At 68.2% G+C, this 43,041-nt stretch carries 42 protein-coding genes and 2 pseudogenes (1 of these 44 cut by a window edge); 28 read left to right on the forward strand and 16 right to left on the reverse strand.

Annotated features, from left to right (window positions below):
• Positions 1 to 418: the 5' portion of a TetR/AcrR family transcriptional regulator gene (locus tag AC1DWT_RS03815; RefSeq protein WP_072937867.1), read on the reverse strand. It extends 182 nt beyond the left edge of the window; the window shows 418 of its 600 coding nt (coding positions 1–418); the start codon lies at positions 416 to 418; its stop codon lies beyond the left edge, outside the window.
• Between the two features lie 103 nt (positions 419 to 521).
• Between AC1DWT_RS03815 and AC1DWT_RS03820 the strand changes: the two genes are divergently transcribed.
• Positions 522 to 1,967, forward strand: coding sequence for an MFS transporter (locus tag AC1DWT_RS03820; RefSeq protein ID WP_072937868.1), 1,446 nt, complete (start codon positions 522 to 524; stop codon positions 1,965 to 1,967).
• A gap of 17 nt (positions 1,968 to 1,984) precedes the next feature.
• Here the strand turns inward: AC1DWT_RS03820 and AC1DWT_RS03825 are convergent, their stop codons facing one another.
• Positions 1,985 to 2,653 carry a response regulator transcription factor gene (locus AC1DWT_RS03825; protein WP_206015303.1) on the reverse strand — a complete coding sequence of 223 codons (669 nt, stop codon included), beginning with the start codon at positions 2,651 to 2,653 and terminating at the stop codon, positions 1,985 to 1,987.
• Positions 2,650 to 3,939, reverse strand: a complete 1,290-nt coding sequence (locus AC1DWT_RS03830) for a sensor histidine kinase (RefSeq protein ID WP_241031554.1) — start codon at positions 3,937 to 3,939, stop codon at positions 2,650 to 2,652. The genes AC1DWT_RS03825 and AC1DWT_RS03830 overlap by 4 nt, the downstream gene beginning before the upstream one ends.
• Between AC1DWT_RS03830 and AC1DWT_RS03835 the strand changes: the two genes are divergently transcribed.
• Entirely contained in the window at positions 3,938 to 4,876 is a 939-nt protein-coding gene (locus AC1DWT_RS03835) for an ABC transporter ATP-binding protein (RefSeq protein WP_095861054.1), read from the forward strand. The two genes, AC1DWT_RS03830 and AC1DWT_RS03835, sit on opposite strands and share 2 nt — an antisense overlap.
• Positions 4,873 to 5,721: an ABC transporter permease subunit gene (locus AC1DWT_RS03840; protein ID WP_206015304.1), complete on the forward strand. Its 849-nt coding sequence runs from the start codon at positions 4,873 to 4,875 to the stop codon at positions 5,719 to 5,721. Before AC1DWT_RS03835 ends, AC1DWT_RS03840 begins: the two co-directional genes overlap by 4 nt.
• Positions 5,722 to 5,731: 10 nt before the next feature.
• On the opposite strand, the gene AC1DWT_RS03845 is transcribed toward AC1DWT_RS03840, so the two are convergent.
• From AC1DWT_RS03845 to AC1DWT_RS03860, 4 genes are all read right to left on the reverse strand, one after another.
• A complete protein-coding gene (locus tag AC1DWT_RS03845) occupies positions 5,732 to 6,559 on the reverse strand; it encodes an SDR family NAD(P)-dependent oxidoreductase (protein WP_095860740.1) in 828 nt (275 codons plus the stop codon).
• Positions 6,556 to 7,041: a nuclear transport factor 2 family protein gene (locus tag AC1DWT_RS03850; protein ID WP_095860739.1), complete on the reverse strand. Its 486-nt coding sequence runs from the start codon at positions 7,039 to 7,041 to the stop codon at positions 6,556 to 6,558. Before AC1DWT_RS03850 ends, AC1DWT_RS03845 begins: the two co-directional genes overlap by 4 nt.
• A gap of 98 nt (positions 7,042 to 7,139) precedes the next feature.
• Positions 7,140 to 7,583, reverse strand: a complete 444-nt coding sequence (locus AC1DWT_RS03855) for a ferritin-like domain-containing protein (RefSeq protein ID WP_095860738.1) — start codon at positions 7,581 to 7,583, stop codon at positions 7,140 to 7,142.
• On the reverse strand, positions 7,580 to 8,107 hold the full coding sequence (locus AC1DWT_RS03860) for a hypothetical protein (protein WP_072937990.1): 528 nt from the start codon (positions 8,105 to 8,107) through the stop codon (positions 7,580 to 7,582). The genes AC1DWT_RS03855 and AC1DWT_RS03860 overlap by 4 nt, the downstream gene beginning before the upstream one ends.
• Positions 8,108 to 8,304: 197 nt before the next feature.
• Here AC1DWT_RS03860 and rimP point away from each other — a divergent pair, with 197 nt between their 5' ends.
• The 11 genes from rimP (at position 8,305) to truB (ending at position 19,329) form a co-directional block, all read left to right on the forward strand.
• Positions 8,305 to 8,874 (forward strand): ribosome maturation factor RimP, encoded by a 570-nt coding sequence (gene rimP, locus AC1DWT_RS03865; protein ID WP_206015305.1) that lies wholly within the window; start codon positions 8,305 to 8,307, stop codon positions 8,872 to 8,874.
• Positions 8,871 to 9,902 carry a transcription termination factor NusA gene (nusA, locus tag AC1DWT_RS03870; RefSeq protein ID WP_206015306.1) on the forward strand — a complete coding sequence of 344 codons (1,032 nt, stop codon included), beginning with the start codon at positions 8,871 to 8,873 and terminating at the stop codon, positions 9,900 to 9,902. The genes rimP and nusA overlap by 4 nt, the downstream gene beginning before the upstream one ends.
• A 44-nt stretch (positions 9,903 to 9,946) precedes the next feature.
• A complete protein-coding gene (locus AC1DWT_RS03875; protein ID WP_072937877.1) occupies positions 9,947 to 10,300 on the forward strand; it encodes a YlxR family protein in 354 nt (117 codons plus the stop codon).
• 105 nt (positions 10,301 to 10,405) lie between these two features.
• The gene (gene infB / locus AC1DWT_RS03880; RefSeq protein WP_477919795.1) at positions 10,406 to 13,330 is read left to right on the forward strand and encodes a translation initiation factor IF-2; all 2,925 of its coding nucleotides are present in this window, start codon (positions 10,406 to 10,408) and stop codon (positions 13,328 to 13,330) included.
• Positions 13,331 to 13,431: 101 nt separating this feature from the next.
• On the forward strand, positions 13,432 to 13,722 hold the full coding sequence (locus tag AC1DWT_RS03885; RefSeq protein ID WP_015890369.1) for a DUF503 domain-containing protein: 291 nt from the start codon (positions 13,432 to 13,434) through the stop codon (positions 13,720 to 13,722).
• A gap of 113 nt (positions 13,723 to 13,835) precedes the next feature.
• Positions 13,836 to 14,324 (forward strand): 30S ribosome-binding factor RbfA, encoded by a 489-nt coding sequence (rbfA, locus tag AC1DWT_RS03890; protein WP_015890370.1) that lies wholly within the window; start codon positions 13,836 to 13,838, stop codon positions 14,322 to 14,324.
• Between the two features lie 11 nt (positions 14,325 to 14,335).
• The gene (locus tag AC1DWT_RS03895) at positions 14,336 to 15,337 is read left to right on the forward strand and encodes a DHH family phosphoesterase (protein ID WP_072937880.1); all 1,002 of its coding nucleotides are present in this window, start codon (positions 14,336 to 14,338) and stop codon (positions 15,335 to 15,337) included.
• A gap of 12 nt (positions 15,338 to 15,349) precedes the next feature.
• On the forward strand, positions 15,350 to 16,738 hold the full coding sequence (locus AC1DWT_RS03900; RefSeq protein ID WP_072937881.1) for an MATE family efflux transporter: 1,389 nt from the start codon (positions 15,350 to 15,352) through the stop codon (positions 16,736 to 16,738).
• A 1-nt stretch (position 16,739) separates the two neighbouring features.
• Complete coding sequence (locus tag AC1DWT_RS03905; RefSeq protein WP_477919797.1) at positions 16,740 to 17,669, forward strand: metallophosphoesterase family protein; 930 nt, start codon at positions 16,740 to 16,742, stop codon at positions 17,667 to 17,669.
• On the forward strand, positions 17,666 to 18,349 hold the full coding sequence (npt, locus tag AC1DWT_RS03910; protein WP_206015307.1) for a 4'-phosphopantetheinyl transferase Npt: 684 nt from the start codon (positions 17,666 to 17,668) through the stop codon (positions 18,347 to 18,349). The genes AC1DWT_RS03905 and npt overlap by 4 nt, the downstream gene beginning before the upstream one ends.
• 62 nt (positions 18,350 to 18,411) lie before the next feature.
• Positions 18,412 to 19,329: a tRNA pseudouridine(55) synthase TruB gene (gene truB, locus AC1DWT_RS03915; RefSeq protein ID WP_095860733.1), complete on the forward strand. Its 918-nt coding sequence runs from the start codon at positions 18,412 to 18,414 to the stop codon at positions 19,327 to 19,329.
• Positions 19,330 to 19,333: 4 nt separating this feature from the next.
• Here truB and AC1DWT_RS03920 read toward each other — a convergent pair whose 3' ends face one another.
• Complete coding sequence (locus AC1DWT_RS03920) at positions 19,334 to 20,047, reverse strand: metal-dependent transcriptional regulator (RefSeq protein ID WP_143051390.1); 714 nt, start codon at positions 20,045 to 20,047, stop codon at positions 19,334 to 19,336.
• A 176-nt stretch (positions 20,048 to 20,223) separates the two neighbouring features.
• Between AC1DWT_RS03920 and AC1DWT_RS03925 the strand changes: the two genes are divergently transcribed.
• From AC1DWT_RS03925 to AC1DWT_RS03935, 3 genes are all read left to right on the forward strand, one after another.
• The gene (locus AC1DWT_RS03925) at positions 20,224 to 21,198 is read left to right on the forward strand and encodes a bifunctional riboflavin kinase/FAD synthetase (protein WP_025432373.1); all 975 of its coding nucleotides are present in this window, start codon (positions 20,224 to 20,226) and stop codon (positions 21,196 to 21,198) included.
• Between the two features lie 110 nt (positions 21,199 to 21,308).
• Positions 21,309 to 21,578, forward strand: a complete 270-nt coding sequence (gene rpsO, locus AC1DWT_RS03930; protein ID WP_206015308.1) for a 30S ribosomal protein S15 — start codon at positions 21,309 to 21,311, stop codon at positions 21,576 to 21,578.
• Positions 21,579 to 21,891: 313 nt separating this feature from the next.
• Positions 21,892 to 24,165 carry a polyribonucleotide nucleotidyltransferase gene (locus AC1DWT_RS03935; protein ID WP_477919800.1) on the forward strand — a complete coding sequence of 758 codons (2,274 nt, stop codon included), beginning with the start codon at positions 21,892 to 21,894 and terminating at the stop codon, positions 24,163 to 24,165.
• An 82-nt stretch (positions 24,166 to 24,247) separates the two neighbouring features.
• Here AC1DWT_RS03935 and AC1DWT_RS03940 read toward each other — a convergent pair whose 3' ends face one another.
• Complete coding sequence (locus AC1DWT_RS03940) at positions 24,248 to 24,685, reverse strand: protein-tyrosine phosphatase family protein (protein ID WP_072937992.1); 438 nt, start codon at positions 24,683 to 24,685, stop codon at positions 24,248 to 24,250.
• A 177-nt stretch (positions 24,686 to 24,862) separates the two neighbouring features.
• Here AC1DWT_RS03940 and AC1DWT_RS03945 point away from each other — a divergent pair, with 177 nt between their 5' ends.
• Entirely contained in the window at positions 24,863 to 25,795 is a 933-nt protein-coding gene (locus AC1DWT_RS03945; RefSeq protein WP_206015309.1) for a LysR family transcriptional regulator, read from the forward strand.
• 43 nt (positions 25,796 to 25,838) lie between these two features.
• Here the strand turns inward: AC1DWT_RS03945 and AC1DWT_RS03950 are convergent, their stop codons facing one another.
• The 5 genes from AC1DWT_RS03950 to AC1DWT_RS03970 all read right to left on the reverse strand — a co-directional run bounded on the left by AC1DWT_RS03950 (position 25,839) and on the right by AC1DWT_RS03970 (position 31,050).
• Positions 25,839 to 26,672 carry a carbohydrate ABC transporter permease gene (locus AC1DWT_RS03950; protein WP_072937887.1) on the reverse strand — a complete coding sequence of 278 codons (834 nt, stop codon included), beginning with the start codon at positions 26,670 to 26,672 and terminating at the stop codon, positions 25,839 to 25,841.
• Complete coding sequence (locus AC1DWT_RS03955; RefSeq protein WP_206015310.1) at positions 26,662 to 27,621, reverse strand: carbohydrate ABC transporter permease; 960 nt, start codon at positions 27,619 to 27,621, stop codon at positions 26,662 to 26,664. The genes AC1DWT_RS03950 and AC1DWT_RS03955 overlap by 11 nt, the downstream gene beginning before the upstream one ends.
• 10 nt (positions 27,622 to 27,631) lie before the next feature.
• Positions 27,632 to 28,495: a metallophosphoesterase gene (locus AC1DWT_RS03960; protein ID WP_477919803.1), complete on the reverse strand. Its 864-nt coding sequence runs from the start codon at positions 28,493 to 28,495 to the stop codon at positions 27,632 to 27,634.
• Positions 28,492 to 29,868, reverse strand: coding sequence for an ABC transporter substrate-binding protein (locus AC1DWT_RS03965; protein WP_206015312.1), 1,377 nt, complete (start codon positions 29,866 to 29,868; stop codon positions 28,492 to 28,494). Before AC1DWT_RS03965 ends, AC1DWT_RS03960 begins: the two co-directional genes overlap by 4 nt.
• A 75-nt stretch (positions 29,869 to 29,943) precedes the next feature.
• Positions 29,944 to 31,050: an ABC transporter ATP-binding protein gene (locus AC1DWT_RS03970; protein ID WP_206015313.1), complete on the reverse strand. Its 1,107-nt coding sequence runs from the start codon at positions 31,048 to 31,050 to the stop codon at positions 29,944 to 29,946.
• A gap of 560 nt (positions 31,051 to 31,610) precedes the next feature.
• Between AC1DWT_RS03970 and AC1DWT_RS03975 the strand changes: the two genes are divergently transcribed.
• From AC1DWT_RS03975 to AC1DWT_RS04010, 8 genes and pseudogenes are all read left to right on the forward strand, one after another.
• Complete coding sequence (locus AC1DWT_RS03975) at positions 31,611 to 32,789, forward strand: inorganic phosphate transporter (RefSeq protein ID WP_206015314.1); 1,179 nt, start codon at positions 31,611 to 31,613, stop codon at positions 32,787 to 32,789.
• A gap of 24 nt (positions 32,790 to 32,813) precedes the next feature.
• Complete coding sequence (locus tag AC1DWT_RS03980) at positions 32,814 to 33,077, forward strand: hypothetical protein (protein WP_477919806.1); 264 nt, start codon at positions 32,814 to 32,816, stop codon at positions 33,075 to 33,077.
• A gap of 20 nt (positions 33,078 to 33,097) precedes the next feature.
• Positions 33,098 to 33,394, forward strand: a pseudogene (locus tag AC1DWT_RS03985) (DUF3349 domain-containing protein); the annotation flags it as partial.
• A 48-nt stretch (positions 33,395 to 33,442) separates the two neighbouring features.
• Complete coding sequence (locus AC1DWT_RS03990; protein ID WP_241031706.1) at positions 33,443 to 33,751, forward strand: DUF3349 domain-containing protein; 309 nt, start codon at positions 33,443 to 33,445, stop codon at positions 33,749 to 33,751.
• A 27-nt stretch (positions 33,752 to 33,778) separates the two neighbouring features.
• The gene (locus AC1DWT_RS03995; protein ID WP_477919808.1) at positions 33,779 to 35,122 is read left to right on the forward strand and encodes a hypothetical protein; all 1,344 of its coding nucleotides are present in this window, start codon (positions 33,779 to 33,781) and stop codon (positions 35,120 to 35,122) included.
• A gap of 20 nt (positions 35,123 to 35,142) precedes the next feature.
• On the forward strand, positions 35,143 to 36,174 hold the full coding sequence (locus AC1DWT_RS04000) for a glutamate ABC transporter substrate-binding protein (RefSeq protein WP_477919810.1): 1,032 nt from the start codon (positions 35,143 to 35,145) through the stop codon (positions 36,172 to 36,174).
• A 93-nt stretch (positions 36,175 to 36,267) separates the two neighbouring features.
• Complete coding sequence (locus AC1DWT_RS04005) at positions 36,268 to 36,732, forward strand: MarR family winged helix-turn-helix transcriptional regulator (RefSeq protein ID WP_206015317.1); 465 nt, start codon at positions 36,268 to 36,270, stop codon at positions 36,730 to 36,732.
• Between the two features lie 43 nt (positions 36,733 to 36,775).
• Positions 36,776 to 39,921, forward strand: a pseudogene (locus AC1DWT_RS04010) (Pls/PosA family non-ribosomal peptide synthetase).
• Positions 39,922 to 39,960: 39 nt separating this feature from the next.
• On the opposite strand, the gene AC1DWT_RS04015 reads toward AC1DWT_RS04010, so the two are convergent.
• Positions 39,961 to 41,334, reverse strand: coding sequence for a wax ester/triacylglycerol synthase family O-acyltransferase (locus AC1DWT_RS04015; protein WP_206016254.1), 1,374 nt, complete (start codon positions 41,332 to 41,334; stop codon positions 39,961 to 39,963).
• Positions 41,335 to 41,530: 196 nt separating this feature from the next.
• A complete protein-coding gene (locus AC1DWT_RS04020) occupies positions 41,531 to 41,770 on the reverse strand; it encodes a three-helix bundle dimerization domain-containing protein (RefSeq protein ID WP_206015318.1) in 240 nt (79 codons plus the stop codon).
• A gap of 216 nt (positions 41,771 to 41,986) precedes the next feature.
• Between AC1DWT_RS04020 and AC1DWT_RS04025 the strand changes: the two genes are divergently transcribed.
• Positions 41,987 to 42,223, forward strand: coding sequence for a hypothetical protein (locus tag AC1DWT_RS04025; protein ID WP_206015319.1), 237 nt, complete (start codon positions 41,987 to 41,989; stop codon positions 42,221 to 42,223).
• A gap of 194 nt (positions 42,224 to 42,417) precedes the next feature.
• A complete protein-coding gene (locus AC1DWT_RS04030; protein ID WP_241031556.1) occupies positions 42,418 to 42,858 on the forward strand; it encodes a hypothetical protein in 441 nt (146 codons plus the stop codon).
• Positions 42,859 to 43,041: the final 183 nt, after the last annotated feature.

Consider the following 43,041-nt stretch of genomic DNA (forward strand, 5'->3'; position numbering starts at 1 on the left):
GTGTGTAGAGCCGGGACATCCAGTCGCGCGCCAGTGCGCCGATCTCCGGGTTCGCGCCGGACGTGAAGCCGTGCATCATCACGAGCAGGAGGTCGCGGTCCTCGAGCAATTCGGTGTACGCGACGCCCATCGGGAGCCACGATTCGTCGTTCTCGGGGTCGGCGGCGACACCGTCGAACCAGGGTTCGAAGGTCTCGAGAATCCGGGACATCGCGCGGTCGAAGACATCGGCGAACAGCCGCGATTTCGAACCGAACATGCGCACCACGTACGGCTGCGACACCCCGGCCTCGCGTGCGACGGCGTCGGTGCTGGTGCCGTGATAGCCGTCCCTGGCGAACGCGCGGGAGGCGGCGGCCAGTACGAGTTCACGCCGTTCCGTCGCGCTCATGCGGGTCTGTTTCACGGGCGAGGCCATGTTGACATGTTATCAGTTGATTACTAGTCTCCGAAATAAGTAATCATCTGATGCTTACAACTTCTGGTTTCCTCTACCCACGACTCGGATGTGAGGTCCCGTCATGACGACACTCTCCGAACGCCTCGACCACGAATCGGCGGCGCCGCCCCCGGGGCATCTCCGCGGCCGGACGGTGCCGGTGTGGCTGGCGATCGCCGCCGCCTCGATCCCGATGTTCATGGCCACCCTCGACAACCTCGTGATGACCAGCGCCCTGCCGGTGATCCAACGCGACCTGAATGCGTCGGTGGGGCAGTTGCAGTGGTTCCTGAACGCCTACACGCTGGCCTTCGCGACCTTGATGCTGACGCTGTCGGCGCTGGGCGACCGGCTCGGGCGCCGGCGTGTATTCCTCTGGGGCATAGTGCTCTTCGCGCTGGCATCGATCGCCTCGGCGCTGTCGACCACCTCCGAGATGCTGATCGCGGCGCGGGCCGTCCAGGGTGTCGGCGCGGCCGCGATCATGCCGCTCTCGCTCACCCTGCTCGCCGGGGCCGTGCCGCTCGCCAAGCGAGCCCTCGCCATCGGGATCTGGGGCGGCGTCTCGGGGCTCGGAATCGCTCTCGGCCCGGTGATCGGCGGCGCCGTCGTCGACGGGGTGTCGTGGCAGGCCGTGTTCTGGATCAACGTTCCCGTCGCCGCGGTCGCGATCCCGTTGGCGCTCTACGCGCTCGGCGAGTCGAAGGGGAAGCGGCAATCGCTGGATCCGCTCGGCGTCGTACTGGCCGGGGCCGCGGTGTTCCTCGGAGTCTGGGGCATCGTGCACGGCAACGACGACGGCTGGACCAGTGCCACTGTTCTCGGTGCCCTCGTCGCAGCGGTGGTGCTGCTCGCGGCGTTCGTGGTGCGCGAGTTGCGCACACCGTTTCCCGTGATGCCGCTGCGGTTGTTCCGGTCCCGTCAGTTCTCCCTGGCCAACGTGATCGGGCTGACGTTCACGCTGGGAATGATGGGTGCCGTCTTCCTCCTGTCGCAGTACCTCCAGATCGTCATGGGGTATTCCCCGTTCGAGGCCGGCCTGAGGACGCTGCCGTGGACGGCGGCACCCATGGTGGTGGCGCCGATCGCGGGGTTGCTCGCGCCTCGGCTGGGCGTCCGGACGCTCCTCGTCACCGGACTGGTGCTACAGGGACTGTCACTGCTCTGGATGGCGTCGCTCATCGTTCCCGGCGCCACCTACGGCAGCATGGTTCCGGCGTTCGTGATGGCCGGCGCGGGAATGGGTCTGACGTTCGCCCCCAACGCGACCGCCGTCCTCGCCGACATGCCCGAGGCCGACCACGGCACGGCCAGTTCGACCAACGCGACGCTCCGGGAGATCGGAGTCGCGCTGGGGATCGCGCTGCTGACCGCGGTGTTCCTCGGTGCGGGCGGCAGCCTCACACCGACCGGGTACATCGACGCCCTCGCGCCGGCGCTGTACGTGGGAGCCGGGTCCGTGGCGGTCGCGGTCGTCGCCGCCGCCCTCATGCCGGGACGGTCGAAGGCGGTCCTGGCGTCGATGTGATGGGGCCGGACCGGGCGTCAGTCCTGCCAGCCCGGCCGGACCAGGCCCCACTCGTACGCCATGACCACCAGTTGTGTGCGGTCCCTGGCGCCGAGTTTCAGCAGAATCCGGCTGACGTGCGTGCGGGCGGTGGCCGGGCTCAGGAACAGTCGCGAGCCGATCTCGGCGTTGGTGAGGCCCTCGGCGATCAGGAGCATCACCTCGCGTTCACGATCGGTGAGGTCGTCGAGGCGGCCGGAGTGCGGCGGCCGTTTGGCGTGGGTCGCGAACTCCGCGACCAGTTTCCGCGTCACAGACGGCGACAGCAGGGCATCCCCGTCGGCCACCACGCGGACCGCCCGCACCAGTTCGGCGGGTTCGGTGTGCTTGACCAGGAAACCCGTCGCCCCCGCGCGCATCGCCTCGAAGACGTACTCGTCCAGTTCGAACGTGGTGAGCACCACCACCCGCACGCCGGACAGCGCGGGATCGGCGGCGATACGCCGGGTCGCCTCCAGTCCGTCGAGCACCGGCATCCGGATGTCCATGAGGACGACGTCGGGAACCAGCGTCCGGGTCAGGCTCACCGCTTGCTCGCCGTTCTCGGCTTGACCGGCCACGGTGATGTCCGGCTGGGCGTCGAGCAGGGCGGCGAAACCCGCCCGCACGAGGGCCTGGTCGTCGGCGACGAGTACGCGAATCGTCATGCCCGGTCAACCATGTCGTGCCCGAGGGGGAGCGTCGCCTGCACCCGGAAGCCGCCACCCGGCCCGCTCCCGGCGGTCAGTTCACCGCCGAGGGCGCGGGCGCGTTCCCGCATGCCGGGGATGCCGTTGCCGCCGCCACCGGCCGACGCGCCGTCCGGGCCCCGTCCGTCGTCGTCGATCCGGACGCGGACGGACGTGGGCGAGTACGTCACCGTGACATCGGCCGACGAGCCGCCGGAGTGGCGGGCCACATTGGTCAGCGACTCCTGCACGATGCGCGCGGCAGCGACGTCGACCACGGCGGGCAACGGCCGCGGTGCGCCCTCGACGATCGTCGTCACCGCAAGACCCGCGGCGCGGGCACGCTCGACCACACCGTCCAGGTCCCCGATCCCGGCGGTGGGCGCGGTGGGCGGGCTGTCTTCGCCGCGCAGCGATGCCAGCAGCGCGTGGACGTCGCCGATCGCGTCACGGCTCGCGACCTTGATCGCGGACAGTGCCTCCTGTGACTGTTCGGGTCTGCTGTCCCACAGCTCGAGTGCGACCGACGCCTGCACGTTGATGAGCGAAAGACTGTGTGCCAGAACATCGTGCAGCTCGCGGGCGATCGCGAGCCGCTCCTCGCTGGCCCGGCGGCGCTGCTCGTCCAGGGTGCTGCGTTGCGCCGCCTCGGCGCGTTGCCTGTGGGCGTCGAGCGTCCCGCGGCGCTGACGGATGATCTCGGCGGCGGCAAGGAGCACCAGCAGCCAGGCCGCGATGCCGGTGAGGGCGAGGAGCGACGGAGCCTCGGCGGCCGAGACGGCGGGCACGGCGAAGACGATCATCACGTAACCGACCGCGAGGATCGGATACGTGCGCCAGCGCGACCCGGCCGTCGCCGCGCCGAGGAACGCGACCACGAGCGACAGGAACACCGGGCCGTACCCGTAACCCCGGACGACGTACAGGACCGTGACGGCGAGGACGACGAGCAGGACCGTGACCGGCGACCGTCGCCGGAAGAGCAGTGCGAGCGGACCGCACACCAGCAACACGAAGCCCGCCGCGTCCAGCGGCGTCGCCCACGACTGGTTGTGGTTGGCGCCGACACTGCCGACGACCTGCACGATTGCGACGCCCAGGGCGATCAGGACGTCCCGCGGGGCGATCGACGTGTCCCTCCGGTCGGTGTGCACCACCCGAACGTAGACCCGATCCGGCGACGCTGTCATCGTCCGCGGCACGTACGCGAGAAGACGCGCGCAGGCGGATGTGCGCGCCGTCCGCGGGGCCGAGGCTGGAGCCATGACTTCCGACATCGTGGTCACCGACAGGTTGACCAAACGCTACGGCGAACACGCGGCGGTCGACGCCGTCAGCCTGACCGTGCGGGCGGGCGAGGTGTACGGGTTCCTCGGACCGAACGGCGCAGGCAAGACCACCACACTGCGCATGCTCACGGGCCTCGTCCGGCCGACCTCCGGGACCGCGACGCTCTTCGGGTGCGCACCCGGTGACAGCGCGGTGGCGGCGCGCACCGGTGTGCTGATCGAAGGCCCCGGCTTCTTCCCATACCTGTCCGGGCGCGACAACCTGCGGGTGCTGAGCAGATACCGCCGGCTGCCGGACGATGCGGTGGAATCCGCGCTGCACCGGGTGGGCCTGCGCGATCGCGGACACGACCGGTTCCGCACCTACTCGCTCGGGATGAAGCAGCGACTCGGTGTCGCGGCCGCACTCCTCGGCGAACCCGATCTGCTGATCCTCGACGAACCCACCAACGGTCTCGACCCGGCGGGGATGGCCGAGATGCGGGAACTGATAGTCGAACTCGCCGATTCCGGGCATTCCGTGATGCTGTCCAGCCACATGCTCAGCGAGGTGCAGGAGATCTGCGATCGCGTCGGCGTGATCTCACGCGGCGAGCTGATCGCGCAGTCCACCGTCGCCGAACTGCGCGGCGGCACCAGCCTGCTGGTACGCGCCGATCCGCGGGAACGGGCCGCGGCGGTGCTCGCGGAACTGCTGGGGCGCGACGTCGTCGACACAGTGGGTGACGCGCTCGCCGTCGCCGTGTCGCCCGAACTGGCCCCGAAGGTGGCCCGTGTTCTCGTCGACGCGGGAATCGACCTGTACGAGTTGTCCCGGCGGGAGCGATCGCTCGAGGACGTCTTCTTCGCGATGACGTCCGACAGCAATCCCGGCGACCGCACGGCGAGCAACGAACCGAGGAGAATGTCATGAATGCAGTGATCGCCGGCACGCGAGCAGAGCTTCTCCGACTGCGGCAGTGGCCGTCGATGTGGGTGCTGCTCGCCGCGTGGATCGTGCTGAACCTGGTCTTCGTCTATCTGTTCAACTACATCACGTTCAAGACCGGCGGCACCACCGACATGGCGTCGTCGGCGCCCCCGGACGTGCTGCTCGCGCAGATGCTGCCCTCGGCGGTGCCCCAGGTGTTCACCCAGGGCATGGCCATGTTCGGGGGTGCGCTGATGCTCATCCTCGGCGCGCTCACCATCGGCAGCGGCTATGGGTGGGGGACGTGGAAGACCGTGTTCACCCAGGGCCCTTCGCGATCGGCCGCGCTCGCCGGAACCCTCCTCGCGCTGCTGACCGTGGTGATCGGACTCGTCCTCACCGTGGCGGCCGTCGACGTCGGGGTGGCCACCGTCATCGCCGCGGTCGAATCGGAACCGGCGAATCTGCCTGCCGCCTCGGCGATGCTGAAGGCGCTCGCCTCCGGGATGCTCATCCTCGCCATGTGGACCGCGGCGGGTGTCCTCGTCGGCGCCCTCGCGCGGGGGCCCGCGTTGTCCGTCGGTCTCGGCCTCGTGTGGGTGCTGGTGGTCGAAAACCTGCTCCGCGGAGTCGCCGCCGTCCTCGACACCGTGTCGGTGGTGACGGACTTCCTCCCCGGCACCGCCGCGGGCTCGCTGGCAGGCTCACTGCGCGACTTCGGCGGCGACACCACCCCGGGAGTCCTGAACATCCTCGACGGCAGCACGTCGGTGCTCGTCCTGGCCGCCTACGTCGCCGCGTTCGCGGCAGGCACGATCTGGCTCGTCCGCCGCCGTGACGTGAACTGACGGCCACGGCTCAGAACAGGGGACCGCCGCCGAACGGTTCCCGGTGCGACGGCGGGGTGCGGCCCTGCGTGTCGGTGATGCCGTATTCGACGGCCAGCTCCGCCGTCACGAAGGTGTGGCCGCTGCGGTCCGGCAGGGTGGGGTCCGCGGTGAGGGCGCAGATCACCTCGCCGACGAACTCGGGAGACTCGGCGTCCGCCACGGGAAAGCCGGCAATGGTCTCCATCCCGCTGGCGACGATCATCTCCGTGCGCACGATGCCCGGCCACAGCGAGACCGCACGGACGTCGTGCGGAGCCAGCTCCGCCGCCATGTCGCTGGCCATCTTGTCCAACCCGGCCTTGGACATGCCGTAGAGCACCGAGTGGAGATGTCCCCGGGTCCCGAACGACGAGATGTTCGCGATCAACCCGGACCGCCGGGGCACCATCAACCGCGCTGCCTCCACGGACGCGACGTAATGGGCGCGCAGTCCGACGCCGATCAGCGAGTCCCAGTCGCCGAGGGGCCGTTCCCAGAACGGTGTGCTGAACCCGCCGAATCCCGCGGGGGCGGCCCACACGTTGTTGACCAGCAGGTCGAGTCGGCCTGACTGCTCGTCCGAGATCCGGGCGAACAGGGCGTGCACCTCCTCGTCGACGCGGTGATCGCACGCCACCGCGATGCCGGTGCCCCCGGCGTCGGTGACCGCCCGCGCGGACGCCGACAGCGGGCTGTCCGCGGTCACCGGGCCGCGTCCGGTGACGTAGACAGTCCACCCGGCGGCCCCCAGCGCGGTCGCGACGCCCTTGCCGACGCCGCGGCTTCCCCCGGTGACCAGTGCTACCCCGGCGCTCACTGGACGACCACCGTGTCCTCGGTGAGCGGGCGGGTGATCGACCATCGAGTGGTGAAGTGGCATCGCGACATTCGCCATTCGCCGTCCTCGAAGCGGTAGGCGTCGTCGTACTCGCCGGCGGACACGGTTTCCGTCCGCTTCAGCAGATCGACCTGGCGGAACTGCAGCGTCCACGTACCGGTCGCCTCGGTGTCGCCGCGCAGCACGATATCCGGATGGAAGCCGTGGTGCATGTCCAGGATCACGTGCTTGCCGTCCACCTCGTGGAGCGCGATCCTGCGGAAGACGTCCGTGAGCCGGTCGGCGTCGTCGAACCGGCCGAGGGGGCCGAAGTCGACGGACGCCCCGGACGCGACGAAGCAGGCACGGAACGCGTCCGGATCCTTGCCGTCGCACGCTCGCCAGTAGCGGTACTTGAGGGCCTTGATCGCGGTCACCCGCTCCAGGTCCGCCACACGCTGCTCCACCGAGCGTTCGTCCACGCCGCCGTCCTCCCGTTGCCGTTCAGTGTGTCGGGAGAGACGCTAAGCCGGGAGCGCGCCGGGTGGGGGCACAATCCCGGTGGGCGGGAACCTCCGTGTCAGGGTTGGCCGGGAAACGGGTCGACCACCGGATCGGTTCCGAGTGCCACCCGCCAGGTGGCCTCCCGGACGGCGGCGTCGGTCAGCGCGGTCACGCCGAGCGTCCGGGTGTCCGCCGTCTCGCCGTGTTCGACGACCGCCCGCCACGCGACCGCGGTGTCCGCCTCGACCTGGGCCGCGAGTTGCGCGGCGGTGATCGGGTCGGTGACCGGGAACGGCAGCGTGTAGCCCGCTTCGGCGGCCGGGGCCGTCAGACCCGCCGCGGTCAGCGTGTCCAGGAGTTCGTCCCGGCGGGCCCGGTGGGCCGCGGCGGCGGTGGCCACCTGCGCCGCCCGCGTGGGATTCGAGAAGGCGGCGACCACCCCGTAGGCGAACACCGCGGAATGTTCGGCGGCCAGCGCGTCGCCGAGGCTCCTGCTCTCGGCTTCGGTGGGTGTCGTCACGGCAGCACCACCGCCAGGTACGTTCCGCACGCGGCGCTGATCGACGCACACAGTCCCGCGCGGTACGCGGTCAGCGCGCGTGCCGAGTCGGCTGCACTGCGCTGCGACTCGGCCAGGTCGGCCCGCAATTGCTCGAGACCGGGCGGAGGCGCGGGTGCGGTCGGTGTCGCCGACGGGGGAGCGGATGTGGTCGGCGCGGTGCCGTCCGGGTAAGTTCCCGCGGCCCTGGCGATTTCGGCGTCCAACGCGTCGGCGTGCGCGGTGCGCTGGGCGCGGACGAGTTCGAGTGCCGCGCCGCGGTCGGGCAGTAGTGCGATGGTCGCCGCCGCGCCCGCGGCGTCGCGACGCGCCAGACGCGACTGCGCGACCAGTGAATCGACCTCGGTGTCGGCGTCCTCGCCGTCTGCGCATCCCGCCAGCACGGGGACGCTCGCGACGCCGAACGCGGAGGCTGCTGCGAACCGGAGAGCGGTGCGCCGGGACACGGCCGGACCGGATGTCGGGGGCCGGGAGACGGTGGGCATGAGCACCGGTCCATGGTGCCAGGTCGGGCCGCGATCCCGGGAATCGAGCACCGGGGCTGGTCACGGGCGCCTCGAATCGGCGTTACTCTTAGATGCTCGAACCCGTCCCGACGGGTTCGAGGTGCTGCCCTGTGCGGCACGGTGACCTGCAGACCACGACACACGACGAGCGACAACTGAAACGAGGAGCTTCCCCGATGCCGGTTCCATCCAAGGAGAGGGTGACGGAGCTCATCTCCGATCTGGTCCAACGCCAGGGCTACGACTTGGAGGACGTTGCGGTCACCCTCGCGGGCAGGCACAGCGCAGTCCGGATCATGGTGGACAGCGACGCCGGGCTCGAACTCGACGCGGTCGCGAACCTCAGCCACGAGATCTCCGAGGTGTTCGACTCGGTGTCCGATTTCGGGGAGTCCCCGTACACGCTCGAGGTCACGTCTCCCGGCATCGACCGGCCGCTCACGCACGAGCGGCACTGGCAGCGGGCCCGCGGCCGCAAGGCCCGGATCGACCTCGCGCACGAGACCGTCGTGGGCCGGATCGGGGCCCTCGACGGCGACTCGGTCGCGGTGGTGATCGGCTCGCGCACCGGTCCGGACGTTCGGCGCATCGCGCTCCCGGACATTCAGAAAGCTGTTGTGCAGGTGGAATTCTCGAAACCCGACCCGAGGGAGCTGGAACTCGCCGGCGGAATACCCGAGGGTCGCGTGGCACCTGCGGACGCAGACGCGTCGGAAGATGAAGTAGTAGAGGGGCTGGACAAGTGAATATCGACATTGCGGCGCTACGCGCCATCGAAGCCGACAAGGGCATCTCGATCGAGACCGTCATCTCGACCATCCAGACGGCGCTGCTCACCGCCTACCGGCACACCGAGGGGCATCGGCAGCACGCCCGGATCGACGTCGACACCAAGAGCGGCATCGTGCGGGTGATGGCGCACGACGTCGACTCCGACGGCAACATGGTCGGCGAGGAATGGGACGACACCCCGGAAGGTTTCGGCCGGATCGCGGCGACCACCGCGCGCCAGGTCATTCTCCAGCGGCTGCGCGACGCCGAGCACGAGCGGAGCTTCGGCGAGTACTCCACCCATGAGGGTGAGATCGTCGGCGGCGTGATCCAGCGCGACACGAGGGCGAACTCGCGCGGCATGGTCGTGGTGCGGATCGGGAGCGAGGCCAGCGGCGCCGAGGGCCTGATCCCGCCCGCCGAGCAGGTGCCCGGGGAGAATTACGAACACGGCGAGCGGCTCAAGTGTTACGTCGTCGGTGTCGCCCGCGGGCAGCGCGGGCCGCAGATCACGTTGTCGCGCACCCACCCGAACCTCGTGCGCAAACTGTTCGCGCTCGAGGTTCCGGAAATCGCGGACGGCTCGGTCGAGATCATCGCCGTCGCCCGGGAGGCAGGCCACCGGTCGAAGATCGCCGTCCAGTCGCGGGTGCAGGGGCTGAATGCGAAGGGCGCATGCATCGGGCCGATGGGTCAGCGGGTGCGCAACGTGATGAGTGAGCTCGCCGGCGAGAAGATCGACATCATCGACTTCGACGACGACCCGGCCCGGTTCGTCGGCAACGCGCTGTCACCGTCGAAAGTGGTCTCCGTCACTGTCGTGGATCCGGAGGCCCGGGCCGCGCGTGTCGTCGTCCCCGACTTCCAGCTGTCCCTCGCCATCGGCAAGGAAGGGCAAAATGCCCGTCTTGCTGCGCGCTTGACCGGGTGGCGAATCGATATCCGCAGTGACGCCGCACCCGCTCCCGAGTCGGCAGGCGGACCCGCCGCGACCAGTCGTTGAGCCGGGAATGCGGAGATCGGGGCAAGTCGGCGGTAGAGTGGTCAATGGTTCAGCATGAGCATCCCGATTCCGCGCGCGTTCCTACCGGTTCACCGGTCCGAACATGCATAGGATGTAGGGAGCGCGCGCTGGCTGTCGATCTGCTCAGGGTTGTGGTTAGTGAGAGCGGGCCGCAAGGTCATGTTCTCGCCCCGGACCCGAGGCGCAGGCTTCCCGGTCGAGGTGCGTGGCTGCACCCCGTCGAGGTTTGCCTGAGTCTCGCGGAACGACGCCGAGCATTCGGCAGAGCGCTGCGAGTGTCCGGAAGTGTCGACACGTCAGAAGTCGACCACTGGGTACGCGCAGGGCACCCACCCAGAGCAGTACCTCTCGAACAGAACAGGCACAAGCACTCATGAGCACACCGTGAAGCACCAGCGATGATCGTCCATCGGAGATAACCCGAGGTCGTGCGGGCCCCTCTCAGGGGAGCCTCCTGCTCGACCTCATCAGTGAGGAGAGCAGTGGCAGGCAAGGCCCGCGTGCACGAGTTGGCTAAAGAACTCGGTGTCACAAGTAAAGAACTACTCGCAACGCTCAAGGAGCAGGGCGAGTTCGTGAAGTCGGCGTCCTCCACAGTGGAGGCGCCCGTCGCCAGGCGTCTGCGGGAGTCCTTCCCGTCGGCGAAGTCGGCCGATTCCGCAGCCCGTCCGGCTGCCAAGCCCGGCGCGCCCGCGCCGAGCGCCCCCGTGACCTCGGCCAAGCCGGGCGGACCCCGTCCCGGCCCCAAGCCGGCAGCCCCGGCTCCGGCCGCACCCGCTGCAGCAGCACCCGCGCCCACTCCCGAGGCTCAGGCCCCGGCACCGGCCGCACCCGCAGCGAGCGCAGTCACCCCGGCTGCACCGGCGAGCAATGCTCCCAAGCCCGGTCGCCCCACCCCGGCTGCCCCGGCTCCGGCCGCACCCGCAGCCCCGGCCGCCCCGGCGGCGGCCAGTGCTCCCGCGGCTCCGTCCACGGGCGCCAAGCCCGGCGGACCCCGTCCCGGCCCGAAGCCCCCGCGCGTCGGTAACAACCCGTACTCCTCGGCTCCGGCCGAGCGTCCGGCACCCCGTCCCGCTCCCGGCGCGCCGCGTCCGGGTGCACCCCGTCCGGCTCCCGGCCAGGGTGGACCTCGTCCGGCACCGGGTCAGGGCGGTCCTCGTCCGGCTCCCGGTCAGGGTGGACCCCGTCCGGCTCCCGGCCAGGGCGGTCCCCGTCCGGCACCGGGTCAGGGTGGACCTCGTCCCAGCCCCGGCTCGATGCCTCCTCGCCCCAACCCGGGCGCGATGCCCGCTCGTTCGGCACGTCCCGCTCCCGGCGGTCGTCCCGGCCGTCCCGGCGGAGCCCCCGGCGGTCGTCCCGGTGGCGGCGGCGGTGGATACCGCGGCGGCGGAGCCCCCGGTGCCGGCGCAGGCGCGCCCGGTGGCGGAGCACCCGCAGGTGGTTTCCGCGGTCGTCCCGGTGGCGGTGGACGCCCCGGTCAGCGCGGTGCGGCAGCAGGTGCCTTCGGTCGTCCCGGTGGCGCCCCGCGTCGTGGTCGCAAGTCGAAGCGGCAGAAGCGCCAGGAATACGATTCCATGCAGGCGCCCGCCGTCGGCGGCGTGCGGTTGCCCCGTGGCAACGGCGAGACCATTCGCCTCGCCCGCGGTGCTTCCCTGTCGGACTTCGCGGAGAAGATCGACGCGAACCCCGCAGCGTTGGTGCAGGCACTGTTCAACCTCGGCGAGATGGTGACGGCGACCCAGTCGGTCAACGACGAGACGCTGGAACTGCTCGGCGGCGAGATGAACTACGTCGTCCAGGTTGTCAGCCCGGAGGACGAGGACCGCGAGCTGCTCGACAGCTTCGACCTCACCTACGGCGAGGACGAGGGCGGCGAAGAGGACCTCGAGTCCCGGCCGCCGGTGGTCACCGTCATGGGCCACGTCGACCACGGTAAGACCCGACTGCTCGACACGATCCGCAAGGCCAACGTCCGTGAGGGCGAGGCCGGCGGCATCACGCAGCACATCGGTGCCTACCAGGTGCTGACCGAGCTCGACGGCAACGAGCGTCTCGTGACGTTCATCGACACCCCCGGTCACGAGGCCTTCACGGCCATGCGTGCCCGTGGTGCCAAGGCCACCGACCTCGCGATCCTGGTCGTCGCCGCCGACGACGGCGTCATGCCGCAGACGGTGGAAGCGATCAACCACGCCCAGGCGGCCGACGTGCCGATCGTGGTCGCGGTGAACAAGATCGACAAGGAAGGCGCGAACCCGGACAAGATCCGGCAGCAGCTCACCGAGTACGGACTGGTCACCGAGGAATACGGCGGAGACACCATGTTCGTCGACATCTCGGCGAAGCAGGGCACCAACATCGACGCGCTGCTCGAAGCAGTGCTGTTGACGGCGGACGCCGCCCTGGACCTGCGGGCCAACCCGGACATGGACGCTCAGGGTGTCGCCATCGAGGCGCACCTCGACCGTGGACGCGGCCCCGTCGCGACCGTGCTCATCCAGCGCGGAACGCTGCGGGTCGGCGACTCGATCGTGGCCGGCGACGCATACGGACGTGTGCGCCGCATGGTCGACGAGCACGGCGACGACGTGCTCGAGGCCCTGCCCTCGCGTCCCGTCCAGGTGGTCGGCTTCACGTCGGTCCCCGGTGCAGGCGACAACCTGCTCGTGGTCGACGAGGACCGCATCGCCCGTCAGATCGCCGACCGGCGCAATGCGYGGAAGCGCAACGCTCTGGCCGCGAAGAGTCGCAAGCGCATCAGCCTCGAGGACCTGGATTCGGCTCTCAAGGAGACGTCGCAGCTCAACCTCATCCTCAAGGGCGACAACTCGGGAACCGTGGAGGCCTTGGAAGAGGCGCTGCACGGCATCGAGATCGACGACGAGGTGCAGTTGCGGGTCATCGACCGCGGTGTCGGTGGCGTCACCGAGACCAACGTCAACCTGGCCGCTGCGTCGAACGCGATCATCATCGGGTTCAACGTGCGCGCCGAGGGCAAGGCGACCGAGTTGGCGAACCGCGAGGGCGTCGACATCCGGTACTACTCGGTGATCTACCAGGCCATCGACGAGGTCGAGAAGGCTCTCAAGGGCATGCTCAAGCCGATCTACGAAGAGGTCGAGCTGGGCAAGGCGGAGATCCGCGCGATGTTCCGTTCGTCCAAGGTCGGCAACATTGCCGGTTGCCTCGTCACCTCGGGTACCATCCGTCGCAATGCGAAGGCCCGGCTGCTGCGTGACAACACGGTTGTCGCCGAGACCGTCACCATCTCCTCGCTGAAGCGGGAGAAGGAGGACGCTGTCGAGGTACGCGAGGGTTACGAGTGCGGTTTGACGCTCACCTACTCCGACATCAAGGTCGGTGACGTCATCGAGGCCTACGAGCTTCGGGAAAAGCCGCGCGACTAGTCGCCATCCGTTTGGGGTGACGCAGCAGCGTCATCCGGCGTGCGCTTCTCCGGCCGAGTCGATCGGCCGGGGGAGCGCACGTCTCCCCGAAGGAGGAAAGTTTGTACGTCGGTGCGCTCGAGCTCGACATCTTGCTCGGTGACGTGCGATCTCTGAAAGAGAAACGTGCAATGGTCAAACCGGTTCTGGCGGAGCTGCGACGTTACGGCGTCTCGGCGGCGGAGACCGGGGAACAGGATCGGTACCGCCGGTCGATGCTCGGCGTCACGATGGCGAGTTCGGCGGTCGATCACGTACACGAGGTGCTCGACACGTGCGAACGGCACGTCGCCGGGATGCCGGAACTGCAACTCCTTGCGGTCCGGCGGAGGATTTTCGGCCCCGAGGACTGATTCGGAGCGCCTTGCCCGCCCCGCCGCATGCGCGGCCCGGCGTGCAGAATGAACTACAGCTACACCGCAACTTCACAACTTATCCAGCGGCCAGGGAGAGGAGTCTGATTGTCATGGTGGATCCCGCCCGGGCACGCAAACTCGCCAAGCGCATCGGCACGATCGTCGCGACGGCGATCGACCACGAAATCAAGGACCCTCGCCTGGCGTTCGTCACGATCACCGATACCAAGGTGACGGCCGACCTTCACGACGCCACTGTCTACTACACCGTGATGGGCGCCGACCTCGAGTCCGAACCGGACCTCGTGTCCGCGGCTGCGGGACTGGAGAAGGCGAAGGGTGTTCTGCGCTCGAAGGTGGGCGCAGGCACCGGAGTCCGGTTCACGCCCACGCTGACGTTCGTCGCGGACACGGTCCCCGACACGGCGCGGCACATGGAGGAACTCCTCGCCCGCGCTCGCGCCGCCGACGACGAGGTCGCGCGGGTCGCGGCCGGTGCGTCCCCGGCCGGCGACCCCGACCCGTACAAGGAACCCCGAGTCGAGGACGCGGACGACGCCGAAGTCGACGAGCCGTCCCGGTCCCGCCAGGCGGACTGACACGAACCGACATGACCCACACTCAGGAGACGTCCCTGTCTGATCTCGATCGTCACGAGGTGTTTCTGCCGCAAGCGGTCGCCGTTCTCGAGAACGCGACGTCGGTGACGATTCTGTGTCACGTCCAACCCGATGCCGACACGATCGGCAGTGGACTCGCCCTGGCATTGGTGCTCGAGCGCAAAGGGATTCCGGTGCAGGTCGCGTTCGGCGCGCCCGATGAACTGCCGGAGTCGATGCGGGAACTGCCGGGCACCCACCTGCTGGTGCCCGCGGACCAGGTGCGCCGCAACGTCGATCTGCTCGTGACCGTCGACTGCGGGAGCGCCGGACGTCTCGGGAAGCTCGCCGGCCGGCTCGCGAACGCGGGGGAGACCCTCGTCATCGATCACCACCGGTCCAACACCCGGTTCGGTCGCATGAACCTGATCGACGAGTCGGCGGAGTCGACGACCGCTGTCGTGGCGCAGATGTTCGACGTGTGGGGTGTGGACATCGACGCAGACCTCGCGCACTGCCTGTACGCGGGTCTCGTGACCGACACCGGTTCGTTCCGCTGGGTGCAGCCCGGCACCCACACCCTCGCGGAGCGGCTCCTCGCCACCGGCATCGACGGGGCCCGCATCGCCCGTCGCCTGCTCGACACCCACCCGTTCGGCTGGCTGCCGATGCTGTCGTCGGTGCTCGGATCGGCGACGCTCGTCCCGGAGGCGGCGGGCGGGCGGGGACTCGTCTACGCCGTCATCCGGCAGGCCTACGTCGGGGATCTGCGCTCGGAAGAGATCGAGAGCGTCATCGACATCGTCCGGACGACGTCCGAGGCGGAGGTCGCGGCCGTCCTCAAGGAGGCGGTGGACGGCACGTGGTCGGTGTCGCTGCGGTCGAAATCCGACGTGGACGTCTCGGTCGTCGCCGGGTACCTCGGCGGCGGCGGTCACCGGTTCGCCGCCGGCTACACGGCCGTGAACTCTGCGGACGAGATCGTGAACTCGCTCGTCGAATCGCTCGGCTGAGGTCCGAAATCGTTGGCTGAGGTTTCGGAAGTCACGGGCGACGCGACCGCCCGGACGGTGTTCGGGCTGGCGTTGCCGGCGCTCGGTGTGCTCGCGGCCGAACCGATCTATCTGCTCTTCGACATCGCTGTCGTCGGCCGTCTGGGTGCGCTGGCGCTCGCGGGTCTTGCCGTCGGTGGCCTCATTCTCGCCCAGGTCAGCACCCAGCTGACGTTCCTGTCCTATGGCACGACGGCGCGCGCGTCCCGCATGCACGGGGCCGGCGACGAGCGCGGCGCGGTCCGGGAGGGTGTCCAGGCCACCTGGCTGGCACTGGGCATCGGCGCGCTGGTGATCGCGCTGGTCCAGCTGTTCGGACGCCCGGTCACGTCGGCGATAGCGGGTGGCTCCGACATCGCGGCGGCCGCCGGGAGCTGGTTGCGGATCGCGGTGTTCGGCGCCCCGCTGATCCTCATCGCGATGGCGGGCAACGGCTGGATGCGGGGTGTGCAGAACACGGTGCGGCCCCTGCGTTTCGTGATCGCCGGTCTGGTCGTGTCGGCTGTGGCCTGCCCGGTGCTGGTGTACGGATTGTGGGGCGCGCCGCGGCTGGAACTCGAGGGTTCGGCGGTCGCGAACGTGACCGGGCAGGCCGTGTCCGCGAGTCTGTTCGTCGGGGCGCTGGTGGTGGAGCGGGTGCCGTTGCGCCCGCGGTGGCACGTCATGCGCGCCCAGATGGTTCTCGGCCGCGACCTGATCCTGCGTAGTCTGGCGTTCCAGGCGTGCTTCCTCTCGGCCGCCGCCGTCGCGTCCCGGTTCGGCGCCGCCGCGGTCGCCGCCCACCAGGTGGTACTGCAGCTGTGGAACCTCGTGGCCCTCACCCTCGACTCCCTGGCGATCGCCGCGCAGGCGCTCGTCGGTGCCGCACTCGGTGCCGGGCACGCTGCAGGCGCCACGCGACTGTCGTGGCGCATCACCCGGTGGTCCACGATCTTCGCGGCCGGACTCGCCCTGATCTTCGCCCTCGGTCACGGCGTGATCCCCGAACTGTTCACCTCCGACCGGGCCGTGCTCGACGAGATGGCGGTGGCGTGGTGGTTCTTCGTCGCGATCATGCCGGTGGCCGGCGTCGTGTTCGCGCTCGACGGAGTGCTGCTCGGGGCCGGGGACGTCGCCTTCCTCCGGAACGCCACGCTGGCCTGCGCGCTGGCCGGGTTCCTGCCACTGATCTGGCTGTCGATGCTGAACGACTGGGGCCTGGCGGGAATCTGGACGGGACTCACGGTGTTCTTAATTCTTCGGATGCTTGCGGTCGTGTGGCGGGTCGGATCGGGCCGCTGGGCAGTGGTCGGGGCCGACCTGCAGGCACGGCACGGATCGGACAGCGATCCGGCGGCGGAGCACGATCGGAAAGGTGGTTGACGTGGCACCCAAACTGATGGCGGTGAGCGACACCCATGTGGGGCACCGGGGAAACCGCCCGATCACCGAGGACATCTACCCGGACTCGCCCGAGGACTGGCTGATCGTCGCCGGGGACGTGTCGGAGAAGACCGACGACATCCGGTGGGCGCTGAAACTTCTGCGGAGTCGTTTCGCGCAGGTCATCTGGGTTCCCGGCAACCACGAACTGTGGACGACGGCGAAGGACCCGGTGCAGATCCACGGCGCCGCCCGCTACGACTACCTCGTCACCATGTGCCGCGAGATCGGGGTCATCACCCCCGAGGACCCGTTCCCGGTGTGGGAGGGGGAGGACGGCCCGGTCACGCTGGTCCCGATGTTCCTGCTGTACGACTACACGTTCMTGCCCGACGGCGCCACCACCAAGGAGGAAGGCCTCGCGATCGCGCGGGAGAAGAACGTGGTGGCCACGGACGAGTTCCTGCTGTCGAGCGAACCGTACGGAACCCGGGACGCCTGGTGCCGCAACCGCGTCGAGACGACGAAGGCCCGGCTGGACGCCCTCCCCGCCGGCACCCGCACCGTTCTGATCAACCACTTCCCGCTGGTGCGTCAGCCCACGCAGGTGCTGTGGTACCCGGAGTTCTCGCTGTGGTGCGGCACCGAACTGACCGCGGACTGGCACACCCGGTACAACGCCGTCTGCGCCGTGTACGGGCATCTGCACATTCCGCGCACCACCTACTACGACGGGGTGCGGTTCGAGGAGGTATCGCTGGGCTACCCGCGGGAGTGGCAGCGGCGGGGACTCCCGGACAACCTGCTGCGGCAGATCCTCCCGGTGCCGGAGTATCCGCCGGGCACGCTGAACAAGTGGGGCGGCCACTTCAAGGTCACTCCCGAACAGGAAGCCGAAGTGGAGAAGATGCGGGCGAGGGGGGCCCTGTGATCGAGAGAATTCTGCCGGCCGGCGTGGTGTCCTCCGAACTGTTCGAGGACCCGGCGGGGCTGCGTCCGTACCCGCAGGAGGAGGCGCTGATCGGGCGGGCGGTGGAGAAGCGGCGACGCGAATTCACCACCGCACGCTACTGCGCCCGCCTCGCGATGACGAAGCTGGGTGTGGACCAGGCCCCTGTTCTGCGGGGCGACAAGGGTTCCCCGGTGTGGCCGCGCGGCGTGGTCGGAAGCCTCACCCACTGCGACGGTTACCGCGGCGCGGCGCTCGGCTACGCGATGCAGGTGCGGTCCGTCGGCATCGACGCCGAACCGCACGACGCGCTGCCCGACGGGGTGCTGGACGCGGTGAGCCTGCCCGCCGAACGCGACTGGCTGTCGGGTGCGGCGGACTCCGGGCAGTGGCGATCGGCGACCGGCGGTCCGGTGCACCGGGACAGGCTGCTGTTCTGCGCCAAGGAAGCCACGTACAAGGCGTGGTTCCCGCTCACCGCCCGGTGGCTCGGGTTCGAGGACGCGCACATCACGTTCGAGGCGTCCGGCGACGGCACCGGCACGTTCCATTCGGATCTCCTCATCTCCGGGGAGACCGTCGACGGACCACCGCTGGCGTCGTTCGACGGACGGTGGATGGTGTCCGACGGACTCATCATCACTGCCATTGCGGTGCACTGATTTCGGGACTGTGCGGTGCACTGATTTCGACGCCGTGACGGCGGCTGGCAGAATCGGGCCTCGTGTCTGCACGTGAAAAGCCCTCTTCCGGTCTCGTCGGCGCCGGACTGCTCATCGTCGACAAGGACGCGGGCGTCACCAGCCACGACGTGGTGGCCCGGTGTCGCAAGCTACTCGGCACCCGGAAGGTCGGCCACGCGGGCACTCTGGACCCGATGGCCACCGGGGTGCTGGTGCTCGGTGTGGAGCGGGCGACGAAGCTGCTGGGGCTCCTCGCGCTGACGACCAAGGCGTACACGGCCACGATTCGGTTGGGGCAGGCCACCACCACCGACGACGCCGAGGGTGACGTCGTCGCGTCGGCCGATGCGTCCGGCGTGAGGGACGAGGAGATCGCGGCGCAGGTGCGCACCCTCACCGGGGACATCCAGCAGGTCCCGTCGAGCGTCAGCGCCATCAAGGTGGACGGCCGGCGGGCGCACGCGCTGATCCGCGCGGGTGAGGAGTTCGAACTCGCGCCCCGGTCGGTCACGGTGTCCCGGTTCGAGGTGATCGCGAGGCGCACCGAGGGCACGTTCGTCGACCTCGACGTCGAGGTGGAATGTTCGTCCGGAACCTATGTGCGGGCGCTCGCCCGTGATCTGGGGATCGCGTTGATCGGTGTCGGCGGGCATCTCACGTCGCTGCGACGGACCCGGGTGGGACCGTTCACCCTCGAGCACGCGCGCACGCTGGAACAGTTGGCCGAGGAGCCGGGCGTCAGTCTCGACATCGACGCCGCCGCGCAGACCGCGTTCCCGCACCGGCAGATCGACGCGGACGAGGCCGAAGCGATCAGTCAGGGTCGCTGGCTCGAGCCGATCGGAATCAAGGGCGTCTACGCCGCGATCGATCCGAGTGGGCACACGATCGCGCTGCTCCAGGAGCGGGGAAAGCGGGCGAGTTCGGTGATGGTGGTCCGTCCCGCGACCCTGAGGTAGCGGCTCACACCAGCCAGATGGCCTGGGCTGCGGGGTTTCCGAGCTCGACGGTGTCCTCCTGGACGCCGATCCGGACCGACACGGTGCCGGCGTAGTCGCGTCGCTCCAGCACCGTCACCGTCACGTCCAGTGCCACACCCACCGAGTCGAAGTACCGCAGCATGGCCGGGTCGGAGTCCGAGATGCGGGCGATGCGGCCGCTCTCGCCGTTGACGAAGTCGCTGAGCTGACGTGCCGGGGGAGTGGGCACCGACCCGTCGACCGCGGGGATCGGATCGCCGTGCGGATCGCGTTCGGGATGGCCGAGCTTGGCGTCCATCCGGGAGATCATCAGGTCCGAGACGGCGTGCTCGAGCACCTCCGCCTCGTCGTGTACCTCGTCCCAGCCATAGCCGAGTTCGTGCACCAGGTACGTCTCGATGAGGCGGTGCCTGCGGACCATTCCGACGGCCGCCACGCGCCCCGCCTCGGTCAGGGCGATCGACCCGTAGCGGGCGTGGTCGACGAGGCCCTGATCGGACAGTTTCCGGATGGCCTCCGACACGGTGGACGCGGACACCCCGATCTTCTCGGAGAGCAGTTTCGTGGAGACCCGCTCCTGCGACCACTCCTGAACGGTCCAGATGACCTTCAGGTAGTCCTGCGCCACTGCCGAGAGCGCCCCGGTCTCGGAGGTCGAGTCCTCGGTCACGCTCTGGTCATTCTTGTTCACGGCCACGCCAACGAGCTTAGGCAAGTCTTACCGGCGAGACACATCGACACACCTGATCTGTCCCCGGGGGACGTCACCGTCGACCGCGAACCGCGAGGTCGTGACGTTTCCCGGCCACGCCGGACCGCCGGACAGCCGGTCCGAAGATGAACATCGGCGCGCGGCACCGTAGGCTGCCACTCGTGCTGAGATGGCGTGGTCTCGACGAGGTTCCTGCCGACTGGGGTCGTTGTGTTCTCACGATCGGCGTATTCGATGGCGTGCACCGAGGTCACGCCCAATTGATCAGTCGAGCGGTGGCGGCTGCCCGCACGCGTGGAATACCCAGCGTGCTCATGACTTTCGATCCTCATCCGATGGAAGTGGTTCGTCCGGGCAGTCATCCCGCCCAGCTCACGACGCTGGCCCGCAGGGCGGAGCTCGCGGAGGAGCTGGGCATCGACGTGTTCTGCGTCATGCCGTTCACCGCCGAATTCATGAAGCTGACGCCGGAGCGGTACGCCCACGAGATCCTCGTGGAGCGCCTGCACGTGGCGGACGTCGTCGTCGGTGAGAACTTCACGTTCGGCAAGAAGGCCGCGGGCAACGTCGACCTGCTGCGGCAGATCGGCGACCGGTTCGGTTTCGCGGTCGACGGTGTGACGTTGCTCGCAGAGCATGCGGTCACGTTCTCGTCCACCTACATCCGCTCCTGTGTGGACGCCGGCGACATGGCCGCCGCGACGGAGGCCCTTGGCCGCCCGCACCGTGTCGAGGGCGTCGTCGTCCACGGCGACGGTCGCGGACGCCAGCTCGGCTACCCGACCGCGAACGTCGCGCCGCCGATGTATGCCGCGATTCCCGCGGACGGCGTGTACGCCGCCTGGTTCACCGTGCTCGGGCACGGAGTCGACCTGGGCACCGTCACCTCCGGTGAGCGGTACATGGCTGCCGTGTCGGTGGGTACCAATCCGACGTTCTCCGGGCGGACGCGCACCGTGGAGGCCTTCGTCCTCGACCGGGAAGCCGACCTGTACGGCCAGCACGTGGCCGTCGACCTCGTCGAGCGACTCCGCGGGATGGAGAAGTTCGATTCCGTCGACGACCTGATCGTCGCGATGGGCAAAGACGCCGAGCGTGCGCGCGCGATCCTCGCGGCATCGGAGGACGTGCGGTAAAGCACCCGCATTTCAGCTGGTAAAGTAGGCCGCTGGCGTGCGCTGCGGTTCGCGGTGGCCGCGCCGAGTTTCGATCCTTGCACGCGAACGTCATCACCAGGAGTGAACCAGTGGCATTGACCACCGCAGAGAAGAAGCAGGTTCTGAGCGAGTACGGCCTGCACGAGACCGACACCGGTTCGCCGGAGGCGCAGGTGGCCATGCTCACCAAGCGCATCGTCGATCTCACCGAACACCTCAAGATGCACAAGCACGACCACCACTCCCGCCGCGGCCTCCTGCTGCTGGTCGGACGCCGTCGTCGTCTGCTCAAGTACGTCCAGAAGGTCGACATCGAGCGTTACCGCTCGCTGATCGAGCGTCTCGGCCTGCGTCGCTGAGTTTCGCAACATCGCGGTCATTTCGATCGCAAATCACTCCGGTAGCCGGCGGGGCCTTGCTTAGACTGGGCCTCGCTGGCTATCGGTGTTAGCTGCCGAGGGCAGCACTACCGTATGCACCCGAGAATGTGGTGTCGGTCTTCGGTAGTGGTCTTCCGGACACGGTCCGGCGGACTTCGATCGACGGCCGCCTCCGCACAGTGACATCCCGAGAACTCGAGAGGGGGATGTCCCTCAGGTGCGCAGTTCTCGCCAGGAGGGTGAGAACGCCCCCGCGGGTACGGCGAAGACGAGAGGGAAGTGAAAAGAAGAGATGACAGAGAATTCCGCAGTAGAAGTCGATGAGGGCGTGTTCGAATCCACCGCCGTGATCGACAACGGGTCCTTCGGAACCCGCACCATTCGTTTCGAGACCGGTCGCCTCGCGCAGCAGGCCGCCGGCGCCGTCGTCGCCTACCTGGACGACGAGACGATGCTGCTGTCCGCGACGAGCGCCAGCAAGCACCCCAAGGAGCACTTCGACTTCTTCCCCCTCACGGTGGACGTCGAGGAGCGCATGTACGCCGCGGGCCGCATCCCCGGCTCGTTCTTCCGTCGTGAGGGCCGCCCCTCCACGGACGCGATCCTGACCTGCCGCCTGATCGACCGGCCGCTGCGTCCGTCGTTCGTCGACGGCCTGCGCAACGAGATCCAGGTCGTGGTCACGGTGATGAGCCTGAACCCGCAGGACCTGTACGACGTGGTCGCGATCAACGCCGCGTCGGCCTCCACCCAGATCGCCGGACTGCCGTTCTCCGGCCCCGTCGGTGGCGTGCGTGTCGCACTCATCACGTCGGACGAGAACAAGGCCGGCCAGTGGGTCGCATTCCCCACCGTCGAGCAGCTCGAGAACGCCGTCTTCGACATGGTCGTCGCCGGTCGCATCGTCTCCGGCAGCGGTGACGACGCCGACGTCGCGATCATGATGGTCGAGGCCGAGGCCACCGACAACGTGATCTCCCTGATCGACGGTGGCGCACAGGCTCCCACCGAGACGATCGTGGCCGAGGGCCTCGAAGCCGCCAAGCCGTTCATCGCTCGCCTGTGCACCGCACAGCAGCAGCTCGCGGTCAAGGCGGCCAAGCCCACCGGTGACTTCCCCGTCTTCCCGGCGTACCAGGACGACGTGTTCGCCRCCGTCGAGGCCGCCGCAGCGGAGAAGCTCAGCGCGGCGCTGACCATCGCCGGCAAGCAGGAGCGCGACGACAAGACCGACGAGGTCAAGGTCGAGGTCCTCGAGCAGGTCGCCCCGAACTTCGAGGGACGCGAGAAGGAACTCGGCGCGGCATTCCGCTCGCTGACGAAGAAGCTGGTCCGTCAGCGCATCCTGCGCGACCAGTTCCGCATCGACGGCCGCGGCATCACGGACATCCGTTCGCTGTCGGCCGAGGTCGCCATCGTTCCGCGTGCCCACGGCTCCGCTCTGTTCGAGCGCGGCGAGACCCAGATCCTGGGTGTCACCACCCTCGACATGGTGAAGATGGCGCAGCAGGTCGATTCGCTCGGACCCGAGACGACCAAGCGGTACATGCACCACTACAACTTCCCGCCGTACTCCACCGGTGAGACGGGACGCGTCGGTTCGCCGAAGCGCCGCGAGATCGGTCACGGCGCGCTGGCGGAGCGGGCTCTCATGCCCGTGCTGCCCAGCGTCGAGGAATTCCCGTACGCCATCCGTCAGGTCTCGGAGGCCCTCAGCTCCAACGGCTCCACCTCGATGGGCTCCGTGTGTGCGTCGACGCTCGCACTGCTCAACGCTGGTGTGCCGTTGAAGGCTCCGGTCGCCGGTATCGCCATGGGCCTCGTCTCCGACCAGGTCGACGGTGAGACCCGTTACGTCGCGCTCACCGACATCCTCGGTGCCGAGGACGCGTTCGGCGACATGGACTTCAAGGTCGCGGGCACGAAGGACTTCGTCACGGCTCTGCAGCTCGACACGAAGCTCGACGGCATCCCGTCGAAGGTCCTCGCCGGCGCGCTGTCGCAGGCAAAGGACGCGCGGGCCACGATCCTCGAGGTCATGGCCGAGGCCATCGACACCCCGGACGAGATGAGCCCGTTCGCCCCGCGCGTCACGGCCATCAAGGTCCCCGTCGACAAGATCGGTGAGGTCATCGGCCCCAAGGGCAAGATGATCAACTCCATCACCGAGCAGACCGGCGCCAACATCTCCATCGAAGATGACGGCACCGTGTTCGTCGGTGCGACGGACGGCCCGTCCGCGCAGGCCGCGATCGACATGATCAACGCCATCGCCAACCCGCAGCTGCCGAAGGTCGGCGAGCGCTTCCTGGGTACGGTCGTCAAGACCACCGCCTTCGGTGCGTTCGTGTCGCTCCTCCCCGGCCGCGACGGGCTGGTGCACATCTCGAAGCTGGGCAGCGGCAAGCGCATCGCCAAGGTCGAGGACGTCGTGAGCGTCGGCTCGAAGTTGCGTGTCGAGATCGCCGACATCGACAACCGCGGCAAGATCTCGCTGATCCCCGTCGAGGAAGACGGCGCTGCGGCTCCGGCCGAGCAGAGCGAAGAGGCGGCTGCCGAGAAGTAGTCTTCTCCCGGTCACCACGCCGGCGGCCCCGCACGAATCTGTGCGGGGCCGTCGGCGTTCTCGGTCGTGCCGGTGGGTCGTGTCAGGATGCGGTGGTGAACCGTCCGACATACCGCCGCTGCCACGGCGTCTCGACCGCGTGACGGTGATAGTGCTGCCGGACGAACGCGACGGCATCCTTCGCAGGCACCCCGTCGAGCACGGCGATGCAGGCGAGGGCGGTGCCCGTCCTGCCGCGGCCGCCCCCGCATGCCACCTCCACTCGCTCGGACGCGGCGCGGCGCCACACCTCGCCCAGCGCATCCACAGTGTCGCGGCGGTCCCGGGGYAGTGCGAAGTCGGGCCACCGGACCCACCGTGAGTCCCACTGCACCGGCGGCGGTGTGCGCCCCAGCAGGTACACGGCGAAATCGGGCAGGGGGCCGTCGGGGAGCGGTCGTCGCAACCCCCGGCCGCGGACGAGGCGCCCGGACGGCAGGCGGAGGATTCCGGGAGCGTCGGCATCCCAGGTGTCGATCATGGTCGTCACTCTATGCGGGGAATCTGTCCTCATGACGCGCCCGGCCTCGTTCATGCATGCATCACGTTTGCGGCTCTCACCGTGTTTTCGCAGTTCACCCGCGGTTACGCCTCCTCGCTAGCCTTGCAGCACGAGCTACCGGACATCGAGGCGGCGCATGGCGTCGAGGAGTGACCAATGGAGTTCAGACATCTAGTCTCATTCATCACCATCGCCGAGGAACTACATTTCGGACGGGCGGCGTCACGGCTGCATCTCACCCAGCCGTCCCTCAGTGCGCAACTGCAGAAGCTCGAGAAGTCTCTGGGTGTGCGACTCGTCGCGCGGAGTTCGCACGAGGTCAAGTTGACCTCTGCGGGCCAGGAATTCGAGGCTCAGGCCCGGTTGATCGTCTTCCAGATGGAGAAGGCCGCGCAGATTGCAAAGGCCACCGCGGAAGGGCGCTCGGGAACCCTGAACATCGGATACAACATGCCGGCGAGCCGGCACGTGCTGCCGTCCGCGCTCGCCAAGATGAGTGCCGTGCATCCGGATGTCGTGGTCTCGTTGTGGGAGAAGCGAACCGGACCGCAGCTTGCGGGCCTCGCGGACGGCACGCTCGACGTTGCTCTCGTGTACGGGCATCCGAGGACGGCGGACTTCCGGTACCGGCTGGTCCTGCGGAAGATTCCGCTCGTCGCGGTCGTGGGCAAGGGGCATATCTGGGCTGGACGCGCCGCGGTCCCGTTCGCCGAGTTGGCGAATCAGGCGTGTGTGATCTTCTCGCGCGATCAGTGTCCGGCCATGTACGACTCGATCTTCGGTGCGGCGTCGGACAGCCGGATCTCGCTCGACGTCGCTCAGACCGCCGATGATCCGGGCGCGACCGCGCACATGGTGTCGGTCAAGCCGTTGGTCGGATTCGCGTCGCTGCCGCGCGCCAGTTCGGGAGGACTCGGTGCGATGGGCGCGAATTCGGTGGCGGTGAAATTGTTCGATCCGATCCCGACGATCGACCTGTATGCGGTATGGCGAACGGCCGAGGCGAACCCTGCCGTGTTCTCATTCCTCGACTGCATCGACGATTTCGACGAATTGAAACGCAGCGATCGTGGCCTGGTCGCTATGTGATTTCGGCTGTGTCTCCGGCTGGGTATCCGCAGTCTTTCGAGTCCTATTTCAGCCCGGATCGAACGAAGGCGTTGACGATGTGCCGCTGCAGGACGACATAGAGCGCGAACACCGGCAGGCACGCCAGCCCGGCGACGGCCATCATCGGCCCCCAGTCGTTGCCCTCGGTTCCCATGAAACTCCGCAGCCCCAGCTGAACGACGGAATTGCTGCGCTGCAGGACCACCGCGGGCCAGAAGTACTCGTTCCAGGCATTGATGAACAGCAGGATCGCCAAGGCCGCCAGCGCGGGACGCAGATTCGGTACCACGACGGTCCAGAGAATGGACCACGAGGATCGGCCGTCCAGCTTTGCCGCCGCGACCAGTTCCTTCGGGAAGCCGGCCATGTGCTGGCGGAGCATCAGGACCCCCAGCGCGGAACACAGGGTCGGCACGATCACTCCCGCGAGGTTGTTGACGAGTCCCAGCTGGTACAGCAGCACGTAGTTGGGAAGCATCGTGACCTGGAACGGCACCAGCCAGGTTCCGACGAATGCGAGGTAGAGCAGGCGTTGGAAGCGGAACGAATACATCGCGAACGCGTACGAGGCGAGCAGCGCGACGAGGAGCTGACCCGCCGCCGAGACCGCCGCGACTGCGAACGTGTTGGCGAGCAGGCGGATCACGTCGACCTTCTCGGTCGCGTCCACATAGTTGCCCAGTGACAACGGCCACGGTACGGGGGAGAGGGAGCCGACGTCGTCGGGGCGCCGCAGTGACGTTGCGAGCAACCAGTAGATGGGAAATGCGCACACGAAGGTGATGGCGAAGAGGACGGCATGTCCCCGCGCCCGCCGCCACAACGGTTCGGGTACGACTGCCTCGCTAGTCGTCATGGAACGAGATCCTTTCCGAGATCCACACGAGCACACCGGCAACGAGACCGAATCCGACGAACAGCATGATGCCCGCAGCGGCACTCAGGCCCGCGTCGAAGCTGTGGAACCCGTAGTCCCACAACAGGTAGTAGATGTTCGTCGTCGCCTGTGACGGTCCGCCCTGGGTGAGGGTGTCGATGAGTGGGAACGTCCACTGGGCGCTCAGCAGCACCGTCATGAGTCCGAGGAACACCAGCGTGGGCGACAGCAGCGGCAGCGTGATCCACCAGTCGATCTGGCGCCGTGTCGCACCGTCGACCTGCGCGGCCTCGGCGTAGTCCCCGCTGATGCCGGCCATTCCGGCGGACACCACGAGCACGGCAAAACCCAGGAAATGCCATCCGGTGACGGCGACGATCACCCACGGCGCCGAGGCAGGTTCGTGGATCCAGTTGGTGTCCGAGCCCAGCACCCGGTTCACGATCCCGGCGCCCGGGTCGAGGAGCCACTGCCACACGGCCGCGCTCGCGACCGGGGCGACGAGAAAGGGCGCGAAGATCAGGCTCTGGTAGACCGCCCGGGCCCGTCCGTGTACACCGCGTGTGGCGAATCCGACGACTACCGGTAGCACGAGCGTGAACGGCAGCAGACCGACAATGAGGACGACCGTCCGCCACACGGAGTCACCGACCGCGGGCAGCTCGAGCAGCCGGCGGTAGTTGTCGGCGCCGACGGAAACCATGGGCGTGGTCGGAAGCAGGTTCCAGGAGTAGGTCGAGAGTTGGGCCGCCTGAGCGAGCGGGCGGTACGTCCACACGATCAGCAGCGCGACAGCCGGTGTCAGGAACAGGTACGGCTCTGCCACCCGCACCACCCTCCGCAGAGGGTGGGTACGGGTGGCAGGCACCGTCACCGGTTCCCGGACGGGCGTTGTCGCGTCGGCAAGATCCGGTACGGCGACGAACACGATGTTTCCCTCACCCCTCCTGCAGCGCGAGTGCGTGCAACCGGGCGAGCATGTCCTGCTCGGGTATGTCGTAGACCACCTCGGCCGGGGTCGCCTCGATCGCGGTGGCGACCACCGTTGTATCGAGGACATCGATCCTGCTGAAACCGTGGCCGGCGACACCTCGGTGGCTGCCCGCCGCCGCGATCGGATCCACCCGGTAGGACAGCGCCGGACCGACCCACACCGGGATCCCCGCCACCGCCCCTGAACTCGTCAGGTGGGAATGCCCGCAGAGGATCATCCGCACATCGGATCCGGCCAGAACCGCCTCGAGCCGGTCCGGACCCTGGAGGCGAAGGTAGTCGACCGTAGCGACCGGCGACGGAATCGGTGGGTGGTGGAGTACGAGGAGCGTTCCGCGCTCACTGGGCCGGGACAGTTCCTCGTCCAGCCAGGTCAGCTGCTCGTTCGTCRGCCAGCCCGCGTGTCGACCGGGGGTGGTGCTGTCGAGGACGATCACCCGGAGACCGTGGATGTCGTGGACCGCGTCGTGCGGTGCCTCGAGATCACGACCGCCGGAGTCGAGCCCGAGCAGTTCGGTGTGGAAGGCAGTGCGGTCGTCGTGATTGCCCATCGCGTAGATGATGTGCGCACCGAGTTCGGCGGCCGCGGGCTCGACAACCGTGCGCAATCGCCGGTAGGCCTCCGGTGCCCCGTTGTCGCTGAGATCGCCCGACAGCACGATCGCGTCGACCCGCTGGCGGGATCCGACTATCCGGTCGAGTGCGCGGGTGAGGTTGTCGAGGGTGTCGATCGTGTCGTGGACGAGGTCGCCGGCGGCGCGGATGTGGGTGTCCGTCAGGTGAATGACCGTGACGTGTGCGGGAGTCATTCGCTGGGCAGAAGCGCGGCGGCCTGCTTCTGGGCGGCTTCGAGGGTGGATTTCGGGTCGGCGTCCTGGTACACGACCGCCTCGACGGCGTCCATCATGCCGTCCCGGATCTGCAGGTAGTTGTTGCCGGGCATCGAGATCCACGGCTCCATCGAGCCGAGTTGGGCGATGTTCGGTGCGAGCAGCGGGTTCTTCTGCGACCACTCTTTCAGCCCGGCGGGATCGTCGACGAGTCCGGTGCGCAGGGGGAGGTATCCGATTCCCTGCGCGATCTTGGTGTAGGCCTCCTCGCTGGTGAGGAACTTGATCAGTTCCCAGGACGCGCGCTGCTTGGCAGGGTCGGATGCAAATGTGAAGAGGGAGGCGCCGGAGTTGGTGGGAACAGGGGTCGTGCCGGCGAAGGTGGGCATCGTGGTGGCGCGCAGGTCCCACTTGTCCTTGGCGCCCTTGACGAAGGTGCCCTGGATCGCGCTGGTCTCGAGGATCATGCCGACATCCCCGCGGGCGAAGGCCTCGTAGCCCTGCTGCTGGCTGAGCTTGGGTGTCGAGCCCGACTGCACCAGGTTCTGAGCCATGTCCGCGACCTGAACGGCCGGGTCGTCCGCGAAGGTGAGCGACGACCGGTCCTCCGCGATGACCCGTCCGCCGTTGGACCGGACGAGACTCTGGAAGCACCAGTCCTTCGCCGTCTTGGTCAGGCAGTCGAGGTATACGCCGCCCTTACCGGTCTTCGTCGTGATCGTGGACGCTGCGGCCGCGACCTCGTCCCACGTCTTCGGTGGTGCCGCCGGGTCGAGACCGGCCTGCTCGAACAGTGTTGCGTTGTAATAGAACACGGGCGTCGAGAAGACGAAGGGCACGCCGTAGGTGGAGCCCTCCCAGTCACCCAGGGTGCGCGCGGTGGGGGCATACGGGTATTTCGCACCGTCGAAGTTCTTCTGCACGGAGGCTTTGCCGACGAGGTCGTCGAGCGAGTGGGCGCCCAGCTGGTGGATCGTGAAGTCCAGGTCACTGAACCCGAGCTGCGCGACGTCCGGGGGCGTTCCGGCCACGGTCTGGCTCTGGATGCTCGAGATCGTGTCGGTGGCCGGGTTCGGACTGTTGCCCTGCGGCTTCTGCGCCGTGACGTGGATGTTCGGATTCTGCTTGGTGAACTCGTCGATGAGGGCATTGAAGGTGTCGGTCCACGCGCCCGCCATACCGTAGTTGTAGCTTTCGAACACGATCGACACCTTCTGGTCCGGAGCGAGTTCCGGCACCGGATCGGTGCTGCTCGCCGCGGAATCGGTGGTGGTGGTGCCGAGTCCGCCGCAGGCGGTCAGGACCAACGCGCTGGTCACCAGCACGCCCAGCCCGGGCAGGGTCTTCTTCACTGTGGTTCTCCTGTTTGTTCGTTGTGGGAGGGTCTCGTGAACGCGCCGGTGCTCATGCCACGACAGCGAGGCTGTTCATGCCACCGACAGCGAGGCACTGTGAGGCGATGCCTCGTGCTCGTGGGGACCGTGCCAGACCAGTCGGCGGCCGGTCACGGAATCGAAGAGTTGAATGTCGGCCGGGTCGACACTGAGTGCGGCGGTGTCGCCGATCCGGGCGGGAACGGGGCGCGGAGAGCGGACGCGGATGACGGTGCCGCCCACTGTGACGTGCAGGATCTCTTCGCTGCCCAGGTTTTCCGATGCGGTGACGACACCGCGGAGTTGGGCATCGGTGCCGTTCAGCCGAATGCGTTCCGGCCGGATGCCCGCGGTCACCTTCTGCGGTCCGGTCGCCGTGCCGGCGGACAGCCCCAGGGGTGCGTCGACGCCGTCGGTGACGAGGTGGAGTTCCCCTGCCCGATAGATCATTGTCGCGTCGAACAGGTTCATCGGCGGCGCGCCGAGGAAGGCGGCGACGAACGTCGATCGGGGAGTGTCGTACAGCTCGGTCGGTGTACCGACCTGCTCGACCCTGCCGTTGTTCAGCAGCGCGATGCGCGTCGCCATCGTCATCGCCTCGACCTGGTCGTGGGTGACGTAGAGGAACGTCGACCCCAGGCGGTGGTGCAGGTCGATGAGCTCGGTGCGGGTCGCGCTGCGCAACGCGGCATCGAGATTCGACAGCGGCTCGTCCATGAGGAAGGCCCCTGGGTCGCGGACCATAGCCCGGGCCAGCGCCACCCGTTGACGTTGTCCGCCGGAAAGCTGGGCGGGACGCCGATCCAGGTGATCGTGCAGACCGAGCGCCGACGCCACGGTGCTGATTCGTTCGCGGATCTCGTCCTTCGACCGCCGGCGGGCACGGAGAGGGAAGCCGATGTTCTTCGCGACGGTCAGGTGCGGGTACAGGGCGTAGCTCTGAAAGACCATCGCAACGTCCCGTCGGCGGGGCGGTGTTCCGGTGATGTCGTTCTCGCCCAGAAGGATGCGTCCCGCGGACGGACTCTCGAGGCCGGCGATCAGACGTAGCAGCGTCGACTTCCCGCACCCGCTCGGTCCCAGGAGAACCATCAACTCTCCGTCGGCGATGTCGAGGTCGATATCTCGCACGACCTGCGCAGCGCCGAACTGTTTCGACACGCCTTCGAGTCTTATCCGCGCCACCCGCACTCCTCGGTTGTTCCGTGTTCTCCGGAAGACACCACAGCAGCCGGGGGTGACGGTGCGGTGAACACCGCACCTCGAATTCCCCTCCCGGTACCGCGCCGGGCGGGGTCACGCAGCGACGATAGGGGGAGTGGGCCCGCGCGATAGAAAACGTCTCATACCTGCGCCACCCGGGCGATAGCCAAGTTCTATCGGGCGCAGTGAAAACCAATGCAGAGTAGTGGCTTTCGCTCAGCAATCCTACGCTGGCTTCGTGACTTCGCATTCAGACACCGGCCTGCGCCAGCCATCCTCCTCGTCGGAATCTGCGTAACGTTCGTCGTCTGTCTCGACACCAGCATCACCCCGGTCGCGCTGCACACACATCTCCGACGCCGCCGCGAGGGCGAGGGAAATCGGATCGCCTCGCCTGAACGGATCGTGAAGTGGGTGCGCCCGTGTATCGGTCTCATTGTGATTACCCGGAGTTGAACACACCATGAACACCCAGGTGGAGTCTGGTGTGCCGGGTACGCCCCGACGAGACTGGAACAGTGAACGCAGAATTTCTCGTTCTTCTCATCGTCGTCGTCACCGCCCTCGGTTTCGATTTCACCAACGGCTTCCACGACACCGCCAACGCCATGGCCACCTCGATCGCTACCGGGGCGTTCAAACCCCGTGTCGCGGTGACACTGTCCGCGATTCTCAACCTGGTCGGCGCGTTCCTGTCGGTCGAGGTGGCGGCGACCGTTGCCAAGGGAATCGTCAACCTCACCGACACCGGCGGGCAGGCGTTGCTGATCATCGTCTTCGCGGGCCTCGTCGGTGGCATCTTGTGGAACCTCGTGACCTGGCTGCTCGGCATTCCGTCGAGTTCGTCGCACGCCCTCTTCGGCGGGCTGATCGGCGCGACCATCGCGGCCCTGGGGATGAGCGGTGTCGAGTGGTCGGGCGTGATGAGCAAGATCGTCATCCCCGCCGTCCTCGCACCCGTCGTCGCAGCTCTGGTCGCTGCCATCGGCACCTGGCTGATCTACCGCATCACCGCCGGCGTCGAGGAAAATGCCAAGGAGGAAGGATTCCGCTGGGGGCAGATCGGGTCGGCGTCCCTGGTCTCACTCGCCCACGGCACCAACGATGCTCAGAAGACCATGGGCATCATCTTTCTGGCGCTGGTGGCGCACGGCACCATCACGGCCGACACCGCGATGCCGTTCTGGGTGAAATTCTGCTGCGCCCTCGCGATCGCGCTGGGAACCTACCTGGGCGGTTGGCGGATCATCCGGACGCTCGGCAAAGGTCTCGTCGAGATCACGTCGCCCCAGGGTATGGCCGCCGAGTCCTCCTCGGCCGCCATCATCCTCACCTCCAGTCACTTCGGCCTGCCGCTGTCGACCACGCAGACGGCGACCGGATCCATCCTCGGAACGGGAATCGGCAAGTCCGGGGCGGAGGTCCGGTGGGGCGTCGCCGGACGCATGGCGGTCGCGTGGCTGTTCACCCTTCCCTCGGCCGCTGTGGTCGGAGCGGTGTGCTGGGTAATCGCCGACGCGATCGGTGGGCTGCCAGGTGTTCTCGTGGTGTTCGCGCTGCTCCTGGCAGCAGCAGGAGCCCTGTATCTGCGCTCGCGGCGGAACCCGATCGACACCTCGAACGTCAACGAGGAGTGGGACGGCGGTCTGACCCCGCCGTCCGAGAAGGCGCCCAGCTCGCATTCGGCTCAGATCTGAGAGGCAGGCAACGTGGATCTGTTCATGGACACCGTGGACTCGCTCTGGCAGGTCGTTCTCATCGGCCTGCTCTTCGGCGCCGGGCTGCCCGCCATCTTCGCGCTCGGCATCCGGTTCCTGACACTGGGCGTCACGACATCCGCGAACGGTAACGGTGCCACACGGACACCGGCCGCTCTGATCGCCGGTCTGGCGTGTTTCGCGGTGGTCCTCGTCGCGATCGTCGCCGGAATACTTTTCATCAYGAAGGACTTCCTCGCCCACGATTTCGGGATCACCGTTTTCTGAACCCGGAAAGGACGCGTGCAGTGCCACGACAACCGATCACTTCAGTTCCGGCGAAGGTCCTGCGCTGGGTGCGAGAGGGCTACCCACACGGGGTGCCCCGCGAGGACTACATCGCGCTGTTCGCCGTCCTGCACCGCAGGCTCACCGAGACCGAGGTGAGTGAGATCGTCGACGAGCTGTCGGCCCCGGACGGGCATGCCCTCGAGGACGGCAAGATCGACCGCGCGGAGATCGAAGAGGCCATCGCCCGCCTGGCCCATGAGCATCCCGGCGACGACGACGTCAAGCGGGTGGCATCTCGCCTCGCCGCGGGAGGCTGGCCGCTGGCTGCGCCGATCGAGGAGAAACCTCCACTCGTGAAGGTACTGCCGCCCCTGTTGACCAACATCATCGAATGGCTGCGCGCCGGCTATCCACTGGGTGTGCCCGAGACGGACTACATCCCCCTCATAGCCCTGYTGCGCCGGCGGCTGTCCGACGAGGAGGTCCGCGAGATCACCGCAACACTGGTCGAGCAGGGCGATCTCCCGATCGGCAAGCCGGACATCCAGGTGATGATTGCCGAGGTCACCGACGAGAAGCCCCTCGACGCCGATGTCGACCGGGTTCACGCCCACCTCGTGGCCGGTGGCTGGGCCATCCCGGACGAGGCGGCGATCGACGAGTCGCACTGACCGGGCGCTGATCAGCGAGGAGGACTGGTGTTCCTGCGTGGAGACACCGTAGCCGACGACCCGCACGCGCTGGACGAGTCGCTGCTCATCGAGCCCGAATGGCGCCGGCCCTCCTGGCGGGGCTTCGTCGCATCGACCCCCGGGCGCCTGTCGGTGATCGCCCTGGTACTCGTCGCTGCCGCCCTCGCTGCAGGAACGGTCACCTCGGCGATCAACGGGGCGCGTCAACAGGAAATCAACGCCTTGCGGACCCACTCGGAGCCTCTCGCCGACGCGGCACAGAGCCTCTACAGCTCGCTGTCGATCGCAGACGCCGCCGCGACAACGTCCTTCATCTTCGGCGGGGTCGAACCGGTGGCGGTACGTGAGGATTACAACCAGGCTGTCGGTGATGCCTCCAACGCGTTGGTGACCGCCTCGAACGGCGTCGATCCGGCAGACACGGAAGCTTTGGGCCTGCTGTCGGAAGTGTCGCGGCGTTTCGCCGAATACACCAGTCTGGTCTCCACCGCCCGCGCCAACGATCGCTCGGGAAACCCGATCGGAATCACGTATCTGCGCAATGCGTCGTCGATGATGCAGAGCACTATCCTGCCGCTGGCGCACCGCCTCTGCACCGAGCAGTGGAAGTCGGTGGCCGCCACACAGATGCGGACAACCCGACTGCCGGTGGCCGCGTTCGCTGTCACGACCTCCGCTCTCGGCGCGCTCGTGCTCGCGCATGTGTACCTGACCAGCAAGAGCCGGCGGCTGTTCAACCCCGGCCTGATCGTGGCCACACTCCTCATGGCGAGCCTCCTGACGTGGTCGGTGGCAGCGTTCGGGATATCGACGTCAGCGGGTGAGCGCGCGAGGACTGATGGGGCGCAACCACTCAGCGCGATCGCTACGGCCCGGATTCTGGCGCAACAGGCCCGGGCGGACGAGATGCTCGGAGTGTTGCAACGCGRTTCGGACCCCCAATCCGAGGTCGACTTCTCGCGGCATTCGACGGTGCTGTCCGAGATACTCGAACAACACCGGAACGCATCCGGCGAGGCCGGGAACGCCGCGATCGCCGACGCCGCCGCGGCGCTCGAGGGCTGGCGGAGCACCCACGAATCGCTGCAACAGAAACTCGTGAACGGGGATTACCCGGCGGCCGCCGCCATGGCGGTCGATCCGGGGGCACTCGCACCGACTGCCCGGTTTCTCGCGCTCGACGACGCGTTGCAGTCCGCGATCAACGAATTGAGGAACGAGGAACGTGAGGCCACGGCCGAGGCGTATCGCTCGACGTCGCTGTTGGGCGTCGGTGCGGTCGTGCTCGGCGTGCTCGCCGGGTTCTCGGTCGGCGGAGGCATCTGGCCCAGACTGAACGAGTACCACTGATGTCCCGGCGAGGTGAGTGGATGCTGACGAATCCCCGCGTCGAGCATGCACACGGGCGCCGAAGACCTCGTGTTCGTGGCCTCGTCGGCGTGCTCGTCAYCGCCGCCGCGGTGCTCGCCGGTTGTGGGACACCCGCGCCCGACACCCCCGCCGTCGCAGGCAACTATTCGGAACTGTCGCTGCCGAACGGAACGCAGATCATCCCGCCGTCGGGTCTCGTCCCTCCGGCGCCCGTTCCGCCGTCGACGTGCGGGGCGTCGGCGAGCCTGCGTCCGGGACCCCCCGTTCCGGCGGGTGCGGTGCCACCGGGGAGGCTGGTCGCCGACATCGTGGCGCGGGACCGGCTGATCGTCGGCGTCGATCAGGACACCAACTTGTTCAGTTTTCGTGACCCGACCACCGATACCCTCGAGGGATTCGATGTGGACATGGCGCGAGAGGTCGCCCGCGATCTCCTCGGCGACCCGGCGAAGGTCGAGTTCCGACTCCTCACCCCGGTCGGCCGCCTCGACGCGCTCGAGAAGAACCAGGTCGACATCGTCGCGCAAACCATGACGATCACGTGTCAGCGCGCCGAGCGGGTGGCGTTCTCCACCGTCTATCTCGAGGCGTACCAGCGTGTGCTGGTGACGGAGGGGTCGGGGATCGCGGGGTCTGCGGACCTGGCAGGCAGGCGGGTGTGCGCCGCCACGGACACCACGTCGCTCGCGACGATCCGGCGGGTCCAGCCGCAGGCCACGATCGTCGCGGTTCCCGATTGGGCCGACTGTCTGATGGTTCTCCAGCAGCGTCAGGCGGATGCCGTCAGCACGGACGACGCCATCCTCGCGGGTCTGGCCGCTCAGGATCCGACCCTCGAGATCGTCGGACCATCGCTGGAAACGCAGCCGTACGGCATCGGCATCAACAAGACCAACACCGATCTGGTGCGCTTGGTGAACGGCACCCTCGACCGGCTGCGCGTGGACGGAACGTGGATGAGGCTCCACGACCGGTGGTTGACCGTCCTCGGTCCGGTCGCCGGCCCGCCTACGCCGACCTATCGGGATTGAGGATCCGCCGGTCGATCCGACCAGCAGAGCAAGTTCACAATTAGTGGGGATTATCTATCATCTCAAATCCCCATTACTGCTACGGTGGGGTTCATGTCTTCATCCACGACGCCCCCGGAGCGCCTGCTGCGAAACCCCACGTTCGTGGTGGCGCAGCTGCATCGGGTGGGGCGCGAGGACCTCGAGGGTGTGCTGGCGGCCGAGGGGCTGAATCTGCGTACGCACTGGATTCTCTGCTGCCTCGAGGAGCCTGGTGAGCTGTCCCAGAAGCAGCTCGCCGACGTGCTGGGCGTCGATCGCAGCGACATGGTGCGACTGCTCGACGACCTCGAGAAGCGCGGGTTCGTGGCCCGCACCAAGAACGCCAAGGACAGGCGCAAGCACGTGCTGTCGTTGACGTCGGCAGGCCGGCAGGTCCGGGAGCGCAGCGACGAGTTGGTCGAGAAGGCATCCGATCAGCTCTACGGCAACCTGTCGGCGAAGGAACGCCGAAGCCTCCAACGCCTCGTCCTGAAGGCGCTGGGCCTGCCGAAGAAATACGCCGCCCCACCCACTTAGCCGGCACAGCCCCGGTTTCCACGGTGTCCGTTGCACCGTTCTCATGCCGGCCCCGCGGATTCCTTCGCGCTGTCCGGGGTCGTTCCAAAAAGGAGCCCGCACATTGTCTGCCCCCACGCGTCTCGACCCGTTCACCGCCGGTGATCTCGCACCCGTCCCGCGGACCCTGATCGATATCCTCACCGACACTGCCGAGCACCATCCCGACGCTCCCGCGATCGACGACGGCGAGGTCGCGCTGAGTTACACCGAACTGGTCGACCGAATCACCGAGGGCGCCCGCCAGTTGGCTGCCGGTGGTGTCCGGCCGGGTGACCGGGTCGGCATCCGGATGCCGTCGGGTTCGCGGGAGCTGTACCTGGCGATCCTGTCCGTTCTCGCCGCCGGCGCCGCCTACGTCCCGGTCGATGCGGACGACCCGCCCGAGCGGGCCGTACTCGTGTTCGGCGAGTCCGCGGTCCGGGCGGTTCTCACCGCCGACGGCATCGAAACCTCGGGGAGTAGCGCGGTCGACGTCCGGGTCCCGGGGCCGTCCGACGATGCGTGGATCATCTTCACCTCCGGGTCGACCGGAAAGCCGAAAGGGGTGGCCGTCACGCACCGGAACGCCGCCGCCTTCGTGGACGCCGAGGCGAGGCTGTTCGTACGCGACGCCCCCCTCGGACCCGGAGACCGGGTGCTGGCCGGCCTGTCGGTGGCGTTCGACGCATCCTGCGAAGAAATGTGGTTGGCGTGGCGGCACGGCGCCTGCCTGGTCCCGGCGCCCCGCTCGCTGGTGCGCACCGGTATGGATCTGGGACCGTGGCTGATCGCCCGATCGATCACCGTCGTCTCCACGGTCCCGACGCTGGCCGCGCTGTGGCCTGCGGAGGCGCTCGACTCCGTCCGGCTACTGATCTTCGGCGGCGAGGCCTGCCCGCCCGAGCTAGCCCGGCGGCTCGCGGTCGACGGTCGCGAGGTATGGAACACCTACGGCCCCACCGAGGCCACCGTGGTCGCCTGCGCCGCACAGCATGACCGGTACCGGCCCGGTGCGCATCTCGCACCGACCGCTGCCGTCGAACCCCGCACCGTCGTCCCGACGCCGCGGGCTACCCAATGGGCGCAGATCGCGGCGACCGTCCCGCTGACCACCCTGACCGGCCTGCAATGGATCACCTGGTTGGCGGTCGCGAACAATATTCTGGCCTGGGCTTCGCCCGCACCGTGGGCGCCCGCGCTGTCGTGGTGGTCCGTACTGGTGATGTTCCTCGTCTTCATCACCCCGGTCGGCCGGATGGCGATCGCCGCGACCGGTTCCCGGTTGCTTCTGCGGAAGATCGCACCGGGAACCTATCGGCGCGGCGGTTCCGTACATCTCCGTATCTGGGTGGCCGAGCGGCTGGTCGAGGCGAGTGGGGCGGCGAACCTGTCCGGCGCCACCTGGATGGTGTATTTCGCGCGCGCACTCGGCGCGAAAATCGGGCGGCGGGTGGACCTGCACACCCTGCCGCCCGTCACCGGAATGATCGAACTCGGCGAGGGCTGCTCGATCGAACCCGAGACGGATCTGTCCGGGTACTGGATCGACGGCGACGTCATCCATGTCGGATCGATCGTCATCGGAGCCGGGGCGTCGGTCGGTGCCCGCTCGACCCTGTTTCCCGGAGCCCGCATCGGGGCGCACTCGGAGGTGGCGCCGGGGTCCGCGGTCACCGGAAAAGTCACGGCGGGTCAGCGGTGGGCGGGCTCGCCCGCGGTCAAGGTCGGCAAGGCGGTACACCCCTGGCCGGAGGACCGGCCGCCACGTGCCTCCAAATGGGTACCCGTCTACGGACTCACCTCCCTCGCGGTCGCGGCGATGCCCCTGCTCGCCCTCGCCGGCGGTCTCGTTCTGCTCGGGTGGTCGATCCGCGGCGCCGGCGACCTCGGCGTAGCCGTGACGAGGGCCCTGACGATGCTGCCGGTCGCGACCATCCTCACCTTCCCCTGTTCGCGGGGATGACGGTTGTCTCGGTGCGCCTGCTCGGCCTCGGCCTCCGCGAGGGCTATCACCCGGTGCGCAGCCGGATCGGGTGGCAGGCATGGTCCACCGAACGGCTGATGGACTCCGCCCGCACCTTCCTGTTCCCGTTGTACGCCAGCCTGTTGACCCCGCTCTGGTTGCGGCTGCTCGGCGCCAGGGTCGGTAAGAACACCGAAATCTCTACGGCACTGGTTCTTCCGCGATTCACCACGGTCGCGGACGGCGCGTTCCTCGCCGACGACACCATGGTCGGGGGCTACGAACTCGGCGGCGGTTGGCTGCGTATCGAGCCCGCCAAGATCGGTAAGCGCGCATTTCTCGGCAACTCCGGCATGACCGGCCCCGGGCGTACCGTGCCGAAGAACGGTCTGGTCGCGGTGCTCTCGGCAACCCCGGAAAAGAAGGGCAAAACCGGTTCGTCCTGGCTGGGAAGCCCGCCGGTCCGGCTGCGCCGCTCGGCCACCGAGGCCGCGGCCTCGCGCACGTTCGATCCGCCGACCCGTCTGCGGGTCGCCCGGGCGATATTCGAAACCTGCCGGCTGATCCCGATGATCATCACCTTCGGGATCGGGCTCGGTGTGCTGGCCGCCCTCGAGGCGCTCGCAGGCAGCATCGGATTCACGTGGGCAGCAGTGATGTCCGGGCTCGTGCTCCTCGTCGCCGGCGCCGTTGCCGGCGGCATAGCGGCCGCGGCCAAGTGGGTCGTTGTCGGCCGCATCGGCATCGTCGAGCACCCACTGTGGAGTTCGTTCGTGTGGCGTAACGAGGTATCCGACGCATTCGTCGAGACGGTGGCCGCGCCGTGGTTCGCCCGCGCAGCGTCCGGGACCGCAGTGCTCAACCTGTGGCTGCGGGCGATGGGCGCGTCCATTGGGCGCGGCGTCTGGTGCGAGACGTACTGGCTCCCCGAGGCGGACCTGGTCACCCTCGGTGACGGTGCGACCGTGAGCCGCGGCTGCGTCGTGCAGACCCACCTGTTCCACGACCGGATCATGAGCATGGACACCGTCACCCTCGGCGCCGGCGCCACGCTCGGCCCTCACAGTGTGGCATTGCCTGCATCGACCATCAGTCGCGGCGCCACCGTCGGACCGGCATCTCTCGTGATGCGCGGGGATCGAGTGCCCGACTCGACCCGCTGGCAGGGCAACCCCATCGCACCGGAGCCCGAACACCGCCGATGACCGTGCGTGGGGGACCAATCGCGTGACGCGCCGTCGGCGTCATGGGGAGGCCGCACCGACCGCGGTGTCGAGGTCGGTCAGTGCGGCGTCGAGGTGGCCGATGATCCGATGCAGGTGGGGGACCGCGGTGCGGTCGCCGACCACCGCGACGTGCAACTGCCCGGATCGACTGGTCAATGTGATGCTCAGCGCCTGGCCCCGCGCGAGGGTCGGGATCGGGTAGACGGCGTCGAGATGGGCACCGTTCCAATACCGCGGTCGGGTCGGTCCCGGGGTGTAGGAGATCATCACGTTGAACGGCGGCGGGATGTCGTCGAGGACCCGGCGGACCGGGTCGAGCATGATCGGACTCAATGTCAGGGCGCTGATCAGTTGAAATTGGGTACGGCTCAGGGCGGCGACAACTCCACTGGTGTGCGCTACGGAGTCGGCGATCCGGTTCAGGCGGGCGAGTGGGTCGCCTTCGTCGGTGGCCAGGGACACCACCATTGCCCCGATCCCACGGTCGCCGCCCGGCCTGATGGTGGGGCCCTCGCCGAGGTCGAGCGGGACGGGGAGCATCGCGGTCAAAGGCGCGTCGGGAAGGGCGTATTGGTCGAGGAGATACGTGCGCAGCGCTCCCGCGCACATCGTCAACACCACTACGTCCAACGGTGCGCCGGTGCGGGCGGCGAGCCGGCGCAGCCGTTTCAGGGGCCAGGATCGGGCGGCGACTTTACGGGCGCGGCCGGTTGGGGCGTTGAAGGTCGTCAGCGGGGACTGCAGGGGCAGCGTGAGGGTTTCCTCGGTCAGGCCGTGGTAGCCGGCGCGGACCAGAGTAGGGACGGCGGCGGCCATCTCCCGCGTGATGACCAGGCCGGACCACAGCACTCCGCGTGGGTCCAGTGACTGATGTGGAGCAGGGGCCGCGACGGACGGGCTCCAAGGCGCTGGGCAGTCCCGGCTGTCCGGATCGACCGAGAGCGTACGGTGCAGCAGCCGCATCCCGGAAGCGCCGTCGGTCAAGGACAGGTGAAATTTCGTGTACACGGCGGTGCGCCCGTCGGTCAGGCCCTCGATGACGTGCATCTCCCACATGGGGTGCTGCGGATCGAGCGGGATCGAGTGCATCTGCGAGACCAGCCGCAGCAGCTCGGCCATGGTGCCGTCGCCGGGAACGGCGCTGTGCCGCACGTGGTAGCCGAGATCGACGACTCTTTCCGACCGCCACCACGGATACCCGTGCAGGGGTCGGATGGGCCATTTGCGGAATAGCTCGGAGGCCTCGGTGTTCGCGTGCAGGCGCGCGACCATGTCGGCGGCGTGGGCACCGGATGCGGTGTCTTTCGGGGGATCGAACAGGGTCAGTGTGGCCACGTGCATCGGGTGCGACGGGGATTCGAACAGCAAGAACATCGCCTCGGTCGGGCTCATCGGCGCCAGCCCGCCGATCCCAGCTCGCACGTCCCACCTCCCGGCCTTGTGTGGTCCCAGCAGAGCACACCGCGTCTACGAGGATCGTGGTTTCCGTCGAGACCACAGACACCGGACGGCACTGATTCCACGCAGGCACGCAGGTCCGCGGAATGTGGGATTCGCGCGGGTTCTCGCCGTCGGGGCAGCGTGACGACTAGGGCGACTCGTGCACTCTCGGGTACGCGCTGGACGGCGCGATTGTCAGGGATTTGTCGAGTGCCTTCACCGCGGCGCGTTCGACGAGCAGGGGCACGAAGTCCCGGATCCGGCAGCTGTCGAATCGATGATGGGCGGTCTCGACCGCATTCTCGACCCGGCCGGGGTCGAGGTATTGATATCGCTGGATCAGGTGTGCGCGCACCACGTCGATGTGCTGCCGCTCGGTGACGTCCATACCAGAAATTGTCGTCCCGTCGGCCGCTGTGAGGAAGGGGTTTCCCCAGGTTCACCTGGGGAGCACAGACGTCGCCGGCCGTGTCCGGGACGAGGGGCGGGTTGACGCCGGTCGGCGGGCTCGACAACGATGTGCCGGTGGATTGCAGCGGCGCAGTCTTGTCACGCACCGCGGCACCGCCGGTTTGGATCCGGCCTCACCGAGCAGGAGAACCGGATGACACCGACCGAGCACGTCGACCCTGATGCCGCGCAGGCGCAGGTGTTTCGCGACCTGCTGAACGAGGAGATCGCGGCGCTCACCGCCCGCATCGAGTCCACCCCGCGATACACCGGTGCCGAAGACTCCGAAGGCACAAGTCTGCGCGGGCAACGCGGCGAGGCGTGTCAGTTGTTGGCCCGTCTGACCGCCCGGTACCCCGAGCTGGACGGCCCTGGACCCGCCCGAGGATGATCGCCGCCCCGCATCAGGCGTGACGCTGCGAAGGTGGCGTCGGATAGTCTCACGCGATGAAATCGGCGGCGTCACCGTTGCGTTCGTCAGTGTTGCCGGTGACGGCGCTGTGCGTGGCGTTGAGTGTCACAAGTTGTGTCGGCGCTGTTGATCGAGCGGATTTCGATGCTGCGATGCGGACACGTGGCGGGGGTATGACGGGCGCACTCGTCCGTGACGGGTTGGCGGAGCTTGCCACCCGGTACGGCGTTACAGACGTGGAGGTGACGAGTGTCGATGTGGCGCCGGTCGAGACGCTGGATGTGACGGTCCGGAACCCTGCGAAGCCGGATCAGCTCGACCGGTACACCTTTGACGCCGAGTGGTTGAGCGACGCCAGTCCGGTGATGGTCTCCGCTGTGGAGGATCTCGATGCGCGGGCGTTCCGGCTCGGCGACGTTCCCGCGCTGGGTCGTGTCGAGGAGCTCGTGGATGATGCCCTCGCGCACACTGGATTCGATGGGGGAGCAGTAGCCGGCATTTCGGTGAACAGGACCGAGGGGCTGTGGCCGACAGTGGTGGTCGAGTCACCGTGGTCGCGGGCACTGGTCGTGTTCGATGCCGAGGGAACGGTGATCGGGGTGCAGCGGCTGTGACCGGACCGGTGGAGTTGGGTGTGGAGCCCGCACCGCGGCGGCGACGGAGGGTGATGCCCGCATTGTGGTGGGTGGGGACCGGGGGGAAACGGTCGACGAGGGATGGCTGCGTCCGTTCCTTCTGATCTGGGCCGCGTATCTGGCGGTCGTGGCAATCGTGTTCGCGGTCGGACGCATGTCGCG

This window comes from Rhodococcus sp. P4_B6 (genome assembly GCF_056402215.1).

Excerpts from the sequence above, each read along its gene's own strand:
- AC1DWT_RS03820 (WP_072937868.1), top strand. The coding sequence starts at position 522 with ATGACGACACTCTCCGAACGCCTCGACCACGAATCGGCGGCGCCGCCC.
- AC1DWT_RS03825 (WP_206015303.1), bottom strand. The coding sequence starts at position 2,653 with ATGACGATTCGCGTACTCGTCGCCGACGACCAGGCCCTCGTGCGGGCG.
- AC1DWT_RS03835 (WP_095861054.1), top strand. The coding sequence starts at position 3,938 with ATGACTTCCGACATCGTGGTCACCGACAGGTTGACCAAACGCTACGGC.
- AC1DWT_RS03830 (WP_241031554.1), bottom strand. The coding sequence starts at position 3,939 with ATGGCTCCAGCCTCGGCCCCGCGGACGGCGCGCACATCCGCCTGCGCG.
- AC1DWT_RS03840 (WP_206015304.1), top strand. The coding sequence starts at position 4,873 with ATGAATGCAGTGATCGCCGGCACGCGAGCAGAGCTTCTCCGACTGCGG.
- AC1DWT_RS03860 (WP_072937990.1), bottom strand. The coding sequence starts at position 8,107 with ATGCCCACCGTCTCCCGGCCCCCGACATCCGGTCCGGCCGTGTCCCGG.
- rimP (WP_206015305.1), top strand. The coding sequence starts at position 8,305 with ATGCCGGTTCCATCCAAGGAGAGGGTGACGGAGCTCATCTCCGATCTG.
- AC1DWT_RS03875 (WP_072937877.1), top strand. The coding sequence starts at position 9,947 with ATGGTTCAGCATGAGCATCCCGATTCCGCGCGCGTTCCTACCGGTTCA.
- rbfA (WP_015890370.1), top strand. The coding sequence starts at position 13,836 with ATGGTGGATCCCGCCCGGGCACGCAAACTCGCCAAGCGCATCGGCACG.
- AC1DWT_RS03895 (WP_072937880.1), top strand. The coding sequence starts at position 14,336 with ATGACCCACACTCAGGAGACGTCCCTGTCTGATCTCGATCGTCACGAG.
- AC1DWT_RS03945 (WP_206015309.1), top strand. The coding sequence starts at position 24,863 with ATGGAGTTCAGACATCTAGTCTCATTCATCACCATCGCCGAGGAACTA.
- AC1DWT_RS03950 (WP_072937887.1), bottom strand. The coding sequence starts at position 26,672 with ATGACGACTAGCGAGGCAGTCGTACCCGAACCGTTGTGGCGGCGGGCG.
- AC1DWT_RS04005 (WP_206015317.1), top strand. The coding sequence starts at position 36,268 with ATGTCTTCATCCACGACGCCCCCGGAGCGCCTGCTGCGAAACCCCACG.
- AC1DWT_RS04015 (WP_206016254.1), bottom strand. The coding sequence starts at position 41,334 with ATGAGCCCGACCGAGGCGATGTTCTTGCTGTTCGAATCCCCGTCGCAC.
- AC1DWT_RS04020 (WP_206015318.1), bottom strand. The coding sequence starts at position 41,770 with ATGGACGTCACCGAGCGGCAGCACATCGACGTGGTGCGCGCACACCTG.
- AC1DWT_RS04025 (WP_206015319.1), top strand. The coding sequence starts at position 41,987 with ATGACACCGACCGAGCACGTCGACCCTGATGCCGCGCAGGCGCAGGTG.
- AC1DWT_RS04030 (WP_241031556.1), top strand. The coding sequence starts at position 42,418 with ATGACGGGCGCACTCGTCCGTGACGGGTTGGCGGAGCTTGCCACCCGG.